Genomic DNA, 40,955 nt, shown 5'->3' on the forward strand with positions numbered 1-40,955 from the left:
CCGAGTAGATGTCCTGGCCGCGCGCCGTGGCGCGGCGCTCGACGCCGTCCGCGCGGACCAGGACGTCGACGACGAACGTCTGGTCCGAGCGCCCCAGCGCGTCGACCGCCTCCGGTGCCGGGGTGTCCTCGCCGGCCAGGTCGCCCGCCGCCTCGACGGACATGTGGGTGCGGACCTCGGGCACCTTCACATGGCTGGGCACCGTGACGACATCGGCCATGGTGAACTCCTCGATCACCGGGCGCCTGCCCAGCGGCTCGGGGAACAGCCACTCGCCCCGCGACACCTCGTCCCGGTGGTAGCGCAGAGCGCCGTCCGTGAAGCGCACCCGACGGCCCGCGCGGCGGTCGTGGGACACCTGCCCGGCCTCCCGGGTGCCTGCCGTAGGACGCCAACTGCTCAGCCCGTACGCGACATCGACCGAGTCCGCGGCAGTCCGGTCGCCCATCGCCGCGCTGACCAGCAGGTCGCCCAGTCCGCCGTAGAAGGCCATCGCGGGCACCACGTGCGTACCCGATCGCAGGGCCGCCTCCGTGTGGTCGGCGAACATCGCGGCGTTCGCCTCGATCTCCGCGGCGACGTCGACGTAAGGAATCCCCGCCCGCAGGGCCGCCTCGACGACCGGGCCGCCGGTCACCGCGAAGGGGCCCGCGCAGTTGATGACCGCTGCCGCGCCGGCGAGGGCCCGGTCCAGGGCGGCCGGGTCGTCCACGTCCGCCGGCCGTCCCTCCACATCGCCCCACTCGGCCGCCAGCGCCTCCAGCCGGGCCGCGTTCCGGCCGGAGGCGACCGGGGTGAACCCGCGCCGCCGCAGCTCGGCGACGATGAAACGCCCGGTGTGCCCGGTCGCCCCGTAGACCAGTACCGCAGCCGCTGTGTTCATGGTTCCCCGCTCGCTCTCGATGTGGTGAGGACTCCAGTCTCGGCGGGGAAGGAGCGCGACCGTGAGGGTCCGGACCGACAGCATGCGTACACTTTCGGACATGCCAACTGTCGCGCTGCTGGCCGCCGGTGACCTGCTGCACTTCGAACTGGGCGTGGCGTACGAGATCTTCGGCAACCCCCCGCGCGAGGCGACGGAGGGCTGGTACGACGTACAGCTCTGCGGGCCGGGTCCGGTGCGGGTCGGACCGTTCAAGGTCGAGCCCGAGCACGGGCTGGACCGGGTGGCGGCCGCCGACACGGTGATCGTGCCGGCGTGCGTCGACATCGATGTGCCCCCGCCCGCCGAGCTGGTCGAGGCCGTACGCGCGGCGCACGAGGCGGGTGCGCGGGTCGCCTCGCTGTGCACCGGGGCGTTCGTGCTCGGTGCCGCGGGCCTCCTGGACGGCCGGCGGGCCACCACCCACTGGGCCCACGCCGCCGAGCTGAGCGCCCGCCATCCGCTGGCCGAGGTCGACCCGGACGTGCTGTACACCGACAACGGCAGCGTCCTCACGTCCGCGGGCAAGGCCGCGGCCGTGGACCTGTGCCTGCACCTGATCCACCTGGACCACGGGGCGTCCGTCGCCAACTCGGTCGCCCGCCGCCTCGTCATGCAGCCTCACCGGCCGGGCGGACAGGCCCAGTTCGTGTCCACCCCGGTACAGGCCTCGGGCGACCACGCGCTCGCCCAGCTGCTCGCCTGGGTCCAGGAACGGCTGGACCAGCCGCTGTCGGTGACCGACATGGCGCGGAAGGCGAACACGAGCCCCCGGCACCTCGGGCGGCAGTTCCGGTCGGTGATCGGGCAGACCCCGATCCAGTGGCTCCTGATCCAGCGGGTGCGCCGCGCCCAGGAGTTGCTGGAGGCGACCGACGAGAGTATCGAGGCGGTCGCCGTCGCCACGGGCATGGGGACCGCCACGACGCTTCGGCGCCAGTTCAAGAAGATCGTCGGCGTCCCGCCGGACAGCTACCGGCGGGCGTTCCGCAGCACGCGCCCGGCCTGACCTGATCTGGCCCGACCCGACCCGACCCGACCTGATCCGGCCGGCGGCGCTTGGTTACGCCGAGCGGACCACGCCCTCGATCTGATCGAGCTGTGCGGCGAGGAGCTCCTCGAAAGCGGCGCCGCGGTCCGCGCCGAGAGGGCGGACGTCGCGGGCGAAGTGGGCCAGGGCGGGGAAGCGTTCGGGGTCGGCGCCGAGTACCGAGACGCGGAACAGCTCCATGCCCTGTTCGTACTCCTGCGAGGTGATGGTGCTGACTCCGGCCTCGGAGGTGACCAGCGCGGCGATGAGGACCGCGAGCCGGTGATAGCGCACCGGGATCTCCTCGTCGGGCAGCCCCGACGCGCGCAGGGCCTGCAGTACCTCTTCCACGACCAGCCGGGAACCGGTCCCGCCCGACGCGTAACGTCCCCAGACCGCGGCGAGCTGGGGCTGCCTGCCGAACGCCTCCCTCACACGCAGGGCCAGGGAGGTGATGCGCTGCCTCCAGTCGCCCTCGGGGAGGTGGTCCTCCATCGCGTCCAGAAGAATCCGGTCGGCGACCGCCCGCAGTAGTTCGGTCTTGCTGCGGAAGTGCCGGTAGAGGCTGGAGGAATCGGTCCCGAGGGTCGCGGCGAGCTTGCGCACGCTGAACGACTCCGTGCTGCCCGAGCGCAGCAACTCCACCGCCGCGTCGAGGATTTCCTCTGTCGACCAACGCCTTCTGCCTGCCATGCCGCTCCTCTCGTCCGATCTCAGCCTAACGTATGCACTTGGTGTTGCACGCACCGCGTGCATAATGAGGACAAGGGGGTGCCGGACGGCCGCGAGGCGGACCGGCATGCCACTCGTGCCCTGTCATCCGGGGGTGGGCGACCCACGCGGAGTTCACCCCGGGGAATACGAAAGGACGCATGACGTGAAGAACACACTGGACTGTGCCGCCCTGGAAGCGGCCCTCGACCGTGTCCACCGAGCCGGGATGCCGGGTCTGTTCGCCGAGGTGCGGGACGGTGACCGGGTGTGGCGCGGCGCTGCCGGCGTCGCCGATGTCGCCACCGGCCGTCCCGTCAGCGCCGACATGCGGCACCGCGTCGGCAGCATCACCAAGACCTTCACCACCGCAGCGGTCCTGCGGCAGGTCGAGAACGGCCGGATCGGTCTCGACACACCGATCGGCACGTATCTTCCGAAGCTGGTTCCCGGGGAACGCGGCGACGCGATCACGGTACGGATGCTGATCAACCACACCAGCAACCTCGCCGAGTACCTCCCGTACGTCTATCCGTCCCTCAAGGGGATGCCCGCAGTCGCGAAGACGGGGCCGGAGAGCCTGGAAGAGCACCGGTTCACGCGGTTCGACCCCATCGACCTGATCGAGAAGGGGGTCACCGCGCCGGCCGCCGGCGCCCCGGGCGGTACTCCGGGGCTGTACTCCAACACCAACTACCTGCTCCTCGCCCAACTCCTGGAAGAGGTGAGCGGCACAACGGCCGAGCTGTGCATCACCCGGGACGTCATCGAGCGCGCCGGGCTCCAGGACACCGGATTCCCTACGGGACCGTACATGGACGGGCCGCACTCGAACCTCTACGAGGCGTGGTTCGGCATGCTCGAACCGCCGCGCGACTACAGCGTCTTCGACATGTCGTACGCGGGGCCGTCGGCCTCGCTGACGTCGACCGTCGCGGACCTCAACCGCTTCTTCGGCAGGCTGCTGGCCGGGGAGGTCGTCAGCCCGTCGTCGCTGGCGCAGATGCAGCGGACCGTCCCGGTCGTTTCCCAGGAGGGAAAGCTGATGGACTACGGCCTCGGCCTGTACCCGATGGAGGGCTCCGGCCAGGCCACCTTCTGGGGCCACGGCGGCACGGTCTGGGGCGGCGGGGCACTGGCCATGATCCGCGCCGACGGACGGCGGCAGATGGCGGTCGCGGTCAACATGCAGAGATGGAACCGGCTCGACTCCGACGGCTACCCGCAGCCGCACCCCATCGACGAGGCCCTGGCGGCGCTGTACGGCCTGGCGATGTCCGGCTGACCGCCCGGCTGCCGGAGCGCGGCGAGCGTCCGTGCTATGAACAGGCATGGATCTCAAGATCGAGCGGACCGACGCGCGTACGTGGCCGGACGAACAGCTGAAGGAGCTCTTCAGCGAGGGCTTTCCGGAATTCATCAGCGCCGACCGGCTGGTGAAGGAGTACATAGGCAGGGTCGGCGAGTGGTTCGCCGGTCTGGACCTCACGCTGGTGGACGAGCGCGAGGTGCCGGTCGCGTCGGGCTGGGGTGTACCCATCCACTGGGACGGTCTGACCGGGACGCTCCCCACCGGGTACACCCAGGCCCTCGTCCGCGCGGTCGAGGGCCGGGAGCAGGGGACCGAAGCCAACACGCTGGTCATCTGCGGAGCTGTCGTCACCCCGTCGCTCAAGGGGCGCGGGCTGGCGGGGGAGACGATCAGGGCTCTGCGCCGGACGGCCGGGGAGGCCGGCCTGACCCAGGTCGTCGCGCCGGTCCGTCCGACGACGAAGGCCCGGTATCCGCTGACACCCATCGAGACCTTCATGCGATGGAGCCGCGAGGACGGCATGGCCCTCGACCCGTGGATGCGGACCCATCAGCGTCTCGGCGCCGAGATCCTCGCGGCGGCTCCCGCGTCGCAGACGATGACCGGCACCGTCGCCGAGTGGGAACGGTGGACGGGCCTGGCCCTTCCCGAGTCGGGTGACTACGTGATTCCGGACGGCTTGAGCCTGCTGCGGGTCGACCGGTCCGCCGATCGCGGTGTGTACCGAGAGCCCAACGTCTGGATGCGGCACAGCTGAGCCGGGCCGGACGGCCTTCGGCGTTCGCTCCGGCCGGTACGGGGCGGCGCCGTAGGATCCCGGGCGTGACGATCACGTACGAGTGGCGGGGCGACTTCGACAACGCGTCCCTCGACGCGTTGCACGCCGACGGTTTCGGCTCACCGGGGACTCCGGCCGACTGGCGTGCACGGCTTGAGCGCCACAGCCTCGGCTGGGTCTGCGCGTACGAGGACGGTTCGCTGACCGGATTCGTCAACGTCGTCTGGGACGGAGGAGCGCACGCCTTCATCCTGGACACGGTGGTGGCCCGGCACCTCCGGTCGAGAGGGGTCGGCGCCGGGCTGGTCGCGGTTGCCGCGGAGGAGGCCCGTGCCGCGAAGTGCGCGTGGCTTCACGTCGACTTCGAAGAGCATCTGCGGCCGTTCTACTTCGACGCCTGCGGCTTCCGGGAGACGGCGGCGGGGCTGATCGCTCTCTGACGCCACGGCCCCCGCACCCGCGACGCGCGGTCGCGCAAGCGGGACGGGGCGAGCGACCGCTGTCAGGACCGCGGGGAGGCGCCGCCGGCCGTTTCTCAGCGGAAGGACGCGGCGTTCTCCGTGGCCCACTGCCGAAACGGCCGGGCCGGGACCCCGGTGACCTGCGGAACCGTGTCCCGTACCGCCAGCAGCTCGTCGTTGACGTCTCCGCCCGTGACGTCGAGTACCGCGTCCGCGGCTTCCGCTCCGAAGACCGCGGCCATCCGGGCATGGGCCTGCCGGCGGCTGATCTCGGCGAAGGGCACCTCCCGGCCCAGCGCCGCCGCGAGGGCCTCGGCCTGCTGGCGCGCCGACACCGGTTCCGGGCCGGTCAGGGCGTACGTGCGCCCCCGGTGGCCGGGCTCGGTCAGGGCCACCCGTGCCACCGACGCGATGTCCGCGGGATGGATGGTCGGCAGCGCTGTGTCCGCGTACGGTGCGTGCACGGTCTCGTGCTCACGGACCGAAGCCGTCCACATCAGGGTGTTCGAGGCGAACTGGGTCGGCCGCAGGATCGTCCAGGCCATACCGCTCTCCTTGAGCAGCTGCTCCACCGCCAGGTTCTCCTGGGCGGGGACCAGGTGCGGATGGGTCAGGGCGGTGATCGACGACACCAGCACCACGTGCTCCACGCCCGCCTGCCGCGCGGCTTCGAGGATGCCGGCGTCCGGTCCCAGCCGCGATACGAGGAACAGCGCACGCACCCCCTCCAGCGCGGCCTTCAGTGACGCCGGCTCCGCGAAGTCGCCCTGCGCGGCCTCGACTCCTTCGGGGAAGGTCGCCCGTGCGGCGTGACGGGTGAGCCCTCTCAGCGGCCCGGCACCGTGTGCGTGCAGTTCCTTCAGCAGTGCGCTGCCGATGTTCCCGGTGGCTCCGGTCACGAGGATCATGAGCGTGTTCTCCCGTCGTCGATGTTCGACCGAGAGAGACGCTAGAAGCTCAACCGCGCTTCAGGTCAAGGCCGTTGAGCACGCCTGCCGGGCATCCGTACCGAGTCCCGAAGGTCGGTCGACGCAGACGCCCAGGTGCCCCGACCTGCCCGTCGGGGCACCTGCGCAGTTGCGTCCGGCGGCAGCGTCTACCGTCCGCTGACGGCGTGGCGTCCGGGCCGCCTCACTTCAGATGCCGGGTGAAGAAGCGGGCCGCGTCGTCCCCGGCGAACTGCGGGACGCCGGTGTGACCGCCCGTATTGGCGTGCAGCGTCTTCTCCTTGGACCCGAAGGCGTCGAAGAGGTCCAGGGCCGCCTGCCGGTCGTTCCCCTCGTCGTCCCACTGCAGCAGGACATGGAGCGGAACGGTGACCCGGCGGGCCTCCTCGAACATGGAACGCGGCACGAAACTCCCGGCGAAGAGGCCGGCCGCCGCGATGCGCGGCTCGACCACCGCCAGCCGGATGCCGATGGAGATCACGCCCCCCGAGTAACCGACCGGGCCGCCGATCCCGGGCAGCGAAAGGAGCGTGTCCAGGGCCGACTGCCATTCCGGGACCGCTTGGTCGACGAGCGGGAGGACGAGCGCGTCGATGATCTCGTCGCTGACCGGCTCGCCGGCCTCCAACGCCCGGCGCAGGTCGGCGCGGGCCCGGTCCACGACGGGCAGGCGGGGCCGGTCGCCGCTTCCCGGGAGCTCGATGGTGGCCGTGGCGAATCCCTGCGCCGCGGAGTGCCGGGCCCGGGCCGCCAGCCGCGGGTACATCCTGCCCAGTCCGAGGGGAGGGTGGCCGAGCAGGATCAGTGGCGCCGGTGACGAGGATGCCGGTACGGGCGTCCACAGGATGCCGGGGATCCCGCCGAGGGTGAACGCACGTTCGAGGATGCCGTCGTCGAGGTGCTGTTCGGAAGTGAACCGCATGGTCGTGCCTTTCGGGAGTGCACGGATACGGCGCTCCCGGACGACCTATCGCCCGACCATGACTCCGGAAGGGAGCACCCATGTCGATACTGCGTTCACGGGTACCACCTCCTCGTTCTCTCGCACGGCCTCCGCAAGACTAGCGTCGGCCCGGCGTGGCCCGTCAACGGGATTTCGGGGCCTGCGGGAGCTCCACGACATCGGCGACCACGCAGCTGACGTTGTCGGGGCCGCCGGAGCCGTTGGCGAGGGCGATGAGTTCGCGGACCGCTTCTTCGGGCTCACTGATCCTGTGGAGCACCCGGTGGATCTCCTCGGCCGGCACGACGGTCGACAGTCCGTCGGAGCAGAGCAGGTAGCGGTCTCCCCGCCGGGCGTCCTGGAGACGCATGGCGGGGGTGCCGTCCGCGCCCCGGCCCAGGGCGCGGATCAGCAGGGAGCGCTGGGGGTGGGAGGCGGCTTCCTCCGGGCCGATGCGTCCTTCGTCGATCATCGACTGCACCACGGTGTGGTCGTGGGTGATCTGGAACAGCTCCCCGTCGCGCAGGAGGTGGACACGGGAGTCGCCGATGTGGACGAGGGCCAGCTGGGTGCCGGTCCAGAGCATCGCGGTGAGTGTGGTTCCGGCTGCTTCGGCGGACGGGCCGGTTCCGGAGACGCCGTGCACGGCCTGCTCGGCGCGGCCGATCGCGGCTTCGAGGGCGTTGAGGAGACTGCCCGCCGGGATGCTGTCGGTTTCGAGGCTCTTGAGCGCGTCGACGGCGGCGGCGCTCGCGGGAGCGCCGCCGCTGCCGAAACCGTCGGCGACGGCGAGCAGGCGGGACCCCGCGTAGGCGGTGTCCTGATTGCTCTCGCGGACGAGGCCGGTGTCGGAGAGTGCGGCGTAACGGATACCCAGGGGCTTGCTGATCGCAGACATGGCGGGGTCCTTCCAGGAGAGGTGGTCGATGAGGAAGGTGGCCAGGTCCCGCCGTGCGGCGATGTCGGCTTCGACCTGGGCCCAGAACGCGCGGATCTCCTCGGCTGCCGGACCCGCCTCCAGCGTGCAGACCTGCTGGATACGGGCGAGAGGCATCCCGAGCCGTCGCAGCCAGGCGACCAGCCGGGCCTGATCCAGCTGGGCCGGTGCGTAGAGGCGGTAGCCGGTCACCGCGTCGACGCGGGCGGGAGTCAGCAGGCCGAGCTCGTCGTAAAGACGCAACGCCTTCGGCGACAGCCGGGACGCCTTCGCGAACGTCCCGATGGTCAGCAGCTCCATGCCCGTCCCTCCTCGTGCCGGGCGCGTCACCCGGCACCACCGATGCTGTGGGCTCCCCCAAGGTGAAGGTCAACCAAGGGCCCCCGGTGGCCGTCGATCCGGCATCCGGCCGAGAAGCGGGCAAGGTCAGGACCGCGCGGCCCGGAACGCGAGATACCGGCTGAAGGCTTCGTGGCTGTCCGGGGTGAAGCGCCACTCCAGCAGGGCCGACCGCAGTTCCGGCTCGGTCAGCCGGCCGTGCCAGGCGACCTCGTCGGGATCGGCGTCCACGGTGTCGGGCACCACGGCTTCGTGCACGCCGAGCCAGTGAGGGCTCAGACCGCTCCGGTTGAGGAACGTGAACAGCAGGCGCGGCAGCACACGGACGCCCAGCTCCTCGGCCAGCTCCCGCGCGGCCGCCTGTTCGTAGGACTCACCGACATTCACGGCGCCACCGACCATCACCTCGTGGAGCCCGGGGAAGCGCGGCAGCCCATCCGCCCGCCGGTGGACGAGGATCCGACCGCGCTCATCGCGGCACACCGTCACGGCGACCCGGTGCAGCCAGCCCTCCCGGACGGCCTGCCGGCGGCTGACAACCGTCCCCAGCACACGGTCCTGATCGTCGACGCGCTCCACCAGTTCCTCCATGACGGACACCCTGGCAGAGCCCACCGACGGAGCCGCTTCCCGGGCTCAGCCATCGTGACTGAGCCTGACCGGGCGCTTCGGCCGGCGGATGCGCACAAGAGCCGGCGGAGCGAAGCGGGGCCGCGGCCCGTCCAGCGTTACGGCCGGGGAGTGAGTGCTCCGGCCCCGTCAGCGAGTGCACGGCTGCCGGGAAGGCCCGGGCGGGTCCATGCCGACGTCAAAGGCCCTTCAGAACACGATCGAGTGCTGACCGGCCTGCGGGCCCCCAGTTCGACTTGCCGCCGGGCAGGCCGCGGTCGCCGTTCTGGCCCATCAGCATCAGGAACAGGCACTTCATCGCGGCCAGCCCGCGCGCCCGTCGAATCGTCGCCTCATCCGCGTGTGGGTAACCGTCGAAGAACCGAAGGGCGCCGCCTGCCGGGAGCAGCAGCCAGGCGGCCGCAAGATCCCAGGCCGGGTCGCCGGCGAAGAGTGCGCCGAAGTCGACGATGCCTGCCAGTGTGCCGTCCGCGACTACGACGTTCGCGGGGTGCAGGTCACCGTGCACCCACACCCGAGGGCCCTCCCACTCGGGAGTCGCGACTGCGTCGTCCCACACGGCCCGGATCTCCTCCTCGGTGAAGTGCCCGAGATCCAGGGCCCGCAGGAAGTCCTCGAAGACGTTCGCGCAGTCCTTGGGGTGAGCGCCGAAGTCCGAGGCGTCCGGCGCGTCGATGGGCGCCTCCGTGTGCAGCGCTCCGAGGAAGGCCGCCAGCATGTCGGCCGCGTGGTCGCCCCGGGTGATCGAGCCGTGGTCCAGGGGCGTGCCTTCAACCCAGGTCATGACGGTCCAGACCTTGGGGAAGCGTTCGGACGGTGCACCGCTGCGCACCGGAGTCGGGATCGGAAGCGGCAGACGCGAGGCCAGCACCGGCAGCCAGCGGCGCTCCTTGAGCTGAAGACCGGGGCTCTTGTCCATCCGCTGCATCCGGACGGCCAACCGGTCCCCGAGGCGCCACATCTGGTTGCCCCAGCCGCCCGCCACCTCACGGATCGGCAGCTCGGCCAGGTCCGGATGCTGTTCCCGCAGAAGGTCGCGGACCAGATCTTCGCTGATCTCAATCTCGTGTTCGATCATGCCGAATCACCTTACTTGAGGCAGACGGAGCCGATCCTGCTCCTGGGGATCCTGCTCCTCGGCTGAACCCCCCAAGCTTTCTCGACCCTGAGGGAGAGCCCGAATGGCGCATCCCGTCCGCCAATCAGCCTGCTCCGTTGTGCAGTTGCCCTGCGGTGTCGGATGGTGGGCCTGGACCGTTGCCCGGAGACATCCGTGTGGCCCGCCATGCCGCCTGATGGCCGCGGCCGCTTCGGGCTCGATCTCCGGGTCCGCCCGTAGTCGCCGACCAGTACAACCCCGGGAAATGCCGCTGCCCGCGATACGAAGGAAACCCCCGCACCGGCAGCCCTGCCTCGAACTCCACACTTGCTGCCTCGGCCAACGGCAGCCGGTACCCGCCCGCGGCGTTCCGCCACCCGACCTCGAACCCGCCCATCGCCTCCGGCGCTAGCCCCACCAGCCCACGTAGTCCCATGAAAGCCACCGTGCAGATTCAGCAGGTCTACGCAGTTAGAACGGGACGAGACCACTCACGTGAGTGACAGCCTCCGCAGGCTCAGCCAAGCTCTCGTGGCCCGTAGATGGCGTGGCCGGTGCCTGTAGCAAGTGCCCAGTAGCGATCGCCATAGGACCAGTGCCACCACTCGGTCGGGTAGTTGACCAGGCCCACCCCAGTCAGGGCCTCAGCGAGGATCTGCCGGTTGACCCGTGCCTCCGAACCGATGTTGCGTGCGGCGGTGTAGCAGGCGCCCTCACTCACTTCCGGGCTGGCATCCACCGGCGTTCCCATGTCGAGTTCCTTGCCATCGGCGGCGACGAGAGTCAGGTCGACGGCAGCGCCGGCGCTGTGCGGGGCGATTTCCGGGGGAGACACGAACCGGCTTGCGGCAGCACGGACCTGTTCCGAGGACCAGCCGGGGTTATCGTTCCGGAGCCTTTCGGCGTACCGCTCGAAGTAGAAACGTTGCAGCGCAGGCGGTCGGTACCCCTCGATGAACAGCAACCGGATGCCGTCTGGCAGAAGATTTCGGGCATCGACAAGGCGGCTCAGGACCCCCTCGCGCAGGTGTGCGAAGGCCCCGGAATCGTCTTGCTCGCGAGCGTCGACGGGGAAGGGATCGTGACGTCGGACATCAAGGAGCGGTTCGTCGCAGTCCCTCGTCGGTATGGCTGCGATCTTCGGATCTGACATCAAGATGATCTCGGTCATGGACTGATCATCACGTACTGCCCTCGCCGGCATCCGCTCATCCGCCTGATCAGAATCACTGGGACTTAGCCCCCCGGCCCGCACATCTGGTGGGACTCCGCATCTTCGCTGGGAACGGACAGTTAGCGTGACGAGTCACCGTCATCCGTCCGAGTGGTACGGCACACTTTTGCAAGCACCTGCTTGCAATAGTTAGCAACCAGGGTCCACTATCGACCTATGGCCTCACTCAACGTCGGCAATCTCGGCGAGTACCTGCGCGAGCAGCGCCGTACCGCGCAGCTGTCGCTGCGGCAGCTCGCCGATGCCGCCGGGGTGTCCAATCCCTACCTCAGCCAGATCGAGCGCGGGCTGCGCAAGCCCAGTGCCGAGGTCCTCCAGCAGGTCGCCAAGGCGCTGCGGATCTCTGCCGAGACCCTGTACGTACGGGCCGGGATCCTGGATGAGCGGGAGCGGGACGAGCTGGAGACGCGGGCGGTGATTCTCGCCGATCCGTCGATCAACGAGCGGCAGAAGAGCGTGCTGCTGCAGATCTACGCCTCTTTCCGCAAGGAGAACGGGTTCGAGGACGAGCCCGCGGACGGCGAGGGGCACCCATCCGGTGCTGATGAGCCCTTCAGTGCCGACGGTAGTGCTGCCGATACAGGTTCCAAGCCTTCAAAACCCTCACAGTGAGTCACTGAATCACTGAATCACTGAATCACTGAGTCTGATGATCCGGGAGGACCACAGTCATGGCCATCACCGATGACCTGCGCAAGACCCTCACCGACCCGACCCCCCTCTACTTCGCCGCCGGCACGGCCGATCTCGCCGTGCGGCAGGCCCGGAAGGTTCCGGCCCTGATCGAGCAGCTGCGGGCCGAGGCGCCGGAGCGCATCGAGGCGGTGCGCAACACCGACCCCAAGGCCGTGCAGGAGAAGGTGGCCGGACAGGCCAAGGAGGCGCAGGCCACCTTCCAGGCCAAGGTCACCGAGGTGATCGGGGCGTTCGACACCGACCTGAAGAAGCTGGGCGAGAGCGCCCAGGACCTGGCGCTGCGCGGCGTCGGCGTGGCAGCGGAGTACGCGGTCAGGGCCCGGGAGACGTACGAGAAGGTCGCCGAGCGCGGCGAGCAGAGCGTGCGGACCTGGCGTGGTGAGACCGCGGAGGAGATCGTCGAGATCGCCGTCGTCGTCGAGCCGCGCAAGGAGTCGAAGCCGGAGACGGCCAAGCCCGCCGCCAAGCCGGCGCCGGCCGTCAAGCCCGCGCCGAAGGCCGTCAAGGCCGAGACGGCCAAGCCGTCGCCCGCAGCCGCGCCCGCCAAGAAGGCGCCCGCGCGCAAGCCCGCCGCCAAGAAGACCACGCCGCCCACCACCAAGTAGCGCGGCGTTGCCCGGCGAGTGTGCCGGGGCGGCGGGCGGGCACCTTTTCACGTGCCCCGGTCGTTGTCCCGGTACCTTGGCCGCGAGCGCTCATCCACTCACTAGGCGGTGCACCTCATGTTGCTCGAAGGCTTCAATTCAATCCTCGGGCTGATCTTCACGGCCATGACCGTCCTCGCCGTGGTGGCCTTCGTCATGGCCGCTATCGCCCGCGAGGACGCCTACCGTGCCGCGGACAAGCAGAAGAAGTCGTTCTGGCTGATCATTCTCGGCATCGCGGTGGTGGTGAACCTCTGGGTGCCGATGCTCTTCCTGCAGATCGCCGGGCTGATCGCGTCCATCGTGTTCTTCGTGGACGTACGGCCCGCGCTCAAGGCCGTGTCAGGCGGTGGCCGCCGCAGTGGCGGATCCAGCAGCGACGGGCCGTACGGGCCCTACAACGGCGGGCGTTGAGCGCCTGCGGGTGACACCTGTCCGGGGCGGGGGCGCGGGATGCTCCGGCCCCGGCCGCCGTTCTGCGCCCGGTGGCCGGCGGCGTCGCGCGCGGTGTCCTGGTCGCGGTCGAGCAGGAGGACCGCGACGTCGTCGGTCAGTTCGCCGCCGTTCAGCTCACGGACATGGGTGACCGCCGCATCCAGCAGGTCCTCGCCGGCCAGGCCCTCGGCCAGCTGCCGGTTGATCATCGCGACCATGCCGTCCTGGCCGAGACGCTGTGTGCCGTTGCCGATGCGGCCCTCGATCAGCCCGTCGGTGTACATCATCAGGGTCCAGGAGCCGCCCAGCTCCACCTGCCGGCGCGGCCAGCGGGCGCGCGGCAGCAGGCCGAGTGCCGGGCCGCCGTCCTCGTACGGAAGCAGGTGCGCGGCCCGTCCCTGCCGGGCGATCAAGGGTGCGGGATGGCCCGCCAGGCACAGGCCCGCGCGGCGGCCGTCGGGGGCGATGTCGACGGTGCAGAGCGTCGCGAAGATCTCCTCGCTCTCCCGTTCGTGCTCCAGGACCTGCTGGAGCGTGGAGAGCAGTTCGTCGCCGCAGAGTCCCGCCAGGGTCAAGGCCCTCCATGCGATGCGCAGTTCCACGCCGAGTGCCGCCTCGTCCGGCCCGTGGCCGCAGACGTCGCCGATCATCGCGTGCACCGTGCCGTCGGGGGTGCGGACCGTGTCGTAGAAGTCGCCGCCCAGCAGCGCGCGGCTGCGGCCGGGGCGGTAGCGGGCCGCGAAGCGCAGATCGGAGCCGTCGAGCAGCGGGGTGGGCAGCAGACCGCGCTCCAGCCGGGCGTTCTCCTGGGCGCGCAGCCGGGACTCGGTGAGCTTGTGCTGGGTGACGTCGGCGCGTTTGCGCTCGACGGCGTAGCGGATGGCGCGGCTGAGCAGTCTGCCGTCGAGTTCGCCGCGGAAGAGGTAGTCCTGTGCCCCCACCCGTACGGCCTCGGCGGCCAGCTCCGCGTCGTCCTCGGCCGTGAGGGCGAGCACGGCGTGCCGGGGCGCGATCCGCAGCACGTGCTGGAGGGTCGCGAGCCCGTCGGCCTCCGCGCCCCGGTCGCCGGACGGCAGCGCCAGGTCCAGCAGGATGCAGTCCACGTCGTCCGTGAGGAGCCGGCCCGCCTCGGTCAGGTTGCGGGCGGCGCGGATACGGACCCGGGCACCGGTCGCGGCGGAGAGTTCCGGGACGCTGAAGGTGCCCGCCGGGTCGTCCTCGATCACCAGGAGGGTGAGGTCGGTGCCGTTGCTGGCCTCCGCAGCGGGAACGGCACGCTGCTGCGGTACGGGTACGGGCATCGGTTCGGGTTTCCTTCCCTCCCCCCGAGGGCGCGGCGGAACGACGATCGACGTCCCGCCAGACGGGGACGATAGCGGTACGGGATGCGGGAACGGAATGGTGCACCGCACTCGGCCTCCGGCATATGCGGCGCCATAAGCCGCGTCAGGTCACGGATCCGGCGCGATGCGCCGTTCCGAGGCGCCCGGAGCGGCATGACAAAGGTCACGCCGCCCTCCCGGGCCCAAGTGGCGCCGCTCACGCCGGTACTCGCGCGGTGCGGACACCCACCGGACCCCGCTCCCTGATCCGGCCGGCGACCGCTGATCCGGGCTGACCCGGCCCGAGCTCTCCGATCCGGCCCGAGCTCTCGGCCCCGGCCCGAGCTCTCGGCTCCGGCCCGAGCTCTCCGATCCGGGCTGATCCGGCCGGAGAGCTCCCCGATCCGGCTACCCGGCCTGAGGTCCCCGGTCCCGGCTGACCCGACCCGACCCGACGAGAGGTCCTAGCTGTCCGGGCGGACGACGCCGAGGATCTGCATCGAGCCCGCTCCGGCGAGAGTGACGTCGCGGCCCGGGCGCGGGGCGTGGACGATCGCGCCGTCGCCGATGTACATCCCGACGTGGCTGGCGTCGCTGTGGTAGATGATCAGGTCGCCGGGGCGCATGTCCTTGATCGCGATGTGCGGCAGCAGGCGCCACTGCTCCTGCGAGGTGCGCGGGATCGGCCGGCCGGCCGACGCCCAGGCCTGCGAGGTCAGTCCGGAGCAGTCGTACGACTTGGGCCCCACGGCCCCCCACTCGTACGGCAGGCCGATCTTGGCGGTTGCGAAGGCCACCGCCTTCTTGCCGCTCGCGCTCGCCCCGCGGTTGATCTCCTTCAGCGCTCCGGAGCTCAGCCAGGCGCTCTGCGACTTGTACTCCGCCTCCTGCTCCAGCTGGAGGAGGCGGGCGCGCTCCTTCTTCTCCAGCTGGGACTCCAGCTTCTTGGCCGCCGCGATCTGCTCGTTGATCTTCTTCTTGGCCTTGGCCTGCTTGACCCGATTGGCTTCGAGCTTCGTCCAGTTGGTGCTCGCGTCCTGCGTGTACGTCTGCAAGTCCTCCTGGGTCCTGTTCAGTTCCCCCAGGAGCCCCTTGGCGGCCTTCTGGCCCTGCTGGGCCCGGCCGATCCCGTCCAGGAAGAGCTGCGGGTCCCCGCTGAGCATGAGCCGGGCGCCCGGGGGCAGTCCGGCATTGCGGTACTCCTCGCGGGCCTGGGCGCCCGCTCTGCTCTTGAGCTCGGCGATCTTCGCCTGGCCCTCGACTATGGCCTGGGCCAGCTTGACGATCTCGCCCGACTGCTTCTTGGTCTTCTCCTCGGCGAGGTTGTACGCGTCCGTGGCCGATCCGGCGGCCCGGTAGAGGCCGTCGATCTCCTGGCGCACCTCTTCGAGGCTCTTCACCGGCCGGTCCGCGGCGGGTGAGGGGGGCGCGGGTGCCGCGAAGGCCTGGACCGGCGAGGCCAGGACGGCCATGGCGCAGACCAGAGTGATCGCGGCAGCGGCACAGTGGCGTCGGTACACGAAGCTCCCCCTCCGAGCGGATCCCTGCGATGTGGATACGGATACAGACTACGGATACAGATACGAATCTGATTTACCGTCAGTAACTTATGGCGCCGACGAGATCGTGCCATGCCCTACCGAAAAGCAACAGAGGCAGACACATCTCCGCAGTTCGCGAACCCTCTTGGCGCTTCCCGGCCCCTGGTGTCCGCCCGTGTGGATCAGGCCCCCTGTTCTGGGACGAACGATGTCGTGCCGACGTTCCCGGTGCCGGGAGAGTTCACCCAGTTCTCCGCGTGTTGGGCTACCGCTCGGGTTGGAGTGCCGCCCATTTCACCGTCACTTCGCCCTGGCGCCACCGCCGTACGCCGTCCGTCAGCGGCCACGCGCCGGACAGCGTCCGCACGGCCGTGATCCAGCGCTGCCGGGCGCCCAGTGAGGCGTACGGCGCCGCCGCCGCCCAGGCCCGGTCGAAGTCACGGAGGAAGGCGTGGACGGGCTCGCCCGGCACATTGCGGTGGATCAGCGCCTTGGGCAGCCGCTCCGCGAGGTCGGACGGGCGGCCGAGAGAGCCGAGCCGGGTCGCGAACGTGACCGTGCGGGGGCCCTCGGGGCCCAGCGCCACCCAGACGTGGCGGCGCCCGATCTCGTCGCAGGTGCCCTCCACCAGCAGGCCGCCCGGCGCGAGCCGGTCGCACAGCCGCTGCCAGACGGCGGCGACCTCGGCCTCGTCGTACTGGCGCAGCACGTTCGCCGCCCGGATCAGCGCGGGCCGCTCCGGCAGGGGGATCTCGAAACCGCCGTGCCGGAAGGTGAGGCCCTCGCGCTCGTACGGCCGGGCCGCCTCGACGCGCTCCGGGGAGATCTCGATGCCGACCACGCGGGTGCGGGGCTCGGCGGTGCGCAGGCGCTCCAGCAGCTCGACGGCGGTCCAGGGCGCGGCGCCGTACCCGAGGTCGACCGCCACGGGGGCGTCGGCGCGGCGCAGGGCGGGGCCGTGCGTGGCGGCGATCCAGCGGTCCATGCGGCGCAGCCGGTTCGGGTTGGTGGTCCCGCGGGTGGCGGTGCCGATCGGGCGCATGACACAGAGCGTAACCACTCGCCCGGTCCCGGCGGCCCCGCACCGCGACGCGCCGGAGCCGTACCGTAATGATTTGGCAAAGCGGAAATGAAAGGAGGAGTTCCGCTGTTCCAGCCTGTGCGAAAGGGTCCGTGCGCCCTCCTGCCGGGAGTGCCCGCGCCCCTTCCGTGCCATGCCGTGAACGAGGTCGGTACCAGTGCCCTGAGCGAGGAGGACCGGACGACGTGAGTCAGTACGTCTCCCGGCTCGGCAGCAGCCGGGTCGCGCCGCGTCTCAGGTTCCCCGCAGGCTTCTCCGGCTCCTTCCCCGGTGGCCACCGCAGGCCGCGCCGGATCGCGATGCTCTCCGTGCACACATCCCCGCTGCACCAGCCGGGTACGGGTGACGCGGGCGGTATGAACGTGTACATCGTGGAGCTCGCCAAGCGCCTGGCCGCGATCAACATCGAGGTCGAGATCTTCACCCGCTCCACCACCGGCGCGCTGCCGCCGGCCGTCGAGATGGCGCCGGGCGTCCTGGTCCGGCACGTCGACGCGGGCCCGTACGAGGGTCTGGCCAAGGAGGAGCTGCCCGCCCAGCTCTGCGCCTTCACGCACGGCGTGATGCAGGCGTGGGCCGGTCAGCGCCCCGGCTACTACGACCTGGTGCACTCCCACTACTGGCTCTCCGGCCAGGTCGGCTGGCTCGCAGCGCAGCGCTGGGGCGTCCCGCTCGTCCACGCCATGCACACCATGGCCAAGGTCAAGAACGCCGCGCTCGCCGAGGGCGACACCCCCGAGCCCGCCGCCCGCGTCATCGGCGAGACCCAGATCGTGCACGCCTCCGACCGCCTGATCGCGAACACCGCCGAGGAGGCGGACGAGCTCGTCCGCTTCTACGACGCCGATCCGGGCGCCGTCGCCGTCGTCCACCCCGGCGTCAACCTGGACCGCTTCCGCCCCGCCGACGGCCGCGCCGCGGCCCGTGCGCGCCTCGGTCTGCCGCAGGACGCCCTGATCCCGCTCTTCGCGGGCCGTATCCAGCCGCTGAAGGCCCCGGACGTGCTCCTGCGCGCCGTCGCCGCGCTGCTGGACCGGGACCCGTCGCTGCGGTCGCGCATCGTCGTGCCGGTCGTCGGCGGCCCCAGCGGCAGCGGGCTCGCCAAGCCGGAGGGCCTGCAGAAGCTGGCCGCCCGCCTCGGTATCGCGGACGTCGTGCGGTTCCACCCGCCGGTCGGGCAGGACCAGCTCGCCGACTGGTTCCGGGCCGCGTCGGTGCTGGTCATGCCCTCGTACAGCGAGTCCTTCGGCCTGGTCGCCATAGAGGCCCAGGCGGCCGGCACCCCGGTCGTCGCGGCGGCCGTGGGCGGACTGCCGGTGGCGGTACGGGACGGGGTCAGCGGCTTCCTGATCCCCGGGCACGACCCGGAGGCGTACGCGGCGGCGCTGGAGCGCTTCGCGGTCGCGCCCGAGCTCGTCGACCGGATGGGCGGCGAGGCAGCCGCGCACGCGCAGCGCTTCGGCTGGGACACGGCGGCGGCGGCGACAGCGGACGTCTACACCGGCGCGGTGCAGGACCACCGGCGGCGGGTGCGCTCGCACCACGGGTGAGGCCGGCGGGTTCCCGCCGGACGGGCGCCCGGCGCCTGACGTACGCTCGCTCCATGGCTGACGTACCCGAGGAAGCGGCGACGCCGCAGGTCACACAGGTCGCCCAGGTCATCGAGGTGACGCTGAAGGATGCCGGGCTCGACTACGAGAGCCCCGCGCCCGGTCACTACGTCGTCCAGCTGCCCGGCACCCGCAAGCTCGCCACCACCTGCTCGCTGATCGTCGGCACGCATTCGCTGTCCCTCAACGCCTTCGTCATCCGGCACCCCGACGAGAACGACGCGGCAGTGCATCGCTGGCTGCTGGAGCGCAACCTCCGGCTGTTCGGAGTGAGTTACGCGATCGACTCGCTCGGGGACATCTACCTCGTCGGCAAGCTTCCGCTGTCCGTGGTGACGCCCGGGGAGCTGGACCGGCTGCTCGGCGTGGTCCTGGAGGCTGCCGACGGCGCCTTCAACCCCCTGCTCGAACTCGGTTTCGCGAGCGCGATCCGCAAGGAGTACGCGTGGCGGGTGTCGCGCGGCGAGTCCACGCGGAACCTCGAAGCGTTCACACACCTGACCCAGCGCCCCGTCGACTGACGACTGCCGCCCGGCCGCTCCCTGCCTGAGTATTTCTCCTTGCGTATTCCCCGGTGCGCGACTCTTTCGCCGCGCCCCGGGCTCGTGGCATGCTCGCCGCCGACGCAGATATGAACGTCGTTCACATCCGTGAAAATCATGGAAGGCGGACCGGCTCATGGCGCCCCAGGCGACGCAGAGGGACTTCAGCAGGCGTGGACTGCTCGGCAGCGCGGTGGCCGTTGCCGCGGCCGCGGCAACAGGAACACTCGGCGGCGGGACGGCCTTCGCCGCGAGCGGCGTCACGAGCGGCGTCACGAGCGCCCCGGCCGGTGTCACAAGCGTCCCGGCCGGCGGGCGGTCACAGCTGTCCCCGCTCTGGCGGGAGTTCACCGCGGCGCCCTTCACGCACCCGCAGATCCCGTTCATCGGACGGGCCGGCTACCGCGGCGGCTCGGCCCTGCCCCGCCCCCGTACCGGCCACGGCTTCACCGCCGACGTCCTGCACTACGGCGCCCGGCCGGACAACTCGGCCGACGCCGCCCCCGCGATCAACCGAGCCATCGCCGCTGCCGGAGAACGCGGCGGCGGCACGGTGATCGTCCCCGAGGGCACGTACCGCATCGACGACATCATCCGCATCGGCCACAGCAACGTCGTGCTGCGCGGCGCGGGCAGCGGTCGCACCACACTCATCGCCACGAAGAACCTCACCGAGCTCATCGGCGCGTACGGCAGCCGCTACGGCGGAGACAAGTCCAGCTGGTCCTGGGCCGGCGGCCTCATCTGGCTCTGCCCCGAAGCCCGTTGGACCTCGCTCACCGACGCCATCAAGGCGAAGGCCTGGCCCTTCGAGGGCTGGACCGGCAACAAGAGGGACGAGTGGCAGACCCTGACCACCGTCGCCCCCGCCCGTCTCGGCGACCGTACGATCACCGTCGACGACACCCGGAAGCTGAAGCGCGGGGCACTCGTCCTGCTCCGCCTCGTCGACGACTCCGCCCACACCCTCCTGGAGCACATGGCGGGCGGCGGCGCCGGACCGGAGGCGTACTACTGGGACGACAAGACCAAGCTGACCTCGTACGTCCCCTACGAGTGGCCGGTCCGCGTCACGGCCGTCCACGGCCGCCGGGTCACCCTGGAGCGGCCCCTCCCGCTCGACGTCCGCCCCGAGTGGGACCCGCGCCTCACCACCCTCGCCGCCCCGCTCACCGGCTCCGGTGTCGAAGGCCTCACCCTCCAAGCGGTCGAGACCCCGCAGTCGCCGCACCTGCTCGACAAGGGCTACAACGGCGTCGCGTTCCAGTGCGCGTACGACTGCTGGGCGGACGACATCACCGTCCGCCACGTCGACAACGGCTTCGGTCTCATCGGCGCCTCCGCCTGCACCTTGCGCCGCACGAAGGTCGCGGGGCGCGGCTCGCACCACCCGTACTACTGCCGCGAAGGCAGCCACGACAACCTGATCGAGGACTTCACCATCGAGCAGCGCACCGTCCCGGCGCCCTCCGGGACCCAGCTGCACGGCATCAACGTCGAGGGCCTGTCCAGCTACAACGTGTGGTCGCGCGGCGCGATGGAGATGGGCACCTTCGACTCGCACCGGGGCATGCCGTTCGCCAACGTCCGCACCGACATCACCGTGAACAACAACGGGCGCCACGGCGGCGACGCGAGCGCCGGACCGCTGTTCGGCGCCCGCTTCACCCACTGGAACATCCGCGTCACCAACGGCCGGGCCGGCCTGATGCGGATCGACGGCCTCGCCCCGTACAGCGCGACGGTGGGGGTGAGCGAGGTGACGGAGTTCGACCAGATCGACGTCCCCGACTTCACCGGCGACCTGCACACTCGCCTGGAGGCGTACGGGACCCCGGAGGCCGTCCGTCCGGCCAACCTCCACGACGCCCAACGGGCCCTGGGGCGCTGAGGGAGGACCGCCGGCGCTGCGGCCGCCATCAGGACCGCAGCGCCTGCCCCACGTCGTCGAGCGCCGCCTCGAGCCGCGGCGCCACCTCGTTCCACGTCCACTCCAACTGCTCCCCGGACGCCTTCCGGGGCACGGTCTCCACCAGCATGATCAGGTAGAGGTACGCGCGGTACAGCGCGATCCGCGCCCGCAGGGAACCGTCGAACTCCACCGGCCCGCCCGGCGCCGACTCCCCGTACCCGGTCAGGAAGTCCTCGTCCTCCTCGATGTCCCCGAACAGTGCGAGCGACACGAAGTCGGCGGCCGGGTCGCCCCAGAACATCCGCTCCCCGTCGATGATCCCGCCGATCCGCCGCGCACCCGGCTCCCCGGCGACCAGGATGTTGCCCTGCCACAGGTCGAAGTGGACGAGGGCGGGCCGGGCGACGTCGTCCAGGACGGACGAAGCCGCGTCGAGCCGGCGGCGGATGTCCGAAGGCGTACGCGGCAGCCGCGCCCCGTACCTCTCCGCGTCCGTCAGCACGGCGCCGGTCATCGCCGTGAAAGCACCGCGCCAGGTGGCGGCCAACGGGCCCAGCGCCGCGGACGGGTAGCCGAAACCGCCCGGCCCCGGCACGGTGTGCAGCCGGCCGACGATCCGCCCGAGCTCCGCGCGCAGCCGCCGCCCCTCGGCGTCGGCCAGAGCGCCGCCGACCTCGTGCCAGGGCTGCCCCGGACGCTCCGTCATGATCACGTACGCGCCCCCGGGCGCGGCCGGGTCGAGGCCGCTGCGCACGATGCCCGGGACGGCGGTCTCCTCGGCGAGACCGGCCGCCGCGGTGTAGAACGTCACCTCGTTGACCATCAGATCGCGCTCGTACGCGAGATGACTCCCGCCCGGCGGAGGCGTCTTCACCACCCACCGCCGGCCGTCGGTGAGACCGACGCGGGTGACCGCGTTGTACGTGCCTCCGGTCAGCGGATCGCACGAGACGACCAGCTCCGGCGGCACGCCCACGGAACCCAGCACGGTGGACAGGGTGGAATCGACGGACATCAGCGGGCCCCCTTCGAGTGGTCACCCCGCGACGTGATGCTGCCATCTGTGGCAAATGACCGGTCAGGGCCTTCACGAGGTGATCACGACGTCGTCACGATCACGGGCGATGCCCGCTTTGACGGGCAGTCAAACCACAGCTTGCTCATAGAGTTGGCAAACCCCCACGATTCCTCACGGCCGTACCGAACCCGGCGACGGCCGCTCTCGTGCGGGCGAAACACCTTGAGACAGAAGGACGGGCCATGCGACCCACTGCCATACGCCGTACCGCCGTTGCCGCCACCGTGATGTCCCTGGCCCTGCTCACCGCGGCCTGCGGTTCGGACGGGGACGCGGGCAAGGACAACGGCAAGGCGGCCGACTCCGCTTCCGCCAAGCCGGCGGACAAGGGCGCGGACTCCACGGCCAAGGCGCTGACCGCGGCCGAGCTGGAGAAGGTCTCGCTGGCCGAGGGCGACGTCAAGGACCACAAGGTCGCCAAGGCCACTCCCGCCGACGCCATCGAAGGCGACGCCGTCACGGTCGACAAGGCCGCCTGCGACGTGTTCGCCGACGTCCTGATGGGTGCCAAGGCCGGAAAGCCCGCCGCGTCCACGCAGCGGAAGGTGGCCGGCCTGCCGAAGAAGAGCGACGACCCGGAGAAGATGCTCGAGGCGGTGATGGACGTCACGACGACGCTCGCCACGCTCCAGGCATACGACGGCAAGGGCGCCGACGAGGCGCTGGCCGGTCTGCGCACCGCCGCGACCGAGTGCGCCTCCGGCTTCACGCTCACCGCCGCCGGAGCGAAGCAGAAGGTCACCAAGATCGCGGAGGTGCCGGTCAAGGGCGCCGAGGAGGCCGTCGCCTGGACGGTGACGGTCGAGGGTGAGGGCGAGAAGTACGCGATGAAGCTCATCCAGCTCCGCCAGGGCACCACGCTCGCCTCGTTGACCTCGCTCAACCTGAGCGCGGCCGCCGAGGGCGGCGACTTCGAGCTGCCGACCGCCGTCATCGACGCCCAGGCCGCCAAGCTCGCCTGATCCGAAATCAGGCGCCCGCGCGACGCTACGCACCCCGTGCGGGCGCGGTGAACTACGGCAGTGGGACGAGCCGCACCACGGTGACGGTCAGGACCGATCCGGAGACGTAGTAGAGCACGATCGCCCCGGCGACCGTCGCCTCACGGCGATCGTGCTCACCCTTGACGGCGGACGAGCCGTGCCCGTACGGGTCATGCCCCAGCGTGCGCGCCATCTCGTCCCGGAAGGTGTCGCCGTCCCGCATCTTGGCCAGGGTGTCGTCGGCGGGAGGCGCGTAGGAGATCCTGAGGCTCAAGCGACGCTCCGCCTCTCGGCCTCGTCCCGCGCCAGCCGGTCCAGGATCCGCTCGGCCTCCGGGTCGGGTACGGCCTCCAGCATCCAGTGCCGCATCACGGCCTGGATCTCGTGCACCCCGGCCTCGTTGATGGCGCGGTCGAACTCCTCGCGTCTCGCCTCGGGCAGGGCGTCGCGGATGGCCGGGATGCTGTTGGGTACCTCGACCTCGGCGCCGCCGACAAAGGTCTTCAGGGGTTCACTCATGGCTGCTCTCCCCGCTCTCCCCGCATGCGCCACAGGGTACGACGCCGAGTGAGCGCCGTCACACGCGGAGGCCGCGGGGCGCAGTGGCGCGTCGCGCACCCCACGCCGGATCGCGGTGGTGGCGCAGGCGGCGCGACAGCGAAGAGCCCCCCGCTCGCGGATGATCCGCAGGCAGGGGGCTCGGTGTGTGGGCTGCTACTTCTTGCCTTGGGTCTTGCGGGATATCTCGCCGACCAGGGCTTTCGCAGGCGGGGACACTGATCGACTCCGGGTGAAAACTCGCCGTTGGTCGTCGTCGGGGGCCGTTGAGCAACCCCGGACGGCCCAGAGACGGCCCAGCGGCCGCCTCGGAGCCATCTGATCCGTAAGCCTTGGTCGTGCCGCCTGACGCGCAAGCCTGATCGTCGTGGGCTGATCCGGTCGACGCTCACTGGGATCCCTTTGTTGCTGCGGACGCTGGTGTATCCGACAGAGCCAACCGCGGCCTGTGAGGGAGAGCCTCTACCTCCACCGCAGATGGAAATCCTCAACTGAGGTGGAAGCAATCGAAGATTTTCGCTACCTCAGTTGACCTGCTGCCGGGGTGTCGGATAGCGTCCCGCGATGTGACGACACGTCAAGTGCTGTACTTGCAGGGGGGATCCTGAATATGTCCACGTCTTTGAAGCCGGTGACCACTGGCCTGCCCGTCAACCTCCGGGAGATCCGCAAGGGGGTCATGGCGAACGGGGTCATCGACTGTGAGAACTTGCTGGCCATCGTCAATGACCCCCAAGAGGTCGAGGACGCCACCAAGCGCGCACAGAAGGCCGGCCGGCCGATCAGTGAGTACGCCCGCACGCGAGCCGAGATCCAGCGCCTCCTCGGTACTGCCGGCAGTAAGAAGGCCAAGAACGTCGGCGAGTACGCCGACTACATTGCGGCTGGGCTGAAAGGGGACTACGACGACGCTTGGTCGCTGCCACAGATCACCCTGTGGTCGCCGCGCCCACTGGTGATCTCTGAGGACGGCTCGTCGGCCCTGCCGATCAAGGACGGCCTCTTCGCTCTCGACAGCGAGACTCAGGTCACTGCCTGGCACCGGATCAAGATCAACCCGAGTGCCTACGGCCTGGAGGACTTCGACTTCGGCGCGATTCCGTTGTCATTCGAGATCTTCCACGGCATCAGCGTCATGGCCGCCCGGCAGATCTTCCACGACCGCAACCTGAAGGGCGTGCCGGTCGACAAGTCCTTGGCCATGTCCATGGACGGCCGCGACTTCGGCACCACCTTGACCCGCAAGCTGATGGAGTCGCTGAAGGTGCCGAGCGGGGAAACCGCGGTCCCACTTTCCAGCTTGATTCTCACCGGCAAGCGTCAGGTGTCGGACAAGGCCGTGGAGTGGATGACGATGTCGGTCCTGCGGACCCTCGTCGCCACGGCCATGCTCGGTAAGGCCGGTATCCACGCCGCGTCAACCGGCATCGAGTACGAGGACATCCCCGCTGACGAGAGCGGCGACCGCCCGGACAAGGCCGTAGTCCAGCGGGAGGTGATGGAGACGGTTGGCGCGTTCCTCCAGGCGAACGCGACTCTCTTCCATGCCAAGACTGCCGTCACTGCCCCCGCCGTCGTGGCTGGCCTGGGTGCGACCATGAATCGCACCATGTCCTGGAGCGCCGACCCTCTGCCTGAGGGTGTCACCCTGGAGCGTCTGTTGGAGGGCATCGAGTGGGAGCGTGAGGCGAAGTACTGGGGCGGCATTGCTGCCAAGGTGACCGACCGGGGCGCCGTCTCTTGGGCGGGCGGTGCCCGTGACTCCGGCCACAAAGTCTATGACGCGCTGAACCACCCGGAGAGGGATACGGGTAAGCAGATCCGCGGACGGTTCTAGCTTCACTCTCTCGCAAGGCTAGAAATGCCGTCGTCGCGACGACGCGACCATGAGTCCAAATCCCAGGCCACCGCAGACTAACGGCCCCCGACCAGGTGAATCGGTCGGGGGCCGTTCTCATGCGTCCCGTCCTTCAATGCCCGTGGCTCCCCGCTAGGTCCAGGCTGATCGCGGCACGGCAGGGAGACGGGCACTTCTGTCCGTAGTTTTAGCCGGATCGGTCAGCGACGGCCGTACGGGCTGTTACGTGGCTCCAGAGAAGCGACGGCGGGCGGGGGCGGTTGCTGTGGCTGCTGTACGCCGCTGCTGTACAGCAACCAGAGCCAAAGGCAGGGGACTGCTGCATGATCGGGTGACAGCGGGGTTTATGCAGCCAGGGCTGCGGGTGGGGTCTAGCTCCGTACTTCGCGGGTTGCAGCGATAGGTGGATTCCGGCGGCACTGCGCAGTTGTCTGGCGCCGCGGTTATCGGCAACCTTTTCGTTTGCGCTCGCTGTGACGCAGTGCGCGTCGCTGCTATCCCGGCAGGGTGGCGGCCAGCTCGCCCACCAGGGAGACGTCGTGGGAATTGCCGTCCCGGCTGCCCTGGCACCACCACACCGGTGGGCCGGTCACGTCCGTTTCGCCCTGATGCCAGCCGTCGGTGGTCCCTGCGGGGCGAGGGTGCACACCGATCTTGTGTTCCTCACAGATCGGCCAGACCTGCCAGAGCAACTCCATGATGGTCGATTGGGCTGCATCCGCGACCACAGTCAGGACCGTTGTCGCATCGTCCGGCTCTGGCGGGTCGCTCTCCTCCAGGTCGCACGCGTTCACCGAATTGCCGTGCCAACGGCCATCGGGCATCGCCACGTATACCCGCCCCCTGTCGATTCCGTTCGGGGGCAAGGGCTGCCCGGGCGGGTCGACCATCAGTATCAGCGCGTCCTGACCCGGCAGAGTCGCCGTCAGGTCGCGATTGACCACCGCGAGAGCGGCCTCCAGCTTCGGCCACTGGCCGGGCTCGGCCCGCCTGGGCTCCGAAGGCCGATGCCGGTCATGCCCAGGACCGATGCTGGAATACGAGAAGTAGTTCACCGAGGCATCGTTCCAGCCATGCCGTCCTTTACCAGTGGCGGAGAGTGGAATCAGCTCAGTTCTCTGGCCAGCGGGTCCGCAGTCGTGTTGCCGGCCGGTTGGGTCGGGTGGAAGTCGGGTGGACGTTGGGGAATCCACTCGACTTCCACCCTGTCCACCTCGCCTCCTGGCTGCCTGATGGCCGGACACGTCCAAGACCGCTGGTTCGTGACGGTGCCAGGCCCCGACGGCAAGCCGAGCAAGGTGAAGTCGGAGCGCCACGGCTCCGGTGCTCGCTACAGGGCGCGCTACGTCGGTCCGGACGGTACGGAGAAGTCCAGGAGCTTCCCGGACCGACAGAAGCGGCTCGCCGATCAGTGGCTGGCTCATACCGAAGCGGACATGGCGCGGGGACAGTACATCGATCCCCGCGCGGCCCGGACCACCTTCCAGCAGTACGCGGAGGGCTGGGTGTCCACACAAGGGGCGGACCCCAACACGCAAGCCTCGATGGAGTCGCAGCTCCGGCTGCACGCGTTCCCGTACCTCGGCACGCGTCCGCTCGGCTCGTTCCAGCCGGCGCACATCCGCGACTGGGTGCAGCAGCTCCAGGCGAACGGTGTCCGTGGCTCGTACGTCCGGACGATCTACTCCAACGTGCGGGCGGCTCTCAGCGCGGCCGTGGACGACGGGCACCTTCCTCGAAATCCCTGCGCTGCCCGCTCGGTTCGGCCGCCGACCGTTGACACGAAGCGCGTCACGCCTTGGACGACGGAACGGCTCTTCGCTGTGCGCGCGGGCATGCCAGACCGGTATCAGGCGATGGTCGACCTCGGCGGCGGCTGCGGCCTGCGGCAAGGCGAGGTCCTGGGTGTCGCGGTGGACGCGATCGACTTTCGGTCGGACACGTTGCACGTCGTCCAGCAGCTCAAGCTGAGCCGCAGCAAGCCGGTCTTCGCTCCGCCCAAGGGCGGCAAGCTGCGAGATGTGCCGCTTACCGGCCCTGTCGCTGACGCCCTGCGGGCACACATGAAGCAGTTCCCGCCGGTCGAGATCACGTTGCTATGGAAGGTCGCGGGCGGACCGCTGGTGACCAAGCGGCTCATCTTCATGGGACCGCGCGGTGGTCATGTCTGGCGCACCTCGCTGAACGAGGAGGCGTGGAAAACGGCTCTGGCCGGCCGGAGTCATTCCGGTTCCTGCGGCCGGCGCTCAGCACGCCGAGTCACGCGAGAACGGGATGCACGCGATGCGGCACTTCTACGCGTCGGTGCTGCTGGATGCCGGGGAGAACGTCAAGGCGTTGGCCGAGTACCTCGGGCACTCGGACCCCGGCTTGACGTTGCGGGTGTACGGGCACCTGATGCCGTCCAGCCAGGACCGGACGCGTAAGGCAATCGAGCACGCGTACGAAATTGAACCGCACAGAAAGTGAGCCACCGCAGCGATGTAGGCTCAAAAACTAAGCGTGCGGCCTGAAATGAGGCTCAGAAGCTGTGCTTCCATCCGCGGGCGGAATGTTCCATCCATAAACGGATGATGGTGAATGTTCGAAGAGCGAACCAGGCGTGTGGGGCCACGCTAGGATCCCTCCCTGGCAAGGGAACTCCCTTGTCGGGGAGGGTGGTTGCGCCATCCAGGCCATCCAGGCCATGCAGTGATCTATTCATCAAGTGAAATGAGGGCGCCTCGTCCCGCTGCGGCTCGTTACATTTCTACTTTTGAAGTCAAACCCTCTTCTAGCTGCACGTTTGTCTTGGAAGCAGGGCTGTGCGAAAGTCTCACCACATGCGAATGCCGCCCGTGCATGGGCGGCATTCGTTTCCATTTCCGCACTCGGAATCCTAGCCAGGAACCAACCACAGATGGAGGCCTCATGGTCCCACGCACAGGTGTCACCGTCGACATCTGTCCTCGTGACTTGCCGCTCGCGCTCATCGGCACAGCCGGCGGTGCACTCGCACTCTGGGCTGACGCCCCCGCAGAGATCGCCGTCCCCGTGGCACTGCTGATCGTCCTCGAAGTCCGCATCCGCCGCTGGAGCCGACGCGCCTGACGGCCCGTTGAGCACGTGACGGCTCACAGACGGCCCAGCGCACCAAAAAGCCCCCCACCACGCGGAAAACCCGCAGGTGGGGGGCCAGTTCAGCTCTGCTTACTTCTTCTTGCCCTGGTTCTTCACGGCCTCGATGGCGGCCTTCGCCGCGTCCGGGTCCAGGTACGTCCCGCCCGGCTTCAACGGGCGGAAGTTCTCGTCCAGTTCGTAGGCGAGCGGGATGCCCGTCGGGATGTTCAGGCCCGCGATGTCGGCGTCCGAGACGCCGTCGAGGTGCTTGACCAGGGCCCGGAGGCTGTTGCCGTGCGCGGCGATCAGGACGGTCTTGCCGGCAAGGAGGTCCGGGACGATGCCGTCGTACCAGTACGGCAGCATGCGGTCGACGACGTCCTTCAGGCACTCCGTGCGCGGGCGCAGCTCCGGCGGGATCGTCGCGTAGCGCGCGTCGTCGCTCTGGGAGAACTCGGTGCCGTCCTCGAGGGCCGGCGGCGGGGTGTCGTACGAACGGCGCCAGAGCATGAACTGCTCCTCGCCGAACTCGGCGAGGGTCTGCGCCTTGTCCTTGCCCTGGAGGGCACCGTAGTGGCGCTCGTTCAGGCGCCAGGAGCGGTGGACGGGGATCCAGTGGCGGTCCGCGGACTCCAGCGCGAGCTGGGCGGTGCGGATGGCGCGCTTCTGGAGCGAGGTGTGCAGTACATCGGGGAGCAGGCCGGCGTCCTTGAGCAGCTCACCGCCGCGGACCGCCTCCTTCTCGCCCTTCTCGGTGAGGTTGACGTCCACCCATCCGGTGAACAGGTTCTTCGCGTTCCATTCGCTCTCGCCGTGGCGGAGGAGGATCAGCTTGTACGGTGCGTCGGCCATGGGTCCGAGCGTAATCGAACCCGTACGGGCCGCGCGCGCCCGGCCACAGGGCGGACAGCGCCGCGTGGATTGACGCCGGCCGTCAATTGGGTGGCAGCGCCGAATCCAGGATTTGTAATGTTCGGACCGTTGGCGGACCGCTTACCGCCCGCATCCACATCCGTACGTCCTGGGGGAACCCGTATGTCTGTCGCCGGTCTCGGACGGGCCACCCGTGAATCCGTCTCCGGTCTCCCCAGGGAGTTCTGGTGGCTGTGGACCAGCACCCTGGTCAACCGCCTCGGGGCGTTCGTCGCCACCTTCATGGCCCTGTACCTGACCCTGGACCGGGGCTACTCCGCCTCGTACGCCGGTCTGGTCGCCGCCCTGCACGGTCTCGGTGGGGTCGTCTCCTCGCTGGTGGCCGGCGTGATGACGGATCGTTTCGGGCGGCGGCCCACGATGCTCGTCGCGCAGCTGTCGACCGCCGTCTCGGTGGCCGTGCTCGGCTTCATGGTCCATCCGGTGGCGATCGCGGCCGTCGCCTTCTTCGTCGGCATGGCCAGCAGCGCCTCACGCCCCGCGGTCCAGGCGATGATCGCCGACATCGTCCCGGCGAAGGACCGGGTGCGGGCCTTCTCGCTCAACTACTGGGCGATCAACCTGGGGTTCGCGGTCTCGTCCGCCGGGGCCGGGTTCGTCGCCGAGTACAGCTACCTCGCCGGTTTCGTAGGCGAGGCGGTGATGACGCTGGGCTGCGCGGTCGTCGTCTTCATGAAGGTGCCGGAGTCCCGGCCGCAGAAGGCCGCGGCCACGGCCACGGACGCGCACGCCGCCGGCGACGGCATCCGGCTCGGCACGGTGCTGCGGGACGGACGGTTCATGGGCGTCGTCGGGCTGTCGTTCGTGATCGCTCTGATCTTCCAGCAGGGGTACGTGGGGCTGCCGGTGGCCATGGGGGCCGACGGGTTCAGCAGCTCCGACTTCGGTTCGGCGGTCGCCGTCAACGGCGTGCTCATCGTGGTGCTCCAGATCCCGGTCACCCGGTTCATCCAGAGCCGCGACCCGCGCCAGCTGCTCATCGTGTCGTCGCTGCTCGCCGGGTACGGGTTCGGGCTGACGGCCTTCGCCGGTTCGGTGGCGGTCTACGCGCTGACCATCTGCGTCTGGACGCTCGCCGAGATCGTCAACGCGCCCGTGCAGAACGGTCTGGTCGTCCAGCTCTCTCCTGCTCACGGCCGGGGCCGCTACCAGGGCATGTACGCCCTGTCCTGGTCGGCCGCGGCGCTCGTGGCCCCGCTGATGTCCGGTGTGGTGATCGACCACTTCGGGGCCGGGTGGCTGTGGGGGACGTGCGCGGTGCTGGGCACCGCGGCGGCGTTCGGCTACTGGCTGCTCATGCGGAACCTGCCGCAGGGCGGCGCGGCTTCGGCGCCGGCCCCCGCGGTCGTGAGCGGACAGGTCGTAGCGGCGGAAGCGGCCGGAGCGGGCTCGGTCCCGGGTGCCGGTGGCGGTGCCGAGCCTGTCGTGGAGCGGACGGCCTGACCCGGGTACGGGCACGGGGCGGCCCCGTGCGGACGATGCCGGTCCGTGCGGGGCACCCTCTGCCGCTGTGCGCGCCCGTCAGCCGGAGCAGCCGCCGCACTGGCACGGCGCGCCGGACTGGCAGCCGCACCCGCAGCCCGATCCGCAGCCGCAGGCGCCGACGACGACCCGGTGCGCCACGTCGGCGGGTGTCTCCTGCTGTGGTTCGGTCGTGGGGGAATCGGCCATGGTTCCTCCTCAAGGTGTACGACAGGGCCGTACGCCCGCCCGGGGCCCACGACCGGGGCGTACGGAAAGGTCGTGCCGCCCCACCCCATTGCATGCCCAGCCGGGCGGGCGCGTCAACGGCGCACACGCGCAGGAACGCATGTGCGAGTCCCTGGCCGCCCTTCCCCGCGTCCTCGGCCGGTTACGCGCCCTCGACCGGCGTCGGCTGCTGGATCTCGTCCGCGTGCTCGCCCGTCACCAGGTAGACGACGCGCTTGGCCACCGACACCGCGTGGTCGGCGAACCGCTCGTAGTAGCGGCCGAGCAGCGTCACGTCGACGGCCGTCTCGATGCCGTGCTTCCAGCGGTCGTCCATCAGGTGCTGGAACAGCGTGCGGTGCAGCAGGTCCATCTCGTCGTCGTCCTGCTCCAGCTGGAGCGCCAGGTCGACGTCCTTGGTGATGATCACCTCGGCGGCCTTGGCCATCAGGCGCTGCGCGAGCTGGCCCATCTCCAGGATGGTGGCGTGCAGGTCGTCCGGGACCGCCTTCTGCGGGAAGCGCAGCCGGGCCAGCTTGGCGACGTGCTGGGCGAGGTCGCCCGAGCGCTCCAGGTCGGCGCTCATCCGCAGCGACGTGACCACGATCCGCAGGTCGGTCGCCACCGGCTGCTGGCGGGCCAGCAGCGCGATGGCCCGGGCCTCCAGGTCGTGCTGGAGGTCGTCGACCTTCTGGTCCGCGGCGATCACGGTCTCCGCGAGCTTGAGGTCGGCGTCGAGCATGGACGTCGTCGCCCGGCCGATCGCCGATCCGACGAGCCGGGCCATCTCGACCAGCCCTTCGCCGATCGAGTCGAGTTCCTCGTGGTACGCGTCACGCATGGGAAGTCCCTCTCCAGTCCTAAACCGAGGCCGGGGCCAGCTCTGAACCCCACGGTGCCACCGTGACGGCCGTACGCGTCGGGTTCCGACCGGCCAAGTGAACCGGTGCTTGCCCCTCGGTGAACTCTGGGCGACGAGTGTTCGGATAGGCACTCGGACGGCTGGGAGAGTGTCGGTGGAGCCGCATAACCTGGAGCCATGGACGTGAACGCGGCGGTCGCCGCAGCTGCAGCGATCGCCGGGGTGTGTACCGGCGTGATCGCGATGCTGGCGTTCCGCTGGAGCGAGCGCGACCAGAAGAAACCCACGCGTACGTCCCTGCGGCCCGACAGCGGTGCCCCTCTGCCCCCCGGCGTCGACACGGTCCTGTCCGTGCTCAGCTCCTCCGCTGTCGTGCTCGACGAGAGCGACAGCGTCGTCAAGGCCAGCTCCGCCGCGTACGCGCTGGGGCTGGTCAGGGGAGGGCGCCTGGCTGTCGAGCCGATGCTGAACATGGCCAGGGACACCCGCCGTGACGGGGAGATACGACAGGTCGAGCTGGACCTTCCCCGGCGCGGTACGGGCCGTGGCGAGGCCCTCGCGGTCTCCGCCCGGGTCGCCCCGCTTGGCTCCCGGCTGGTGCTGCTGCTGGTCGAGGACCTCACCGAGGCCCGTCGCATCGAAGCGGTCCGGCGCGACTTCGTCGCCAACGTCAGCCATGAGCTCAAGACCCCGACCGGTGCGCTGTCCCTGCTCTCGGAGGCCGTCATGGACGCCTCCGACGATCCGGAGGCGGTGGAGCGGTTCGCCGGCCGGATGCAGATAGAGGCGACCCGGCTCACCAACCTCGTACAGGAGCTCATTGACCTCTCCCGGGTGCAGAACGACGACCCGCTGGAGGACGCCGAGCCGGTCCGGGTGGACGAGCTGGTCGCCGAGGCCATCGACCGCTGCCGGCAGCAGGCCGGCTCCAAGCAGATCACCATGGCCTCGGGCGGCACCGCCGAGCTCCGCATATGGGGCAACCGCGGCCAGCTCGCCGCCGCGCTCGGCAACCTCGTCGAGAACGCCGTCAACTACAGCCCCGCCCGCACCCGCGTCGGCATCGCCGTCCGCCGGGTGGTCGTACCCGGCGGGGACGAGATCGAGATCGCCGTGACCGACCAGGGCTTCGGCATCTCGGAGAAGGACCGGGAACGGGTCTTCGAACGCTTCTACCGCGTCGACCCGGCCCGCTCGCGCGCCACCGGTGGCACCGGCCTCGGCCTCGCCATCGTCAAGCATGTGGCCGCCTCGCACGGCGGGGAGGTCACCGTCTGGAGCTCCGAGGGCCAGGGCTCCACCTTCACCCTGCGGCTGCCCGAAGCGGGCTCCGTAAGGGCCCGGGACCGCACATCGGGCGGTCCCCTCATCGTCAACGGCGACGAGGCGTCCCACCCGGGCGCCGCACCCGACACTTTTGATTCGTTCCCTGCCCCGGAGGCTCTTCCGTGACCCGAGTGCTTGTCGTCGAGGATGAGGAATCCTTCAGCGACGTCCTGTCCTACATGCTCCGCAAGGAAGGCTTCGAGGTCGCCATCGCGGCCACCGGCCCCGACGGCCTGGACGAGTTCGAGCGCAACGGCGCCGACCTCGTGCTCCTCGACCTGATGCTGCCCGGCCTGCCCGGCACGGAGGTCTGCCGGCAGCTGCGCAGCAAGTCCAATGTCCCCGTGATCATGGTCACCGCCAAGGACAGCGAGATCGACAAGGTCGTCGGCCTGGAAATAGGGGCCGACGACTATGTGACCAAGCCCTTCTCCTCGCGCGAGCTCGTCGCCCGCATCCGCGCGGTGCTGCGCCGCCGCGGGGAGCCGGAGGAGGTCACTCCGGCCGCGCTGGAGGCCGGCCCCGTGCGGATGGACGTGGACCGGCACGTCGTCACGGTCTCCGGCGGCAAGGTCGACCTGCCGCTGAAGGAGTTCGACCTGCTGGAGATGCTGCTGCGCAACGCCGGCCGGGTGCTGACCCGGATGCAGCTGATCGACCGGGTCTGGGGCGCGGACTACGTGGGCGACACCAAGACCCTCGACGTCCACGTGAAGCGGCTGCGCGCCAAGATCGAGCCGGACCCGGGCGCCCCGCGGTTCCTCGTGACGGTGCGGGGTCTCGGGTACAAGTTCGAGCCGTAAACCGGCCCGCCGCCCCGGCACCGGGGCGATACGACAAGCAGGTGTGGCTGAGGCGCCTCCCGGACCGGGAGGCGCCTCAGCCACACCTGCTTGTCGTGCGGGGTGCGGTCAGCCCGGCTGCTGGGAGTCGGACGCCGCGTCGCTCGGGGTGGTGGTGTCGCCTTCCGAGGCCGGGGCCGAGGGGCTGCCGGACGAGGCGCCCGGGGTCTCGGACGCGGAACCGGTCGGCGTCGCCTCGGGCGAGTTCTCCGGCTTCTTCGGGGTCTCCGGCAGCGCGCTGGGGCCGAAGCCCTTGAAGTAGCCGGTGGCGGGCACGACGGAGGCGCCGAGCGGGATGTCGCCGGTCCGGCTGAACTTGAAGACCAGCGGCTGCACGTTGCCGTTCTGCGTGGCCTCGCGGCCGCTCTCGATCACGGCGGAGGCGTTGCCCTTGCCGCCGAGGATCACCCGGCCGCCGGCCGGTACGACGACCGGTCCCGAACCCTTGGCGGCGTGCAGCTCCACGGAGCCGCTGCCACCCGTCAGGGTGATGGCGTCCAGCGTCTCCGGCTCGGTGCCGTTGTTGAACACCGTGGCGGTGACCGCGGCCGGGCCTTCGGCGCCGTGCTCCGGCTGGGTGACCACGTTGGCGTTCTGGATCTTGATGTCGCCGGACGACGTGGCGGCGTTGTCAGGCCTGACTTCGAGCGTCTGCGCGTTCTTGCCGGCTCCGCATGCGGAGAGCGCGGCGATCGAGAACACGATGGCAGTGGCGGCGAGGGCGCCGTGTCGAAGGCTGCGGCTCACGGCGGCGGCAACTCCTTGAACGAGCGGACTTACGGACGGGGTCGGGCGAGCGGTGTAAAGCCGCCCTAAGGGTGTGTCAGCGGCCAGGTTACCGAGCCGCAGTCCCCGCCCCGCACCCGACCCGCCCCTGACGGCCCGGGGGATCCGGCACGACGGCTCGGATGATCGCGGGCCGGTGATCGCGGGCCGGCGTGCGCGAGATCATTCGCACGCCGTTCACATAACGCGCTTGATCAATTCCGCCACATGTTCCGCCACATGTTCCGCCACATGTTCCGCCACGCGTTCCGCCGGATGTTCCCCCCCCGCGCTTGTCCCTGTTCAGCCGCTGCTCAAGGGGCTGTGGCGCATTCATTGCACATAATCCTCACGGCGTCCGGCGTTGATCAATTTCATTGGCCACCAGTACTGCCGTCGGCACTAACCGTCGTACGGGTGATCGATCTCCGAACGGAGTGCGGAATCTTCATCTCCCGGAACCCGGCAAAACGGGACGTCTCGTCACTTCCGAGTGGGTTCCGGTAGGTGTAACGTCCGCGTTTCTCCTCGCCCGCACAGCGGCTCCGACCTGCGAATACCGTCCTCCGCGAGCCCTCCGCAGCACGTCCGTGTTGCAGTTGTCAAGCCCCGAGATATGCCCTGACCTGCGAAAACGCCATTCAGGAGAAGCTGTTCTCGTGTTACTCTTGATAGCCACGGAAGGGGTACCTGTCACATGACGTTCAAGGTTGGCGACACCGTGGTCTATCCCCATCACGGGGCCGCGCTGATCGAGGCTATCGAAACTCGCCAGATCAAAGGCGTGGACAAGACCTACTTGGTGCTCAAGGTCGCTCAGGGCGACTTGACGGTGCGTGTACCGGCGGACAATGCGGAGTTCGTAGGTGTGCGCGACGTGGTCGGGCAGGAAGGGCTGGACCGGGTCTTCGAGGTGCTGCGCGCGCCGTATGCCGAGGAGCCGACGAACTGGTCCCGACGCTACAAGGCAAATCTCGAGAAGCTCGCATCCGGTGATGTCATCAAGGTCGCGGAAGTCGTTCGTGACCTGTGGCGTCGTGAGCGCGAGCGTGGACTCTCCGCAGGTGAGAAGCGCATGCTCGCCAAGGCTCGCCAGATCCTGGTGAGTGAGCTCGCTCTCGCGGAGAACACGAACGAGGACAAGGCCGAGGCTCTTCTTGACGAGGTCCTCGCGTCCTGAACCGGATCGCACCGGTCGTAAATAATGTGCCGCGGTGCCCGCTGACCAGCCGTTTTCACGGTGTGTCGTCGGGCGCTGCGGCATGTCCGTGCTGTGGCACGGTGACGCCCCGGCGGCGCACCCGGTCGGGCCGACGCCTGCGGGCGGCGTGGCCGTGGCCTGATGAAACCGGATGTTCTCCCCGATGCGCCGATGCGTTGGCCTCGTCGACGATCCCCCGGTACTTTGCTCGCGATCTTGTGAGGTCGACGTGTGACGCCGATCCCGAGCGGCCGGGGTGGTACCCGTCTCGCCCGGGGTCACGGAAAGGGTCCCGGTCGAGTCATGGCGTAGCGCCCGGCTCGCTTGAGCCCATACCCACGTCGGCCGTGGAGACAAACATGCCGATGCTTCGGAGTGCAACCGATGTCTGATCAATCGCGTCCCTACCGCACCGCCGCCGTGATTCCCGCGGCCGGCCGCGGCGTTCGGCTCGGCCCGGGCGCCCCCAAGGCGCTCCGCGCGCTGGGCGGGACGCCCATGCTCATCCACGCCGTACGGGCCATGGCGGCCTCCCGCCATGTGTCCCTGGTCGTGGTCGTCGCGCCGCCGGACGGCGCGCCCGAGGTGAGGCATCTGCTCGACGAGCACGCCCTGCCCGAGCGCACCGACTTCCTGGTGGTGCCCGGCGGCGGGACCCGGCAGGAGTCGGTGCGGCTCGGACTCGACGCGCTGCCCGAGGACGTCGCCGTCGTCCTCGTCCACGACGCGGCCCGCCCGCTCGTGCCCGTCGACACGGTCGACGCGGTGATCGAGGCCGTACGGGACGGGGCGCCCGCCGTCGTTCCCGCGCTGCCGCTCGCCGACACCGTCAAGGAGGTCGAGCCGGGTGCGCCGGGGGAGCCCGAGCCGGTGCTCTCCACCCCGGTGCGGGCCCGGCTCCGCGCGGTGCAGACCCCGCAGGGCTTCGACCGCGACACGCTGATGCGGGCCCACGAGGAGGTCGCCCTCAGCGGCGAGGGCGCGACCGACGACGCGGGGATGGTCGAGCGGCTCGGGGCGCCCGTCGTGGTCGTCCCCGGCCACGAGGAAGCGTTCAAGGTGACCCGGCCGCTGGATCTGGTCCTGGCCGAGGCGGTTCTCGCACGCAGGAGGGCGAACGATGGCTTCTGAGGTTTCCGGCACCGCACCCGTGATCCCGCTCGTGGGGATCGGCACCGACATCCACGCCTTCGAGGAGGGCCGCGAACTATGGTGCGCGGGCCTGCTGTGGGAGGGCGAGGGCCCGGGCCTCGCCGGCCACTCCGACGCCGACGTCGTCGCGCACGCCGCCTGCAACGCGCTCTTCTCGGCCGCCGGTCTCGGCGACCTCGGGCAGCACTTCGGCACCGGCCGCCCCGAGTGGTCCGGCGCCGCGGGCGTCACGCTGCTGACCGAGGCGGCCAGGATCGTCCGGTCCGAGGGCTTCGAGATCGGCAACGTGGCCGTCCAGGTCGTCGGCGTACGCCCGAAGATCGGAAAGCGGCGCGACGAGGCGCAGAAGGTGCTGTCCGCCGCCGTGGGCGCACCCGTCTCGCTCTCGGCCGCCACCTCCGACGGGCTCGGCTTCACCGGCCGGGGCGAGGGCATCGCCGGCATCGCGACGGCCCTGGTCTACCGCACCGGCTGAGCCGCCCGACGTTGCTCCGGGGGCCTGACCTGGACGTCCCCGGAGCCCGCAGCCTTGTTGCACATGACTTGCACGTACGCTGGTGCGGCAATGACGCGACGGGCAAGGGACGGTGAAGCTCCGGGATGAGCACGACGACGATCGCTCCGGTACGGGCCGAGGCCGGCGGGTACGTCGTGCGCACCGCCGGGCCGCAGGACATCGGCGGCGCGCGCGCCGTCATGCTCGACACCGTCTACCGCGACCTGCGCTCCGGTTACGTACCGCGCTGGCACGCCGACATCATCGACCCCGAGGCCGCCTATCTGCGCCCCGCGCGCTGCACCCTGCTGGTGGCCGAGCGCGACGGCGAGATCGTCGCGACGGGCGCCGTGCGGGACCGGGGCCCGCAGGCGCCGCCGAATCCGCAGTGGGTCGCCGACCGCTTCCCGTCCGGCACCACCGCCCAGCTCTGCCGCGTCTACGTCGCGCCTGAGCATCGCAGGCACGGCCTCGCGCGCCGGATGGTGCGCGAGCTCCGGGACTTCGTCGCGCGGGCCGGCGGGTACGAGGCGGTCTACCTGCATACCGATCCCGCCGTGCCGGGTGCCGAGCCGTTCTGGCGGTCGCTGGCGCGGGAGGTGTGCGACGAGCGCGCACTGCCGGGCGGCGGCCAGGGCATCGTCCACTTCGAGCTGCCGCTGCCTCCGGAAGCGCCGCAGCCCCTCCCTTTCAAATGACAATCATTTTCATATAAGGTCGTTGCCATGTCCACGCCCCGACGCCGTCGCTCCGCGCTGCCGCTGACCTTGTCCGCGACCGCCCTCCTCGTCCCGCTGGCCACCGCCTGCTCCGGCAGCGCGTCCGACGGTGCCGCGGCCGGCGGGCAACGCCTCCGGGTCGTCATGGCCTTCCCGCCCGCCCAGGCCATGTCCCCCTACGGGGACGACGCCGTCACTCTCAGCCGCCTCGCGGTCATCGAGGGCCTCACCGCCCTCGGCCGCGACGGCACGGCGAAGCCCGCACTCGCCGCCTCCTGGAAGCGCGACAGCGCGAAGGAATGGACCTTCACCCTGCGCGAGGCCACCTTCCACGACGGCACGAAGGTCGATCCGGCCGCCGTCGTCCGCTCACTGACCGCAGCCGGGAAGGCGTCGCCGAAGCCCCGCGTCCTGTCCGACACCGGCCTCACCGCCACGGCCCGGGGCGCCGACACCGTACGGATCGTCACCGACGAGGCCGACCCGCTGCTGCCCCAGCGCCTCGCCAACCCCTCCCTGACGATCCTGTCCGCCGCCGCCTACACCGGCGGCAAGGCCGACCCGGCCGGACACGCCACCGGCCCCTTCGCCCTCGCCGCCGTCAAGGGCGCCGTCAGCGCCACCCTGGAACGCAACGACACCTACTGGGGTGCCAAGGCCAAGGCCCCCGGCGTCGACGTCACCTTCGTCGCCGACGGCACCGCCCGCGCCAACGCCCTGCGCACCGAGGCCGTCGACGTCGCCGAGTACGTACCGATCTCCCAGGCCTCCCTCCTCGGCGACGGGCTCGTCCACGAGTTCCCTTCCGCCCGCACCAACGGCCTCTCCCTCAACACCGGACGCGGCGTCTTCGCCGACCCCGCGATGCGCGCGGCGGCCCGCGAGGCCATCGACTCCCAGGCCCTCGTCAAGGCCGTCTACGAAGGCCGCGCCGACACCGCGCAGGGCCTCCTCGGCCCCGGCGTCCCCTGGGCCGCCGACGCCCGCACCAGCCCCGTCGGCCGGACGAAGGCCGCCGGCGAGGCACAGGTCGCGAAGACGAAGGAGATCGTCCTCGCCACCTACACCAACCGGCCCGAACTCCCCGAGGTCGCCACCGTCGTCCAGCAGCAGCTCAGCAAGCGCGGCTTCACCGTCAAGCAGGTCGTCCGCGACTACGCCCAACTGGAGGCCGACGCCCTCGCCGGGAAGTACGACGCCTTCATCCAGGCCCGCAACACCCTCCTGGACACCGCCGACCCGGTCTCCTACCTCGCCTCCGACTTCACCTGCGACGGCACCTTCAACATCTCCCAGCTCTGCGACAAGCGCGTCGACGCCGACGTGGACAAGGCCGCCGCCACCACCGGGACCGATGCCCGCCACGCCGCCGCCGCGCGTGCCGAGGCCGACGTCCTCGGCACCGACGCCCTCGTACCGCTGCTCCACGAACGCTTCGTCCAGGGCTACGACGACAGCCGCGTCCAGGGCGTCTCCCTCGACCCCCTGGAACGCACCCTCATCACCGCGGACACCCGCCTCGGATGACCCGGTGAAACACCTGGCCGGCCGCCTCACCGCACTCCTCGCGGTCGTCGCCGTCATCGGACTGCTGCCCCGCCTGACCCGCACCGACCCCGCCCTCACGATCCTGCACGCCCGTTACGCCGACCGGCCGCCCACGCCCGAGACCCTCGACGCCATCCGCGCCGAGACCGGGCTGGACGGCGGCCCCCTCCAACTGCTCGGCGACTGGCTGGCCGGACTCCCGCGCGGCGACCTCGGCACCTCCTGGGTCTCCGGACAGCCCGTCGCCCCGGACGCGATACCCGCCCTCGGGGTCTCCCTCACCCTCATGGGCGCCTCGCTCCTGGTCGCCCTCCTGACCGCCGCGGCCCTCGCCGCCCGCACCCTGCGCCGCGGGGCACGCCACCGGAACGTCACCGCCGGAGCCGGCACCGGCGCCGCCGTCCTCGCCGCCCTCCCCGAATTCCTCATCGCCGCCGTCCTCGCCGCCGTCGTCGCCGTGCGGCTGGACTGGCTCCCCGCCATCGGCTGGGGCACCCCCGAACAAACCGTGCTGCCCGCCCTCGCCATGGGCATCCCCGCCGGCGCCCTCCTCGGCCGGCTCCTGGACGACGCGCTGCCCGCCGCCTTCGCCGAACCCTGGGCCCGCGCCGCCACCGCAGCCGGCCTGCCCGGACACCGCATCGCCCGCCACGCCCTGCGCCGCACCCTGCCCGGCCTGCTGCCCCAGCTCGGCCTGGTCGTCGTCGGACTCACCGGCGG

41 protein-coding genes and 1 pseudogene are annotated in these 40,955 nt (G+C 70.4%); 23 read left to right on the forward strand and 19 right to left on the reverse strand.

All coding sequences use genetic code 11. The features are described 5' to 3' along the window. Positions 1 to 883, reverse strand: an 883-nt coding sequence (locus JGS39_RS20265) for a saccharopine dehydrogenase NADP-binding domain-containing protein (protein WP_219570621.1), incomplete at its 3' end; no start/stop codon positions are given. Positions 884 to 983: 100 nt separating this feature from the next. On the opposite strand from JGS39_RS20265, the gene JGS39_RS20270 reads away from it, so the two are divergent. Beyond that, positions 984 to 1,931 carry a helix-turn-helix domain-containing protein gene (locus tag JGS39_RS20270; protein ID WP_219570623.1) on the forward strand — a complete coding sequence of 316 codons (948 nt, stop codon included), beginning with the start codon at positions 984 to 986 and terminating at the stop codon, positions 1,929 to 1,931. A gap of 54 nt (positions 1,932 to 1,985) precedes the next feature. Here the strand turns inward: JGS39_RS20270 and JGS39_RS20275 are convergent, their stop codons facing one another. Further along, entirely contained in the window at positions 1,986 to 2,645 is a 660-nt protein-coding gene (locus tag JGS39_RS20275) for a TetR/AcrR family transcriptional regulator (RefSeq protein ID WP_219570625.1), read from the reverse strand. Positions 2,646 to 2,829: 184 nt separating this feature from the next. On the opposite strand from JGS39_RS20275, the gene JGS39_RS20280 reads away from it, so the two are divergent. The 3 genes from JGS39_RS20280 to JGS39_RS20290 all read left to right on the forward strand — a co-directional run bounded on the left by JGS39_RS20280 (position 2,830) and on the right by JGS39_RS20290 (position 5,193). Beyond that, a complete protein-coding gene (locus tag JGS39_RS20280) occupies positions 2,830 to 3,948 on the forward strand; it encodes a serine hydrolase domain-containing protein (RefSeq protein ID WP_308120555.1) in 1,119 nt (372 codons plus the stop codon). A 46-nt stretch (positions 3,949 to 3,994) separates the two neighbouring features. Further along, positions 3,995 to 4,732 (forward strand): hypothetical protein, encoded by a 738-nt coding sequence (locus tag JGS39_RS20285; protein ID WP_219570629.1) that lies wholly within the window; start codon positions 3,995 to 3,997, stop codon positions 4,730 to 4,732. Between the two features lie 65 nt (positions 4,733 to 4,797). Continuing rightward, a complete protein-coding gene (locus JGS39_RS20290; protein WP_219570631.1) occupies positions 4,798 to 5,193 on the forward strand; it encodes a GNAT family N-acetyltransferase in 396 nt (131 codons plus the stop codon). Between the two features lie 95 nt (positions 5,194 to 5,288). Here the strand turns inward: JGS39_RS20290 and JGS39_RS20295 are convergent, their stop codons facing one another. The 6 genes from JGS39_RS20295 to JGS39_RS20320 form a co-directional block, all read right to left on the reverse strand. Further along, positions 5,289 to 6,122: an NAD(P)H-binding protein gene (locus JGS39_RS20295; protein WP_219570633.1), complete on the reverse strand. Its 834-nt coding sequence runs from the start codon at positions 6,120 to 6,122 to the stop codon at positions 5,289 to 5,291. A 223-nt stretch (positions 6,123 to 6,345) separates the two neighbouring features. Then, complete coding sequence (locus tag JGS39_RS20300) at positions 6,346 to 7,083, reverse strand: dienelactone hydrolase family protein (protein WP_219570634.1); 738 nt, start codon at positions 7,081 to 7,083, stop codon at positions 6,346 to 6,348. Positions 7,084 to 7,246: 163 nt separating this feature from the next. Further along, entirely contained in the window at positions 7,247 to 8,341 is a 1,095-nt protein-coding gene (locus JGS39_RS20305; RefSeq protein WP_219570635.1) for a MerR family transcriptional regulator, read from the reverse strand. Between the two features lie 126 nt (positions 8,342 to 8,467). After that, positions 8,468 to 8,971: an NUDIX hydrolase gene (locus JGS39_RS20310; protein ID WP_219570636.1), complete on the reverse strand. Its 504-nt coding sequence runs from the start codon at positions 8,969 to 8,971 to the stop codon at positions 8,468 to 8,470. 217 nt (positions 8,972 to 9,188) lie between these two features. Continuing rightward, on the reverse strand, positions 9,189 to 10,088 hold the full coding sequence (locus tag JGS39_RS20315) for a phosphotransferase (RefSeq protein ID WP_219570637.1): 900 nt from the start codon (positions 10,086 to 10,088) through the stop codon (positions 9,189 to 9,191). 538 nt (positions 10,089 to 10,626) lie between these two features. Further along, positions 10,627 to 11,280 (reverse strand): M15 family metallopeptidase, encoded by a 654-nt coding sequence (locus JGS39_RS20320; protein WP_219570638.1) that lies wholly within the window; start codon positions 11,278 to 11,280, stop codon positions 10,627 to 10,629. A 219-nt stretch (positions 11,281 to 11,499) separates the two neighbouring features. On the opposite strand from JGS39_RS20320, the gene JGS39_RS20325 reads away from it, so the two are divergent. The 3 genes from JGS39_RS20325 (at position 11,500) to JGS39_RS20335 (ending at position 13,097) form a co-directional block, all read left to right on the forward strand. Beyond that, complete coding sequence (locus JGS39_RS20325; protein WP_219570639.1) at positions 11,500 to 11,955, forward strand: helix-turn-helix domain-containing protein; 456 nt, start codon at positions 11,500 to 11,502, stop codon at positions 11,953 to 11,955. 59 nt (positions 11,956 to 12,014) lie between these two features. Further along, complete coding sequence (locus JGS39_RS20330; RefSeq protein WP_219570640.1) at positions 12,015 to 12,644, forward strand: hypothetical protein; 630 nt, start codon at positions 12,015 to 12,017, stop codon at positions 12,642 to 12,644. A 117-nt stretch (positions 12,645 to 12,761) separates the two neighbouring features. After that, positions 12,762 to 13,097: a DUF2516 family protein gene (locus JGS39_RS20335; RefSeq protein ID WP_219570641.1), complete on the forward strand. Its 336-nt coding sequence runs from the start codon at positions 12,762 to 12,764 to the stop codon at positions 13,095 to 13,097. Here JGS39_RS20335 and JGS39_RS20340 read toward each other — a convergent pair. From JGS39_RS20340 to JGS39_RS20350, 3 genes are all read right to left on the reverse strand, one after another. Further along, the gene (locus JGS39_RS20340; protein ID WP_219570642.1) at positions 13,079 to 14,419 is read right to left on the reverse strand and encodes a PP2C family protein-serine/threonine phosphatase; all 1,341 of its coding nucleotides are present in this window, start codon (positions 14,417 to 14,419) and stop codon (positions 13,079 to 13,081) included. The genes JGS39_RS20335 and JGS39_RS20340 overlap by 19 nt on opposite strands. A 485-nt stretch (positions 14,420 to 14,904) precedes the next feature. Beyond that, positions 14,905 to 15,960, reverse strand: coding sequence for a C40 family peptidase (locus JGS39_RS20345; RefSeq protein WP_219570643.1), 1,056 nt, complete (start codon positions 15,958 to 15,960; stop codon positions 14,905 to 14,907). Between the two features lie 286 nt (positions 15,961 to 16,246). Then, positions 16,247 to 17,023 (reverse strand): class I SAM-dependent methyltransferase, encoded by a 777-nt coding sequence (locus JGS39_RS20350; protein ID WP_219570644.1) that lies wholly within the window; start codon positions 17,021 to 17,023, stop codon positions 16,247 to 16,249. Positions 17,024 to 17,247: 224 nt separating this feature from the next. On the opposite strand from JGS39_RS20350, the gene mshA reads away from it, so the two are divergent. The 3 genes from mshA (at position 17,248) to JGS39_RS20365 (ending at position 21,105) form a co-directional block, all read left to right on the forward strand. Beyond that, positions 17,248 to 18,612 carry a D-inositol-3-phosphate glycosyltransferase gene (mshA, locus tag JGS39_RS20355; protein ID WP_219570645.1) on the forward strand — a complete coding sequence of 455 codons (1,365 nt, stop codon included), beginning with the start codon at positions 17,248 to 17,250 and terminating at the stop codon, positions 18,610 to 18,612. A gap of 53 nt (positions 18,613 to 18,665) precedes the next feature. Further along, the gene (locus JGS39_RS20360) at positions 18,666 to 19,193 is read left to right on the forward strand and encodes a type III secretion system chaperone family protein (RefSeq protein WP_219570646.1); all 528 of its coding nucleotides are present in this window, start codon (positions 18,666 to 18,668) and stop codon (positions 19,191 to 19,193) included. 157 nt (positions 19,194 to 19,350) lie between these two features. Further along, positions 19,351 to 21,105: a glycosyl hydrolase family 28-related protein gene (locus JGS39_RS20365; protein WP_219570647.1), complete on the forward strand. Its 1,755-nt coding sequence runs from the start codon at positions 19,351 to 19,353 to the stop codon at positions 21,103 to 21,105. A gap of 28 nt (positions 21,106 to 21,133) precedes the next feature. Here JGS39_RS20365 and JGS39_RS20370 read toward each other — a convergent pair whose 3' ends face one another. Next, positions 21,134 to 22,141: a phosphotransferase family protein gene (locus JGS39_RS20370; protein ID WP_219570648.1), complete on the reverse strand. Its 1,008-nt coding sequence runs from the start codon at positions 22,139 to 22,141 to the stop codon at positions 21,134 to 21,136. A 245-nt stretch (positions 22,142 to 22,386) separates the two neighbouring features. On the opposite strand from JGS39_RS20370, the gene JGS39_RS20375 reads away from it, so the two are divergent. Next, on the forward strand, positions 22,387 to 23,166 hold the full coding sequence (locus JGS39_RS20375; RefSeq protein WP_219570649.1) for a hypothetical protein: 780 nt from the start codon (positions 22,387 to 22,389) through the stop codon (positions 23,164 to 23,166). 52 nt (positions 23,167 to 23,218) lie between these two features. On the opposite strand, the gene JGS39_RS20380 is transcribed toward JGS39_RS20375, so the two are convergent. Next, entirely contained in the window at positions 23,219 to 23,461 is a 243-nt protein-coding gene (locus tag JGS39_RS20380; protein WP_219570650.1) for a hypothetical protein, read from the reverse strand. Further along, complete coding sequence (locus JGS39_RS20385) at positions 23,458 to 23,706, reverse strand: hypothetical protein (RefSeq protein WP_148019431.1); 249 nt, start codon at positions 23,704 to 23,706, stop codon at positions 23,458 to 23,460. Before JGS39_RS20385 ends, JGS39_RS20380 begins: the two co-directional genes overlap by 4 nt. Before the next feature lie 649 nt (positions 23,707 to 24,355). Here JGS39_RS20385 and JGS39_RS20390 point away from each other — a divergent pair. Continuing rightward, entirely contained in the window at positions 24,356 to 25,582 is a 1,227-nt protein-coding gene (locus JGS39_RS20390; RefSeq protein ID WP_219570651.1) for a DNA sulfur modification protein DndB, read from the forward strand. Between the two features lie 515 nt (positions 25,583 to 26,097). Here JGS39_RS20390 and JGS39_RS20395 read toward each other — a convergent pair. Beyond that, positions 26,098 to 26,658: a hypothetical protein gene (locus JGS39_RS20395; protein ID WP_219570652.1), complete on the reverse strand. Its 561-nt coding sequence runs from the start codon at positions 26,656 to 26,658 to the stop codon at positions 26,098 to 26,100. A gap of 177 nt (positions 26,659 to 26,835) precedes the next feature. Between JGS39_RS20395 and JGS39_RS20400 the strand changes: the two are divergent. Together JGS39_RS20400 and JGS39_RS20405 are read left to right on the forward strand one after the other, a co-directional pair. After that, positions 26,836 to 28,072 (forward strand): annotated as a pseudogene (locus JGS39_RS20400) (tyrosine-type recombinase/integrase). Positions 28,073 to 28,513: 441 nt separating this feature from the next. Beyond that, positions 28,514 to 28,693, forward strand: coding sequence for a hypothetical protein (locus JGS39_RS20405; RefSeq protein ID WP_219570653.1), 180 nt, complete (start codon positions 28,514 to 28,516; stop codon positions 28,691 to 28,693). 99 nt (positions 28,694 to 28,792) lie between these two features. Here the strand turns inward: JGS39_RS20405 and JGS39_RS20410 are convergent, their stop codons facing one another. Further along, the gene (locus tag JGS39_RS20410; RefSeq protein ID WP_219570654.1) at positions 28,793 to 29,554 is read right to left on the reverse strand and encodes a phosphoglyceromutase; all 762 of its coding nucleotides are present in this window, start codon (positions 29,552 to 29,554) and stop codon (positions 28,793 to 28,795) included. Positions 29,555 to 29,737: 183 nt separating this feature from the next. On the opposite strand from JGS39_RS20410, the gene JGS39_RS20415 reads away from it, so the two are divergent. Continuing rightward, a complete protein-coding gene (locus tag JGS39_RS20415) occupies positions 29,738 to 31,078 on the forward strand; it encodes an MDR family MFS transporter (protein ID WP_219570655.1) in 1,341 nt (446 codons plus the stop codon). Positions 31,079 to 31,156: 78 nt separating this feature from the next. Here JGS39_RS20415 and JGS39_RS20420 read toward each other — a convergent pair whose 3' ends face one another. Together JGS39_RS20420 and phoU are read right to left on the reverse strand one after the other, a co-directional pair. Beyond that, the gene (locus tag JGS39_RS20420) at positions 31,157 to 31,306 is read right to left on the reverse strand and encodes a hypothetical protein (protein WP_219570656.1); all 150 of its coding nucleotides are present in this window, start codon (positions 31,304 to 31,306) and stop codon (positions 31,157 to 31,159) included. Between the two features lie 181 nt (positions 31,307 to 31,487). Then, positions 31,488 to 32,165 (reverse strand): phosphate signaling complex protein PhoU, encoded by a 678-nt coding sequence (gene phoU / locus JGS39_RS20425; RefSeq protein WP_148019406.1) that lies wholly within the window; start codon positions 32,163 to 32,165, stop codon positions 31,488 to 31,490. A 198-nt stretch (positions 32,166 to 32,363) separates the two neighbouring features. On the opposite strand from phoU, the gene phoR reads away from it, so the two are divergent. Further along, positions 32,364 to 33,638 carry a two-component system sensor histidine kinase PhoR gene (phoR, locus tag JGS39_RS20430; protein ID WP_219570657.1) on the forward strand — a complete coding sequence of 425 codons (1,275 nt, stop codon included), beginning with the start codon at positions 32,364 to 32,366 and terminating at the stop codon, positions 33,636 to 33,638. 5 nt (positions 33,639 to 33,643) lie between these two features. Further along, entirely contained in the window at positions 33,644 to 34,315 is a 672-nt protein-coding gene (gene phoP, locus JGS39_RS20435) for a two-component system response regulator PhoP (protein ID WP_469544019.1), read from the forward strand. A 108-nt stretch (positions 34,316 to 34,423) separates the two neighbouring features. Here the strand turns inward: phoP and JGS39_RS20440 are convergent, their stop codons facing one another. Next, the gene (locus JGS39_RS20440; RefSeq protein WP_219570658.1) at positions 34,424 to 35,101 is read right to left on the reverse strand and encodes a copper chaperone PCu(A)C domain-containing protein; all 678 of its coding nucleotides are present in this window, start codon (positions 35,099 to 35,101) and stop codon (positions 34,424 to 34,426) included. Positions 35,102 to 35,816: 715 nt separating this feature from the next. Between JGS39_RS20440 and JGS39_RS20445 the strand changes: the two genes are divergently transcribed. The 6 genes from JGS39_RS20445 to JGS39_RS20470 all read left to right on the forward strand — a co-directional run. Beyond that, complete coding sequence (locus JGS39_RS20445) at positions 35,817 to 36,299, forward strand: CarD family transcriptional regulator (RefSeq protein WP_006380568.1); 483 nt, start codon at positions 35,817 to 35,819, stop codon at positions 36,297 to 36,299. A 405-nt stretch (positions 36,300 to 36,704) separates the two neighbouring features. Continuing rightward, complete coding sequence (gene ispD, locus JGS39_RS20450) at positions 36,705 to 37,451, forward strand: 2-C-methyl-D-erythritol 4-phosphate cytidylyltransferase (RefSeq protein ID WP_219570660.1); 747 nt, start codon at positions 36,705 to 36,707, stop codon at positions 37,449 to 37,451. Then, entirely contained in the window at positions 37,441 to 37,947 is a 507-nt protein-coding gene (gene ispF, locus JGS39_RS20455; RefSeq protein WP_219570661.1) for a 2-C-methyl-D-erythritol 2,4-cyclodiphosphate synthase, read from the forward strand. Before ispD ends, ispF begins: the two co-directional genes overlap by 11 nt. Positions 37,948 to 38,072: 125 nt before the next feature. Next, on the forward strand, positions 38,073 to 38,666 hold the full coding sequence (locus tag JGS39_RS20460; protein ID WP_219570663.1) for a GNAT family N-acetyltransferase: 594 nt from the start codon (positions 38,073 to 38,075) through the stop codon (positions 38,664 to 38,666). A gap of 27 nt (positions 38,667 to 38,693) precedes the next feature. Beyond that, on the forward strand, positions 38,694 to 40,214 hold the full coding sequence (locus JGS39_RS20465; protein WP_219570664.1) for an ABC transporter substrate-binding protein: 1,521 nt from the start codon (positions 38,694 to 38,696) through the stop codon (positions 40,212 to 40,214). A gap of 4 nt (positions 40,215 to 40,218) precedes the next feature. After that, positions 40,219 to 40,955 (forward strand): ABC transporter permease family protein (locus tag JGS39_RS20470; RefSeq protein ID WP_505391877.1); only part of this gene is annotated, 737 nt, incomplete at its 3' end.

The organism is Streptomyces poriferorum, from assembly GCF_019399235.1.
In the GTDB taxonomy this organism is placed as follows: domain Bacteria; phylum Actinomycetota; class Actinomycetes; order Streptomycetales; family Streptomycetaceae; genus Streptomyces; species Streptomyces poriferorum.

What these genes read in the sequence shown, in the direction of transcription:
- JGS39_RS20420 (WP_219570656.1), bottom strand. Translation starts at nt 31,306, where the DNA reads ATGGCCGATTCCCCCACGACCGAACCACAGCAGGAGACACCCGCCGAC.
- JGS39_RS20390 (WP_219570651.1), top strand. Translation starts at nt 24,356, where the DNA reads ATGTCCACGTCTTTGAAGCCGGTGACCACTGGCCTGCCCGTCAACCTC.
- JGS39_RS20310 (WP_219570636.1), bottom strand. Translation starts at nt 8,971, where the DNA reads ATGGAGGAACTGGTGGAGCGCGTCGACGATCAGGACCGTGTGCTGGGG.
- JGS39_RS20305 (WP_219570635.1), bottom strand. Translation starts at nt 8,341, where the DNA reads ATGGAGCTGCTGACCATCGGGACGTTCGCGAAGGCGTCCCGGCTGTCG.
- ispD (WP_219570660.1), top strand. Translation starts at nt 36,705, where the DNA reads ATGTCTGATCAATCGCGTCCCTACCGCACCGCCGCCGTGATTCCCGCG.
- JGS39_RS20460 (WP_219570663.1), top strand. Translation starts at nt 38,073, where the DNA reads ATGAGCACGACGACGATCGCTCCGGTACGGGCCGAGGCCGGCGGGTAC.
- JGS39_RS20410 (WP_219570654.1), bottom strand. Translation starts at nt 29,554, where the DNA reads ATGGCCGACGCACCGTACAAGCTGATCCTCCTCCGCCACGGCGAGAGC.
- phoR (WP_219570657.1), top strand. Translation starts at nt 32,364, where the DNA reads ATGGACGTGAACGCGGCGGTCGCCGCAGCTGCAGCGATCGCCGGGGTG.
- JGS39_RS20385 (WP_148019431.1), bottom strand. Translation starts at nt 23,706, where the DNA reads ATGAGTGAACCCCTGAAGACCTTTGTCGGCGGCGCCGAGGTCGAGGTA.
- JGS39_RS20365 (WP_219570647.1), top strand. Translation starts at nt 19,351, where the DNA reads ATGGCGCCCCAGGCGACGCAGAGGGACTTCAGCAGGCGTGGACTGCTC.
- JGS39_RS20465 (WP_219570664.1), top strand. Translation starts at nt 38,694, where the DNA reads ATGTCCACGCCCCGACGCCGTCGCTCCGCGCTGCCGCTGACCTTGTCC.
- phoU (WP_148019406.1), bottom strand. Translation starts at nt 32,165, where the DNA reads ATGCGTGACGCGTACCACGAGGAACTCGACTCGATCGGCGAAGGGCTG.
- JGS39_RS20335 (WP_219570641.1), top strand. Translation starts at nt 12,762, where the DNA reads ATGTTGCTCGAAGGCTTCAATTCAATCCTCGGGCTGATCTTCACGGCC.
- JGS39_RS20360 (WP_219570646.1), top strand. Translation starts at nt 18,666, where the DNA reads ATGGCTGACGTACCCGAGGAAGCGGCGACGCCGCAGGTCACACAGGTC.
- JGS39_RS20405 (WP_219570653.1), top strand. Translation starts at nt 28,514, where the DNA reads ATGGTCCCACGCACAGGTGTCACCGTCGACATCTGTCCTCGTGACTTG.
- JGS39_RS20340 (WP_219570642.1), bottom strand. Translation starts at nt 14,419, where the DNA reads ATGCCCGTACCCGTACCGCAGCAGCGTGCCGTTCCCGCTGCGGAGGCC.
- JGS39_RS20315 (WP_219570637.1), bottom strand. Translation starts at nt 10,088, where the DNA reads ATGATCGAACACGAGATTGAGATCAGCGAAGATCTGGTCCGCGACCTT.
- JGS39_RS20270 (WP_219570623.1), top strand. Translation starts at nt 984, where the DNA reads ATGCCAACTGTCGCGCTGCTGGCCGCCGGTGACCTGCTGCACTTCGAA.
- JGS39_RS20285 (WP_219570629.1), top strand. Translation starts at nt 3,995, where the DNA reads ATGGATCTCAAGATCGAGCGGACCGACGCGCGTACGTGGCCGGACGAA.
- JGS39_RS20275 (WP_219570625.1), bottom strand. Translation starts at nt 2,645, where the DNA reads ATGGCAGGCAGAAGGCGTTGGTCGACAGAGGAAATCCTCGACGCGGCG.
- JGS39_RS20370 (WP_219570648.1), bottom strand. Translation starts at nt 22,141, where the DNA reads ATGTCCGTCGATTCCACCCTGTCCACCGTGCTGGGTTCCGTGGGCGTG.
- JGS39_RS20350 (WP_219570644.1), bottom strand. Translation starts at nt 17,023, where the DNA reads ATGCGCCCGATCGGCACCGCCACCCGCGGGACCACCAACCCGAACCGG.
- JGS39_RS20300 (WP_219570634.1), bottom strand. Translation starts at nt 7,083, where the DNA reads ATGCGGTTCACTTCCGAACAGCACCTCGACGACGGCATCCTCGAACGT.
- JGS39_RS20330 (WP_219570640.1), top strand. Translation starts at nt 12,015, where the DNA reads ATGGCCATCACCGATGACCTGCGCAAGACCCTCACCGACCCGACCCCC.
- ispF (WP_219570661.1), top strand. Translation starts at nt 37,441, where the DNA reads ATGGCTTCTGAGGTTTCCGGCACCGCACCCGTGATCCCGCTCGTGGGG.
- JGS39_RS20415 (WP_219570655.1), top strand. Translation starts at nt 29,738, where the DNA reads ATGTCTGTCGCCGGTCTCGGACGGGCCACCCGTGAATCCGTCTCCGGT.
- JGS39_RS20375 (WP_219570649.1), top strand. Translation starts at nt 22,387, where the DNA reads ATGCGACCCACTGCCATACGCCGTACCGCCGTTGCCGCCACCGTGATG.
- JGS39_RS20295 (WP_219570633.1), bottom strand. Translation starts at nt 6,122, where the DNA reads ATGATCCTCGTGACCGGAGCCACCGGGAACATCGGCAGCGCACTGCTG.
- JGS39_RS20445 (WP_006380568.1), top strand. Translation starts at nt 35,817, where the DNA reads ATGACGTTCAAGGTTGGCGACACCGTGGTCTATCCCCATCACGGGGCC.
- JGS39_RS20320 (WP_219570638.1), bottom strand. Translation starts at nt 11,280, where the DNA reads ATGACCGAGATCATCTTGATGTCAGATCCGAAGATCGCAGCCATACCG.
- JGS39_RS20325 (WP_219570639.1), top strand. Translation starts at nt 11,500, where the DNA reads ATGGCCTCACTCAACGTCGGCAATCTCGGCGAGTACCTGCGCGAGCAG.